We start from the raw sequence: 55,282 nt of genomic DNA on the forward strand, positions 1-55,282 counted from the left end.
CAGCTGGCCGCCGAGCGGCAGGACAACCTCATCGGCGTGGCACCCGCCTTCTGGGGCGACACCGAGCACATGGGCATCCAGGGCTCCTTCGGGGACGTCGGCAGCCTGAAGCTCGCCAGCGGCGGCAAGGTGATCGGCGAGACCGGGTGGCCGTCCGGGACCTTCACCGTCCCCGCCGAGGACGCCGCCTACGAACTCACCCTGGACACCGCGAAGTTCGGCCAGCCCGCCGCCGTGTGGAAGCGGTCCACCCAGACCCGGACGGTGTGGAGGTTCCGCTCGCACCGCGACGAGAACGCCTACTCGCAGGGCATCCCGCTGCTCTTCCCCACCTACGACCTGGATACGGACGGGCTCAAGACCCTGCCGGCGAAGGACGGCCAGAGCATCGCGCTGGGCGCCACCGGGCACGCGGGTTACACACCCGGCAAGCTCGTCGCCGCCAAGGTCGCGTACTCGTACGACGGCGGCGCGACCTGGACCGAGGCCGCCACCTCGCAGCGCCAGGGCCGCTGGACCGCGACCGTGGACCACGCGGGCGCGGCCGGCAAGCCGGTCACCCTGCGGACCGAACTGACGGACGCGGCCGGCAACTCCGTCATCCAGACCGTGACCGACGCGTACGCCGTGCGCTGATCACGAGCTGACCGGTCCGCCGGGCTGACTCTCCCGCAGGGCAGAGTCCGCCCGGCGGGCCACCACCACACCGATGGCACCCACGACCAGCAGCGCCGCGACGGTGCCGAGGGTGAAGGTCTCGAACGAGGCACGGGAGACACCCCAGACGTCGTGGAAGTCGTAGCCGATGCCGAAGAGGTGTTCCAGCACCCCGGGGAAGAGCGCCGACCAGGACCCGACCAGGATCCAGGCGTAGACGAGCGCCGCGCACAGGAGGAAGCCGCGGGTGCCGAAGGGGACGCGGTAGGGCCGCGGGACGTCCGGCCGGTGCAGGCGCAGCAGGACCAGGGCGGGCACGACGACCAGGTAGGACAGCAGCAGGGTGGTGACCGCGACGGTGAGCACCACCGCGAAGACGTCGGCCGCGTCGCCGTCCGCGAGCCGCATGGCGGCGAGCATGAACACTGTGGCGACGACTCCGGAGAGCAGATTGGTGCGCACCGGGGTGCCGAGCCGCGGGTGGAAGGCGCCGAGGGCGCGGGTGAAGAAACCTCCGTCGGCGGCGGCCATGGCCTGCATGCGGTCGCTGACGATCATCCAGGCGCTGCCCTGGGTGAGCAGGGCGAGGACGAACATGACCGCGGTGGTCTTCAACAGGGGGCCGGCCGCGACGCCGTAGACGCCGAAGACGAGGCGGGCGCCTTCCATGAAGCCGCCGATGCCGGTGACCTGGCGGGCGGGTACCACGGCCAGCAGGGCGAGGACGGGCAGCAGGTAGCAGCAGGCCGCGACGGTCGCGGACCGTCCGAGCGCGGCGGGCACGTCGGCCTGCGGGTCGTGCATCTCCTCACCCGCCGCGTTGGGCGCCTCGAAACCGACGTAGGCGAACAGCAGGATCGGCACGAGGGCGAGGAAACCGGCGGTCGTCGGGGTGAAGCGGGTGTCGGCCAGGCCGTGGAAGCCGTGCCGTACCCCGTAGAGCACGGCGGTGAGGGTGAACAGGGCGAGGGCGAGGACCTTCATCGCCGCGCCCGCTGTGGTGATCCACTTGCCGCGGCGCAGGGAGACCACGGCCGTGAGGATGGCCACCCAGACGAACAGCAGCTTGAAGACGTAGTCGGCCACCGTGCCCGAGCCGAGGTGGAAGACGAAGCCGTCCCAGGTCTGCGCGGCGAGGAAGACCAGTGAACCGCCCAGCCAGATGGGGTTGGTGACCCAGTACATGAGGGTCGTCAGCGCGGCCGCCGGACGGCCGAGGGCGAGCTTGACCCACACGTACGGGCCGCCCTCCTGGGGGAACGCGGCGCCGGTCTCGGCGAAGAGCAGGGCGTAGGGGACGAGGAAGAACAGGGCGATGAACGCCGTCCAGGTGGCGGCCTCGCCGCCGCCGGTGGCGATCTGCCCGACGGTGTCGAAGGAGATGACCGCGGCGATGGCCATGGCGGTGATGTCGAAGCGCTTGAGGCTGCGTTGCAGCGCGCCGCCGGTCTCGGGCCGGGACGCTCGGGGTTCGCTCGTCGAGAGGTTGGAGGACACGGGCAGTTCCTAGGAGGGGAGAGGAGTGACTGCGAGGAGGCGCGGGTACGGCGCGCCGCTACGGTGTGGGGTCCGTGTCGGGTGGTGCTGGGCCGGGGACATCAGCGGGGGAGGCCCGGTCGTCGCGGGCCGGACCTCCCCCCACTGAGGCCGAAGGCGTCGAACGCCTGAGGCGTCAGGCGGCGCGGATCTCGCCGCTGGGCTCGGTGCGCTCCAGGACGCTGCGCAGCGCGGAGGCCGCCTCCTTGGCCTCGGCCTCGGTCATGATGAGCGGCGGGGACAGCACGAGGCTGTGCGCGGAGTCGCGTACGATCACGCCGGTCTCGCGGCGGATGACGTCGTGCGGCATCCGGTCGGGGCGCAGGGGCAGGGGTTCGCGGGTGGCGCGGTCCTGGACGAGTTCGACGGCGAGCATCATGCCGACCGAGCGGATCTCCCCGACGATGGGCAGCTCACCGATCTGCGCCTGCAGTTCACCGTGGAGGAAGGCGCCCAGGCTCGTCGCGCGGGCGAGCAGGCCCTCCTTCTCGATGATGTCCAGGTTGGCGGTGGCGACGGCGGTGGCGACGGGGTGGCCGTTGTAGGTGTAGCCCATCGGGAAGCCGTGGTCGCGCAGCAGCGCCTCGGCGACGTGGTCGCCCACCAGGAGCGCGCCGAGCGGGACGTACCCGGAGGTGATGCCCTTGGCCGTGACGATGATGTCGGGGGTGACGCCGAAGTACTGCGCGGCGAACCACTCGCCGACGCGGCCGTAGGCGGTGACGACCTCGTCGAAGATCAGCAGGATGCCGTGCCGGTCGAGGACCTCGCGCACCCGGGGCCAGTAGTCGGCCGGCGGGACGAGCATGCCGCCGACGCCCATGATGGGCTCGCCGATCATCGCGGCGATGTTCTCCGGGCCGATCCGGGCGATGCGCTCCTCCAGCTCGCGGATCAGGAAGTCGGTGACCTGCTCGGGGCTCAGCGGCTGCCCGCCGTACAGCTCGCTGCGGTACGGCCACGGCGGGGTGAGGTGGGAGACGTGCGGCATCATCGGGGCGAAGCCCTCGTGGTAGACCGGGAACCCGGTGGCCGAGCCGCCGCCGTAGCCGATGCCGTGGTACGCCTTGCTGCGGGCCAGGATCCAGGTGCGGCTGCTCTCCCCGCGTCGGTGGTGGTAGTAGCGGGCCATCTTGATGGCGGCCTCGTTGCCCTCGGAGCCGCCCGAGGTGAAGTAGACGTGGTCCATGCCGGCGGGGGCCAGCGAGGCCAGGCGGGCGGCGAGTTCGATGGCGCGCTCGTTGGAGAACTCCCAGAAGCTGGTGAAGTACTCCAGCTTCTTCATCTGCTCGTGGGCGACGTCGGCGAGTTCGGTGCGGCCGTGGCCGACCTGCGCGAGCCAGAGGCCGCCGGTGGCGTCGAGGTAGCCGCGGCCCTCCGTGTCGGTGAGGCGGCAGCCGGATCCCGAGGTCATGACGACGCGCTCGGTGGCGCTGCCCGGCAGGTAGGGGTGGATGATGTGCGCCCGGTCGAGACGGGTGAGGTCTGCGGCGTCGAGGGTCATGAGCGGTACGTCCTTTGTCCGTTTCGGCGGTGTGATGTGATGTGGTGTGGTGTGTGGTGCGGCGCGGTGTGGCCGGTGCGGTCAGGAGTGCGCGATCCAGGTCGTCTTCAGACCGGTGTACTTGTCGAAGGAGTGCAGGGAGAGGTCGCGGCCGTGGCCGGACTGCTTGAAGCCGCCGAACGGGGTGAACGGGCTGAGCGCGTCGACGGTGTTGACGGAGACGGTGCCCGCCCGCAGGGCGTCGGCGACGCGGTGGGCTCGGCCGAGGTCCCGGGTCCACACGGAGGCGGCGAGCCCGTAGGCGGAGTCGTTGGCGAGGCGGACCGCCTCGGCCTCGTCGTGGAAGGGCAGCACGGTCAGCACCGGGCCGAACAGTTCCTCCCGGACGAGCGGGGCGTCGGGTGCGAGGCCGGTGACGACGGTGGGGTCCAGGTAGGCGCCGTCGCGCTCGGGACGCGTGCCGCCGCACACCAGCGTGCCGCCCGATGAGCGTACGGCGTCGAGGATGCGGTCCACCTGGGCCTCGTCGACGAGCGGTCCGAGACGGGTGGCCGGGTCGAGCGGGTCGCCCGGCAGCCAGGTGCGGGCGTGCTCCGCGACCCTCGCCGTGAACTCCTGGGCCACGGACGCCTCGACCAGCAGGCGGGTGTTGGCGGAGCACACCTGTCCGCAGTTGTAGACGAAGCCCCAGGCAGCGCGCTCGGCGGCGGCCTCCAGGTCGGCGTCGGCGAAGACCACGTTCGGGCTCTTGCCGCCGGCCTCCGGCCACACCTGCTTCATGTTCGAATCGGCCGCGTAGGCGAGGAAGTGCTTGGCCACGGCGGTCGACCCGGTGAACACCAGGGTGTCCACGTCCGGGTGGAGGCCGAGGGCCCGCCCGGTGGTCTCTCCCGGACCGGGTACGACGTTCAGCACACCGTCGGGAAGCCCGGCCGCCGAGGCGAGCTCGGCCAGCAGCAGCGCCGACAGCGGGGACTGCTCGGCCGGCTTCAGCACCACGCTGTTGCCCGCCGCCAGGGCCGGCGCCAGTTTCCAACTCGCGATGTCCAGCGGGAAGTTCCACGGCACCACGGCGCCCACGACACCCAGCGGGGAGCGGCGCACCAGGGCGAGGTTGCCGGGCGGGGCCGGGGCGACCTCGTCGTAGAGCTTGTCGACGGCCTCCGCGTACCAGGCGAAGACGCCGGCCGCGCCGGGCACGTCGGTGCCGTGGGACTCCGCGATGGGCTTGCCCATGTCGAGGGTGTCGCACAGGGCGAGTTCCTCGCCGTTCTCCTCGATGAGGCGGGCGAGGGCGAGCAGGACCCGCTTGCGCTCGGCCGGCGCGGTGCGCGACCAGCGGCCGTCCTCGAAGGAGGCGCGGGCCGCGGCCACGGCCCGGTCGACGTCGGCCGCCGAGCCGGCCGCCACGTGGGCGGTGGCCTTGCCGGTCGCGGGGTTTACGGTCGGGAACCACCGGTCGCCCTCCGGGTCGGTCCACGCTCCGTCGACGAACAGGCGCGTGCGGGGCGTGAGGTCGGCGGCGCGCTGCCGCCAGTGGGCGTACGTCTGCATGCTGTGGCCTTCGATCGCTTCGTGGACGTCATGGGACGTGGGCGAACCGGTGCCCGTCCGGATCCGGTGCGGCCGGGGTCGTCCCAGGTGCCGCCTCGAATCGGTGGGCGAGGCAGGGACGAGGGGCTCGGCAGCGAACGCCTGCGCCGGTTTCTTTGAGTCGAGATTCAAACAATAGGTGAACCGACCGTCAATGCTTCTGTCGGAAACTTCTTGCGAAGGCTGATGCCTGTGACAGAGAATTGGCCGTCATGGGGAAAGCCGGCAGACCACGCAACCAGACGGCACGCAGGCAGGCCCTCGTCTCCGCGGCGGGACGGGCCATCGCGGAGCGCGGGCTGGAGGGGCTGCGCATCAAGGACATCGCGGACGCGGCAGGCGTCTCACAGGGCTCGGTCCTGTACTACTACCCGGAGCTGGACGACCTCGTCCTGGAGGTGCACCGGGGCGCGGTCGAGAGCTACCTGGACTCGCGGCAGCGGGCCTACGACGAGGCACCCGCCGCAGGGCCCGCGGCGCGGCTGCGGGCCCTGCTGCACAGCGGCCTGCCGAGCATGACGGAGGACCCGGTCCACGGACTGCTGTACGAACTGCACCGGCGCGCCGGCCGCAGCCCGGGCCACGCCGAGCTGATGACCTCCCTGTTCGCCCGCGAGGTCGCGCTCTACACGACCGCCCTGGAGGTCGGCGCCGCGACCGGTGTGTTCACCCTCGCCGCGCCCGCGCACGACCTGGCGCACGGACTGGTGGCCCTGGAGGACGGGTACGGCCTGCACATCGTCAGCCGCAACGCGGCCCTGCGCCCCGAGCGGGCCCAGGAGCTGGTCCTGGCCCATGCGCGGGCGGTGACGGGCTGCGCCGGACTGTAGGGGCCGGTTCCCCCCGGGCCCTGGACGGGTGCAGAGCCCGGTCCGCCCGGAGGCCGGAGGCTCAGCCGGCGTCGGCCCCGGACACTCAGCCGGCGTCGGTCCCGGACACTCAGCCGGCGTCGGCCCCGGCGGCGATCTCCCGCAGCAGGTCCATCACCGCGCGCGAGCGGGCGGTCTGGCTCATGCCCCCGAGAGTGGCGATCTTGACTTCGAGGGCGGGGCCGCCGTCCCTGAGCTGGAGTTCCGCGACCTCGCCGCCCCCGTAGGTCTGACTGGTCGCGGGCCGCTGGTTGAGCACCGAGTAGCCGAGCCCGCGGGCCACCAGGGAGCGCACGGTCTCGTAGCTCTGGGTGCGGTAGCGGACGTCGGGCGCGGTGCCGGTGGCGGCGACCAGCGAGCGGAAGTAGTCGCGGCTGTGGGGGAGGTCGAGGAGGACGAGCGGTTCGGCGGACAGTTCCGCCAGCTCCACACTGTCCTGACCGGCCAGCGGGTGGCCGGCGGCGACGATGACGTAGGCCGGGGCGCGGGCGATCGTCTCGCTGTGCAGCTCCGGATCGGCGGACAGGCCGAGGCCGTAGGTGAGGGCGAAGTCGATGCGCCCGGACGCCAGGGCCCGGACGAGCTGGTCCGTCTCCGCCTCCACCACGTCGATCTCGATGCCCGGATGGCGCCGGGTGCACTCGCTGAACAGGGGTGGCAGGTAGGAGGGGGCCAGGGTCACGAAACAGCCTACGGCGACCGGCCCGGAGAGGGTCTCGCCGTCTCCCCGGGCCTCCCGTTCGATCTCGCGGGCGCGGGCCAGCAGATCCCGCGCCTGCTGCCGGAGCCGCTCCCCGGCGGGGGTGAGGGTCAGCCCCCGGCCCCGCCGGCGGATGAACAGCTGCACCTGCAGGTCCCGCTCCAGGTTGTAGACGGCCGTGGAGACGGCGGACTGCGCGATGTGCAGCTCCGCCGACGCCTCCGTCATCGACCCGCGTTCGGCCGCCACGAGGAAGTAGCGGAGCTGAACGAGCGTGAAACCCACTGGTGCCGTCATACGTGACCCTTGCGCCTGGTGACCGGTGTCGGTGCCGACCTTATGCGGCACTGTCCACCGGGGTCTCGCGGGCCGGCCCCTCGGCCACGTCCTCGGGGTGCAGCAGCGCGCACCCGGCGGTCTCCCGCAGGGTCAGGGCGGCGATGAGACCGGCGAGGGCGAACACCATCAGGTACGGGCCGGGCACCAGGGTGGAGCCGGTCGCGGAGATGAGCACGGTCATCAGGTACGGCACGGTGCCGGCGAACAGGGCGGCGGTGATGTTGTACGAGATGGACAGGCCGCTCTGCCGGGTGCGGGTGGGGAAGGCCTCCGCCGACCACACCGCGTACGTGCCGAGGATCGCCGCCAGGATCACGCCGAGCAGCAGACCGGCGACCCAGGTCCCGGCGAGCCCGGTCCGCATCAGCAGGAACGCCGGGGTGGAGACGACCAGCAGGGCCGCCGTCGCCCCGACGAACACCGGCTTGCGCCCCACCCGGTCGGACAGCATGCCGAACAGCGGCACGAGCGCAAGACCCAGCAGCGAGATCACCGTGGACAGCAGGGCGGCGCTGTCGGCCGAGTGGCCCAGGTGGTCCGTCTCGTAGGTGACGAGGTAGGTCAGCACGGCGTAGAAGGGCACGTGCATGGCCGCCATGAGGCCCGCCGCCTGGAGGAGCTGCCGCCTGTGCGAGCGCAGCAGCTCGCGCACGGGGCTGCGCGGGACCGAGTCGCCGGCCTCCAGCATCCGGAACTGCGGGGTGTCCTCGATCTTGCTGCGGATCACGAAGCCGATGACGCCCAGCGGCGCGGAGACGAGGAAGGGGATGCGCCAGCCCCAGGAGGTCAGCTGGTTCTCGCTGAGTCCGGCGGACAGCAGCAGGAAGACGAACGAGCCGGCGAGGAAGCCCAGCAGGGAGCCGGCCTCCAGCCAGCTCACCCCGAATCCGCGGCGGCGCCGGGGCGCGCTCTCGGCGAGGAAGCTCGCCGCGCTGCCGAACTCGCCGCCCGCCGCGAAGCCCTGGACCAGGCGCAGGACCAGCATGAGCACCGGCGCGGCGATGCCGATCGAGGCGTAGCCGGGCAGCAGGCCGATCGTCAGGGTCGCGCCGGACATCAGGAAGATGACCAGCGACAGGGTCCGCTTGCGGCCGATCCGGTCGCCGAGCGGCCCGAACACCAGGGCACCGATCGGCCGGATGCCGAACGACACGGCGAACACACCGAAGACGGCGAGCAGCCCGGTCGTACGGTTCTGCGACGGGAAGAACACGGTCGCGACGGTGCCGGCGAGATAGGCGTAGGCCGCCCAGTCGAACCAGTGCACGAACACGCCGACGGCACCCGCGATGACGCTCCTGCGCAGTGCGACCACGTCGGTTCCCGCCTCGACGTCGGTCCTCGTGTCCGCCCTGTCATGCGTGTCGGCGCTGTTGTAGGTGCGCATGCGCGCCTCCTTGGGGGATGGGTGGAGAAGCGGTGGCTGTGCGGGTGCTGGCGACGCCGTGCCCTTCAGTGCACGGGCAGGCCGGTGAGGGACGCGGGGCTGGTCAGCTCGCGCAGTTCCGCCTCGGTCAGCAGCTCGCGCTCGCGCACGAGGTCGAGCGCGGGTCTGCCGGTGTGGTGGGCCTCCAGCGCGAGGGCGCAGGCGGTCTCGTAGCCGAGTGCGGGGCTGAGAGCGGTGACCAGCCCGACGGAGGCCGCCACGGTCCGCGCCAGCCGGTCGCGGTTGGCGGTGATGCCGCGTACGCAGTGCTCGGTGAGGACGGTGATCCCCGCGGTGAGGTGGGCGAGGCCCGCGCTCAGACTCCGGAACACGATCGGCTCGAAGGCGTTGAGCTGGAGCTGCCCGCCCTCGGCGGCCAGGGTGACGGTCACGTCGTTGCCGATGACCTCGAACGCGATCTGGTTGACCGCCTCGGGGATCACCGGGTTGACCTTGCCGGGCATGATCGACGAACCGGCCTGGCGCGCGGGCAGGTTGATCTCACCGAACCCGGCCTGCGGCCCCGAGGACAGCAGCCGCAGGTCGTTGCAGATCTTGGACAGTTTCACCGCGATGCGCTTGAGCACGCCGGACAACTGGACGAAGACACCGACGTCCTGGGTGGCCTCGATGAGGTCGGGCGCGGACACCAGCGTCCCGATCCCCGTCAGCCGGCGCAGGTGCTCCATCGCGCGCTCGCGGTAGCCCGGGCGGGCGTTGAGTCCGGTACCGATCGCCGTGCCGCCGAGGTTCAGCTCGTGCAGCAGCACCCTGGCCTCGGCGAGCCGCTGCTCGTCCTCGGCCAGGGTGGCGGCGAACGCCCCGAACTCCTGGCCCAGCGTCATCGGTACGGCGTCCTGCAACTGCGTGCGGCCCATCTTCAGCACGTCGGCGAACTCGGCGCCCTTGGCGGCGAACGCCTCGCGCAGGCAGGCCAGGGCGGCGAGCAGTTCGGCGATGTGCGCGTCCAGCGCCAGTTTCACCGCGGTCGGATAGACGTCGTTGGTGCTCTGTCCGAGGTTGACGTGGTCGAGGGGGTGCAGGTCCGCGTACTGGCCGCGGGAGTGTCCGAGCAGTTCCAGGGCGCGGTTGGCGATCACCTCGTTGGCGTTCATGTTGGTCGACGTGCCCGCGCCGCCCTGGATGAGGTCGACCACGAACTCCTCCCGCAGCGCGCCCTCCTGCAACTCGGCACACGCGCCCGCGATCGCCGAGGCGATCGTGCCGTCCAGGGCGCCGACCTCGGCGTTGGCGAGGGCCGCGGCGTGCTTCACCGCCGCCAGGGCGCCGATCAGGTGCGGCCGGGCGGCCACGGTCTCCCCGGTGAGGGGGAAGTTGGCCACCGCCCGGACGGTGTGGGCACCGTAGTAGGCGTCCGCCGGCACGGCGACGTCACCGAGCATGTCGTGCTCGGTGCGGTACCTGTCCGTGTCAGCGAGCATGTCGTGCGCCGTGCGGTACCCGTCCGTTCCCGTCATGCCACCGCTCCTTCGCTCCGCGCGCCGCGGTCCACGCCGGTCCACGCCAGCGCGATCGCTCCGTCGAGCAGGGCCCGCTGCGCCGTTCCGCCCACGCAGTACGCGGCGAACTCGTGCTGGTGGTTGGTGGCGGGCAGGGAGCCGATGCCGATGTAGGGGTGGATGGCCGGGACCACCTGCGAGACGTTGCCCATGTCGGTGGAGGCGCGGTTCATGCGGGCGGCCTGGCCGGGCGGCGCGAACTCCCGTCCCAGGGCGAGGGCGTTCGCCCGGTAGTGCCCGAGTGCGGACTCGTCCGTACGGAACTCGGCGTACGGCTTGCTCTCCGGTTCGATCTCCAGCTCGCAGCCGGTGGCGAGGGCGCCGGCCTCGAAGGCCCGCATCACCCGCGGTTCCAGCTCGGCGAGTTCCGCGAGGGTCTCCGCGCGGACGTACCACCGGCCGCTGGTCCGCTCCGGGATGGCGTTCGGCGCGTCACCGGCGTGAGTCACCACCCCGTGCACCCTGGCCGAGGCGGGCAGTTGCTGGCGCAGCAGGCCGATGGCGACCTGGGCCACGGTGAACGCGTCGGCCGCGTTGACCCCGGCCTCCGGATAGGCGGCGGCGTGCGCGGACTTCCCGGTGTACGAGATCCTGGAGTGGCTGACGGCGAACGGGCGGGCCTCGGCGACGTCGACCGGCGCCGGGTGCACCATCATCGCGAGGTCCACCCCGGCGAAAGCGCCCCGCTCCAGCATCTCGATCTTGCCGCCGCCGCCCTCCTCGGCCGGAGTGCCGTAGACCTCGACGGTGAGGCCGGCCTCGTCCGCGACGGCGGCCAGGCCGAGCGCGGCCCCCACCGCGGACGCCGCGATCAGGTTGTGCCCGCACGCGTGGCCGAGGCCCGGCAGCGCGTCGTACTCGGCGCACAGCGCGATCCGCACCGGCCCGCTGCCGAACCGGGCCAGGAACGCCGTCTCCAGGCCCAGGTAGGACGAGGTGACGTCGAACCCGGCGCGGTCGAGCAGTTCCGGTACGGCGGCGGCGGCCCGGTGTTCCTCCCAGGCGGTCTCCGGGTCGGCGTGCAGCCGCTCGGACAGCGCGATCAGCTCCTCGGCGCGCCGGTCGACCGCCTGCCGGGCCGCCTGCTTCAGCGCGCCCGTCGCGGACCGCTCCTCCGGCGCGTCCTTCACGTACTGCTCTCCTCGCACGCCCATCACAGGTCGCCCGGGACGCCGTACGAGGGAGCGGAGGCGGGGTCGAGTCCGCGCCGCACGTAGTCGTCCCGCTGCGGCAGCCAGACGTCGAGGAGTTCCCCGAGCCGGTCCACGGGATCATCGGCCCAGTCCACCCGCAGGTCGGTCACCCGCCAGTCCACGTCGGCGACGACCGCGAGGCCCGCGGAGTGCACCGGCCCCTCCTCGCCGCCCGCCGCGACGGCGGCCTTCAGGGCGGCGAGCAGGCGCTCCTCCAGCTCCCCGGACGCCGCCGCGTAGGCGTCGAGGAGGACGCCGGGGATGTGCTCGCCGCAGAGCATGTTGCCGGCCGCCACCGCGCCTTCCGCGGTGGCCGAGGCGTACGTGCCGAGCGTGCGCGCGCCGCTGTGGGCGAACCCGGGACCGGAGCGGCCCAGCACGGTCAGCTGCCGGTACTCGATGGTCTTCGCGTTCCGCGCGGCGCCGGTGACGCCGGCCAGGGCGCGTTGTGCGTCGCCGTGGTCAGCCAGCCCGTCCAGCAGGCTCGTCCCGAGCGTCGGGTCGGTGATGTTCTGCGAGGTCGCCGCGCCGACGCCGGGCCGCAGATGGGTGACGCGGGCGGCGACCGCCGGGGACGACGAGCTGGCCACGATGCCGAAGCGTTCGCCGTCGCGTACCACCAGGGACATGGTCATGCCCGGTCCTCCTCGGGGATCACGGCGATCGCGTCGATCTCGCACAGCCACTCCGGGCGGGCGAGGGCGGAGACCACCAGGCCGGTGGAGATGGGGTGCACGCCCTTGGTCCAGCGGCCCACGGTGCGGTAGACCGCCTCGCGGTAACGCGGGTCGATGAGGTAGATGGTCAGCTTGACCAGGTGCTCCATGCGGCTGCCCGCCTCTTCGAGCAGCATCTTGATGTTGGCCATGGCCTGCTCGGCCTGGGCCTCGGCGTCGCCGATGCCCACGGACTCGCTGGTGTCGAGGTCCTGGCCGATCTGCCCCCGCACGTACACCGTGTCGCCGGCGACGACGGCCTGGCACAGGTCGTTGTCGAGGCTCTGCTCGGGATACGTGTCGCGCGTGTTGAACGGACGGATCCGGGTGTGCCCGCCGGCGACGATCGGGTCCTTCGCCCGGCGGCCCTCGCTCGTGGACGTCATCAGCTGCTCCTCAGTCGTTCTGGACCGCCGGCGCGACGCCGGGCCGGTCGGTGGTGCCGTACGCGAGGTAGCCCCGCTGGGTGACGATGTGGTCGGCGACGTACCTGGCGTCGTGCCACACGCCCCAGATGAAGCTGGACCCGCGGCGGGAGAGCCAGGGCAGGCCCAGGAAGTAGACCCCGGGCTCCGAGGAGACTCCTCGCCGGTGGTCCGGCCGGCCCTTCTCGTCGAACGCGTCGGCCTGGAGCCAGCTGTAGTCGGTGGCGAAGCCCGTCGCCCAGACGATCGAGGTGACGCCGGCCCCGGCCAGGTCGAGTTCCAGGAGGGGGCTGCTCACGCACTCCGGGTCCGGCCCGAGGACATGGGCCTCCGGCTCCTCGGGGAGGTCGAGCCCGTTGCGCTCGACATACGCGTCGGCCGCCGCCAGGAACGCGAGGTACTTGTCGTCGCCGAGCGAGATGTTCGTGGCGAGGTCCGGCGCGAAGCGCAGGACGCCGTCCTCGTACGACGCGGTCATGCCGACCAGCTCGACACCGGTGCCGGCCAGGGCACGGAAGTCCACGGTGTGGCCACCGCGGGCGCCGCTGACCGCGATGGTGACGTGTTCGGCGCCCTGAGGCGGCGTCTGCGCGTCCCAGATCCCGAGCACCCCGAGCCACCAGCAGAAGTCACGTCCGCGGTACTGGCGCGGAGGACGGTCGTGCGGGCCGACGGAGAGGAAGACCCGGCGACCGGAGCGGCGCAGCTCGTCGGCGATCTGGACCCCCGAGGAGCCGGCCCCCACCACGAGGACCGCACCCTCGGGCAACTGCCGGGGATTGCGGTACCCGCTGGAGTGGATCTGCACGGGGACGGCGCCGTCCGGGACGATGGGCGGGATCACCGGCCGCTGGAACGGGCCGGTCGCGGCCACGACGAAGCGCGCGTCGATGGAGCCCTCGGACGTCTCGACCCGGAAGCCGGGCCGGCCGGCCTGCTTGCGCACCGAGGTGACCTCGACACCGCTGCGGACCGGGGCGCCGATCTTCTCGGCGTACGCGACGAGGTAGTCCGCGACCTGCTCCTTCGAGGCGAAACCGTCGGGGTCGACGTCGGCGAACTCCAGCCCCGGGAACCGGTCGTGCCAGGCGGGCCCGTTCGCGACCAGGGAGTCCCACCGCTCCGAGCGCCACCGCTCGGCGATACGGTGCCGCTCGAGCACGATGTGCGGGATCCCGTGCGCCCCCAGGTGCTCACTCACCGCGACGCCGGCCTGGCCCGCCCCGACGACGACTACTTCAGTTTCTTCACTGGGCACTTCAGCCTCCACTCAGGCGGTAGTCCATCCCGGTGTCGCGTTGACTGTGCTACCGCACGAGACATCCTTGGACGCGGCTGAAAACCTGTCCAACAGATGTTTCCGTTGAAGGCAATCTGATTTATGGATTCAGGCGCCCCGTCATCGGACTCCGTGATCGAACTCCGTTCGCGGACCCCCTGATCGAACCCCCCGGTCGACCCCCCCGATCGAGCAGTGACGTCCGTCGCAGTCGGCGCGTCCGGAAATCCTGATCACGCGGATTCTGTTGCACCCGCACATGAACATCTTCACGCCCGTCTCCCTGGGAGACGTCGAACTCGGCAACCGGGTCGTCATGGCCCCGCTCACCCGGATGCGGTCCGGTTCCTCCGGCGTCCCCGGGGACCTGGTGGTGGAGCACTACCGGCAGCGGGCGAGCATCGGGCTGATCGTCACCGAGGGCACGTACCCGAACCACGAGTCGCAGGCCTTCGTCGGCCAGCCCGGTATCGTCACCGACGAGCAGGTGGCCGGCTGGCGGCGGGTCGCCGAGGCGGTGCACGCCCGCGGCGGGCGCATCGTGATGCAGGTGATGCACGGTGGCCGGGTCACCCACCCGGACGTCAACGGCGGCCGCCGGGTCGTCGCCCCCAGCGCCATCGCGCTCGACGGCGAGGGCCACACGGAGAAGGGCAAGCAGCCCTACCCGGTGCCGCACGCTCTGACCGCCGAGGAGGCACGGGCGGCCCTCGACGACTTCGTCACCGCCTCCCGCCGGGCGGTGGAGGAGGCGGGCCTGGACGGCGTGGAGATCCACGGCGCCAACGGCTACCTGCTGCACGAGTTCCTCTCCCCGGCGTCCAACCGGCGCACCGACGAGTACGGCGGCTCTCCCGAGAACCGGGCACGCTTCGTCGTCGAGGTGGTGACGGCGGTGGCCGGGGCCGTCGGCCCCGGACGGGCCGGGCTGCGGATCTCGCCGGAGCACAACATCCAGGGCGCCCTCGAGACCGACCGGGACGACGTACTGGCCACCTACGGACACCTGATGGACCAGCTGCGCCCGCTGGGCCTGGCGTACCTCTCCGTCCTGCACCGGGACCCCGCCGGCGAACTGGTCCAGGAGCTGCGCCGCCGCTTCGCCGGCAAGCTCGTCGTCAACAGCGGCTTCTCCTCGCCGACCACGCGCGAGGAGGCGGTGGAACTGATCGAGGCCGCGCACGCCGACGCCGTCGCCGTGGGCCGCGCGGCCATCGCCAACCCCGACCTGGTCGAGCGCTGGCAGGGCGAGCACCCGGAGAACGCGCCGCGCCCCGAACTGTTCTACGCGCCCGGCGCCGAGGGCTACACCGACTACCCGTTCCTCCGGGCGAGTTGAGTCCGGTACCCGTCAGCCCGTCCCCGCGCCACACGATGCGGGGACGGGCACGCGACAGGACCTGACGCGACCGGGAGACCGCGTGCCGAACGGCTTCATGGCGGTCGGCGGCCAGCCAGGCCGAGAACATCCCGCGCAGTGACCGCAGTGACCGCAGTGGCCGCAGTGGCTCAGTGGCCGCAGTGGCCGCAGCGCCGCGGGCTGGCCCTCGACCAGGTCGAGGGCCCTATAGTCAGCGGCCATGGCATCACTCGGCACCACGGAACCCGTCGTCCCTCCCCGCTCGCGAACCGTTCTGCCCCGGTCGTACGTTCTCTGGCTCGCGGGGACCTGCGCCTGTCTGGTCGGTGACGCGGCCCTCTACTTCGCTCTCGGCTGGGCCGCCAGTGCGCACGGCGGTCAGGCGGCCGCGCTGGTGCTGACCGCGATCACGCTGCCGCGGACCGTGCTCCTGCTGCTGGGCGGGGCAGTGGGCGACCGCTTCGGCGCCCGCCGCGTGCTGATCACGGGCGCTGCCGCGATGCTCGCGGCTGTCCTCGCCCTGGCTCTGGCGACCCGGATGTGGGGGACGTCGCTGTGGATGCTCCTCGGGTTCGCCGCTGTGGTCGGCACCGTCGACGCGTTCTGTCTCCCCGCGACGGGATCCATGCCGCGCCGCCTGGTGAGCAAGGAACAGCTCCCCCGTGCGATGGCCCTGCGGCAGGCCGGCGGTCAGGTGGCCGCACTGCTCGGAGCCCCGCTGGGGGCGGCGCTGGTGGCCGCTTCCGGCCTGGGCGGGACGGCCCTGGTCGACGCGGGTGGTTTCGTCGTCGTCCTGGCCGTCATGGTGTGGGTGCGCCCGGCGGCCGAGGCGGAGCGGTCTCCTCGTGCGGAGAGCGTGCTCGCGGGGATCACCGACGGGCTGAAGCTCGCGGCGGCGGATCCCGTCCTGCGCACCGCGCTGCTGCTGACGGCAGCGGCCGCGGCGGCGCTGCTGCCGGCGGTCTCGCTGCTCGGCCCGCTGCTGGTCCGTTCCAACGGCTGGGGGCCGGGAACGGCGGGCCTGGTCGCCGCAGGGCAGGGCGCCGGAATACTCTTCGCCGCGCTCCTGACCGCCCGCCTGGGCCCGGTGCGCCGGATCGGCACGGGCGCGAGCCTCGGCCTGGCGCTCGCCTCGGTGGGACTGGCCGGACTGGCGGCGGCTCCAGCACCTGCCGCAGCCGTTGCCGCGGCAGTGGTCGTCGGTGCGGGGTCGGGCGTGTTCGCGTGTCACATGGGCCCACTGGTACTGGCCGGCGCCCCGGACACACACTTGTCCCGGGTCCAGTCGCTGCTGTCGCTCGTGCAGAGCTCGGCGTTGGTGGTAGCGAACAACGTACTGGGCCGGCTCGCGAACGCCCCCGGCCCCGGGAGCGCGCTCCTGTTGTGCGCGGCCGTCGGCTGCGGTGCCGCGGGCATCGGCCTGGCCTCGGCTTCCCTACGGGCTTCACGCGCGGCCGGCCCGACCCCGAGGAGCGCTCCCGGCCGACGCAACAGCGGGACGGAGCAGGAACTCTGACGCCATGTCAGGATCTGTCGCCCGGCCTGCTCGACGCTGATCCAGGCCGCCGCCTCCCCGCCGCCGAGGCGCGCACGGAGTCTCCCGCTGAGTTCACCGCAGGTTCCCGGCCTGCGGCGATCGATGAGGGTCGGTGCGTACGTGTGCACGCATCCCTTGCAGGCCGAACAGGATCAGAAGCTCCACCACGCCGCCGTCGGCGCTGCCCAGCCAGTGGGGCAGGGACGTGTCGAACTCGGCTGCCTCACCGGGCGGCAGCGTCAGGTCGCGCTCGCCGATCACGAGCCGCAGACGCCCGTTGAGCACGTAGAGCCACTCGAAGCCTTCGTGGGTCTGCGGGGTCGGTTCGAGGGGTTCCGGCGGGCCGGGAATGATCATCTTGAACGCGTGCACCCCGCCCGGTCGCCGGGACAGGGGCACGAACGTCATCCCGAATCGCCTGATCGGCTTGAGGTGGATCCGGGGGTCGCCCGTGCGCGGGGCACCCACGAGGTCGTCCAGCGGAACGCCGTAGGTACGCGCCAGCGGCAGCAGCAGTTCCAGGCTCGGCCGGCGCTGCCCGCTCTCCAGTCTGGACAGGGTGCTCTGCGACACCCCGGTCGTCGCCGCCAGGTCGGCGAGGGTGATGCCGCGGTCACGGCGCAGCGTGCGAAGACGCGGCCCCACCGCGTCGAGGACGTCGTCGTCCGTCTTGCGATCCATCCGGCCATCTTGCCGTAACCGCAAGATCCCGTGCCAGGTCCCGGGATGCCTGGCGAGACTGGGCGCACACCGGCCCGAGAGCCACTCGCGAACAGCCGCTGTGCCTCGGACCTGCTCGGCCCGGCGTTCTCCACCGGCCGACAAGCAGGCCGTGCACACATCCGTCGCGAACCCGCCTCGACGGCACGACCGGCCGTCGACCCGTCGCCCCCCTCCTCCAGGACAGGAACCCATGATCACCGCACCACGGCCGTCGCCGCGCCCCTTCCTCCGATCCGCGCACACGGTGACGATCGTCCTGCTCGCCCTCCTCCTCACGGTCGTCACCGCGGCCTGCTCCGCACCGGCGGCGGACGACGACGTTCCCGCCTACGCGGCCGTCACCCACGGCGATCCCCGCTTCGAGCACACCTTCCGGCACGGTTTCGCCGACGTCGAGGGCGTCCGCATGCACTACGTCACCGGCGGCAGCGGCACGCCGGTCGTACTGATCCACGGCTGGCCGCAGACCTGGTACGGCTGGTGGCCCGTCATGCCGGAACTCGCCGAGCACCACACCGTCTACGCCGTCGACCTCCCGGGCCTGGGGGACAGCACCGGCTCACCGACCGGGTACGACAAAGCCACGCTGGCGCGGTACGTGCACACGCTGATCGCCGACCGGCTCGGGGTGCGAGACGCGCGTGTCGTCGGGCACGATTTCGGCGCCGCGGTGGCATTCCAGTACGCGAGCCGGTTCCCCGACGACACCGCACGCCTCGGCTACCTCGACCTGCCGCTGCCCGGGCCCGTGATCGATGCGCGCACCTACCGCTCACTGAGCTGGCACATCGCCTTCCACTCCCAGCGACGGATCCCCGAGACGGTCGTGGGCGACCACGTCCGCGAGTACCTGGCGCTGTTCTATCCCCAAGTGTCGTTCGGGGGCACGGCGTTCGGTGGCACCTCCGACCGGTCCCCGTTCACCACCACCGAGATCGACGAGTACGCACGGACATACAGCCGGCCCAAGGCCCTGTCGGGCGGCTTCGAGCTCTACCGCGCCCTCGACAAGGACGTCCGCGACACCGTGGCGGCAGCACCGGTACGCGTCCCCGCTCTGCTCATGACCGCCCAGGGGCAACTCGACGCGATCCGGGGCACGGTGGCCCCGCGCATGACCGACATCGTGCGGGCGGTGGACGTGCCGAAGGCCGGGCACTGGCTCGTCGAGGAGAACCCCCGGTTCGTCACCGCCGAGCTGTTGCGTTTCCTCGCCGGATGACCCTGCCGCAAAGGCGGCCCGGGATCCGGTTCCGCAGCCTCTCCGCGTGGATCACGTCACGCCGGTGCGGGTCTCTTCCACGGACGCGTACGTCAGACACGGGTGGTGTGCCGGTCCAGGAGGGCCCGCAGACGGACGGTGTCCTCGGCCGTGCTCAGCGCGTGCTTGGGCAGGACCTCCAGGCACATGATGTTGGGGTCCCGGCTCAGCAGGACGAAGTGGCCGCGTGTCTCCCGGTAGCCCCGGAGGACCGACCACTTCTGGATGAGCGTGCTGTAGTCGCTCCTGGCGGTGATCCCGGCCGGGGACACCGTGGTGCGGTACTCGCCCTGCCAGCCGACGAGCCGCTGCACCTGGGCGGCCTGCAGCCGGGGATAACCGCCCACCACCAAGGCGGCGAACAGGAAGAGAGCCGTGGAGACCACGTCGGCGCTGCCCCGGTTCAAGGTGCCCACGAGCCACTGGCCCACCCACAGCGCGAGGAACACGCCCCGCAGCAGGAGCCCCCACCGCTTGATCCGCGCCCGGACCCGCAGACCGACCAGGATGTCGGCGGGCTGCGGGCGGTACACCAGCCGCACCGCCGCCCCGTCCACGACATCGGCGGCGACTTCCGCGCTGTTGTCGGTGACTTCGCTGCCCTCGGCCATGAGCCCTCCCCGGTATGACGACCCGCGGATCCTACCGGCCCCCTCGACGGGACGGGCCCCCGATCGCCGGCGGCACCGTCATGCCGGCTTCCGGCGGGTGCCGGTGTTCTCGGGTGCCCACCGCAGGGGTGGTTTGCTGCGGACCTGCGCGGCCGCCCAGCGCGGCCGGCGCCACCCCCGTGGCGAAGGAGCCGTCCACGCGGGCGCCCCCGCCTCAGCGGACGGCGACCGGGCTGACGGGAGAACCGACCCCGCCGGTGATGCGCAGCGCCGCGGCCGTGAGGAAGAAGTCCCAGTGCCCGTCGGCGCGGCAGGCTTCGGCGAGGTCGTCGAGCTGCCACATCTCACCGAGCATCATGCCCATGTCCCTGATGAGCACGGCGTGCAACGGGATGAGGCCGTCGCTCGCCGGCTGGACCTCCACGCCCCAGTTGTCGCAGGCCACCATCGCCAGTTCCCGGTCGTGGATCCACCGGGCGCATGCGGGGTCGAGTCCGGGTTCCTCCTTCAGCCAGTCCTGCCAGCCTTCGGTGAGGCCCTTGCGCAGCCAGCCGGTGCGGACGAGGAGGGCGTCGCCGGTCCTGAGCCGGACACCCGCGTTCTCCTCGGCGCGTTCCAGGTCGGCCACGGTGACCGAGCGGCCCGCGGGCAGCCACTCCCCACCCTCCAGCGCGGCCACGTCGAGGAGGACGCCCCGGCCGGTGAAGCCCGGGAGGCTCGCGTCGACGGCGTTGCGGGTGGCCCCGCGCGCCGGCGTGACGGCGTCGGCCGGCACGCCGTTGTAGAAGGCCCCGTCGTAGCCGACGTGGGTGAGGCCGTCGAGCTGGGTGCCGGACTGAAGGGGCATGGTGATGAAGTCGTCGCTGACGACGAGTCCTTCGGGCGCGCTGAAGTCGTGCGGGGTCACGGTCATGGTGTGGACCGGGTTGATCCGCCGCATCCAGCCGGTCTGCGGCCCCTCGGCGCCCACCGGGATGCTCAGCTCGTACCGCAGGCCGGTGCGTACGGAGGTGAGCGCCTCCTTCACCGTCTTCGGGGTGACGAAGTTCAGCGTGCCCTTCTCGTCGTCGTCGCCCCAGCGGCCCCAGTTCGACAGTTCCCGCCCGGTCTTCTTGAACGCGTACTCGGTCATGGAAAGCCTCCGCCCTCTTCGCTGCACTGATTGCACTCAGGTGAGCGCACGACAGGTGCACTCATTGCACTCCTGAGGACGATAACCTTGGAGTGCAGTCAGTGCAACGAAAAGGCGGGCGATGTGAACAAGGCGGGCGGACCGATGAGTGAACGACAGCAGCGGGAACCGAGCCGGCGGGAGGACCGCAAGCGGGACACCACCGCCCGCCTGCGCGACTCGGCGACCAGACTCGCCGGGCTGCACGGCGCGGACAACGTCACCATCGACGACATCTGCGCCGACGCGGGTGTGTCGCGGCGCACGTTCTTCAACCACTTCGCCACCAAGGACGAGGCCTTCCTCGCCTGGGACGCCTCGGACGACGCCCACCTCGCCGGCCTCATCGCGGCCAGGCCCCCCGCGGAAAGCCCGGTCAGGGCGGCACTGTGGGCCATGACCACGACCGCCTTCGCCCCCCGGCCCGGCAGCCGGGCCACCGTCGTCCGCGAGGTGATGGCCCGCAACCCCGCCGTGGCCGCCCAGGCCACCCAGCTCACCCGCAAGGTCATACACGCCGTCGAACTGGGCATCGCCGAACGCCTGGGTCTGCCCCCCGACTCCCACCCCGTACGCCTCGGCGCCGTCACCGCGGTGGCCGCACTCACCATCACCATGCGCAACGCGCCCCCGGACGCCCCCGGACGGGAACGGCTCCTGGAGGAGACCTGCCGCGTACTGGACCACGGCTTTCTCGGCCTGCGCCCCGACGGCACGTGTGCCGGACGGGACGGAGGGTGAGACAAGCGCACCCGGGCCGAAAGCCCGCTACGGCGCACCCGCGGCCGAACCATGCGGGGCGCCACTCCGGCGGACGCGAACGGCCGCCGTCACCGGGCGCGCCGGGCCCCGCCCGCCCCGCCCGCCTCGCCTCCGCGCCGGACTCGGCCAGGCGCCCCCGTCACTGGGCCTTGCCGGCCAACAGCCACCGACGCACACGTACTTCCAGCAACACACGCTCACTACCGGGGCGCGTGGGAGCGGACACATCCCACTCGTACTTCTGCTCGAACGCGGTCACGATCTCGCGGGGGAACCCCTCATGGACCAAGAACGCGTCTCCTTCGGCGACGACCGGGAACCGGCCGTCCTCCAGAGCCAGGGACACACGGGGCTCCTCGCGGATGTTCCTCACCTTGACGGCGCCGAGATCCGAGCCGATCCACCACCGGGAGTTCCGGTAGACGAACCAGACGGGCGTGACGTGCGCGGAGCCGTCCGGACGCACGGTGCACAGCCACACGTTCCTCTCCTCGGCCAGACGCAGACGGACTTCGGGCCCTGGCTCATTGACAAGTTCACTCACCCCGCTATCCGACCGGTACGCGTGACGAACCGCATCGGCCCAGCCCGTCGGACCATCGACCTAGGTCCCGCGCCCCCATGACGCGCCGTTCATCGTGAGGACGGAGCCGCCGGGCAGCCGTGTCCCGCCCAGCTGGGTTACGGGCGGATCGGCGGTGGGGAAGCGGCGGCCGGTGCCGTCGAGCACGCGCTCCCTGCCGGGCCGCCGACCGCGTGTCTACCAGGACCGGATCGGCCGGGTGGCGGTGCGGCGCCCGTCGGCGTCCAGCAGGTGGCCCATGCGCTTGACGGTACGGGCACCGATGAGCCGGTCGGTGATCTCCAGGGACGGCAGGCGGGCGGACATGACCGTCTCATGGTGCTGGACGCCTCCGATGCCGGGCAGCCAGTAGGTGGCGAGGACGTTGGCGCTGCCGGTGACGGCGGCGACCAGCCGGCAGCCGGGCAGGGTGGCCAGGGTGCGGTGCAGCCCGTTGACCTCCCGGACCGGCGCCCGGCCGCGGAAGGTCACGCTCACCGGAAGCCCCGTCAGATCCCGGGACGTGTCGCAGCGGAAGGCGACCGTTCCGGAGCGCGTGAGCCTGCCGAGACGGCGCCGGACGGTGGCGGCGCTGGTTCCCAGGCGCTCGGCCAGCGCGGCCAGCCCGAGCCGCCCGTCACGGGCCAGGGCGTCGAGGAGTTCGCGGTCGACTGCACCGAGCGCGGCCGCGGGCGCCTCCCCGTCCGGGTCCGTCCCGTCCGGACGCCCCAGGGCCGAGAGCTGGGCGGAGTCCAGGGAACCGAGCCGCCACCGGCTGCCCTCGGTGTACAGCGAGGTGGCGAACAGGCAGTCCACCGCCGACACGCCGGGCAGCCGGGCCAGCCGCTCGTCGACGAACCGGTGCACCCCGGCCACATCAGGCGCCAGCACGTCCAGCAGCAGGTCGGCACCGCCCGGCGCGGTCAGTTCGACCGTCGCCGCCTCGTCCAGCTCGGCGATCCGCGCGGCCAGGGGCTCCCGCGCCGCGGGCGGGCACCTGACGAGGACGAACGCGCTGCACCGGGTCCGGGAGAACGCCGGGCCCGGTACCGCGGACAGCCATGCCAGCCCCTCCCCGGTCAGTCGCTCCCAGCGGCGGGCCAACGTCACCGCCGTCACTCCCAGCGAAGGCGCGAGATCGGTCCACGCGGCACGCGGCCGGATCTGGAGCGCGTGCACGAGGGCGAGGTCGAGTTCGGTGACGCTGCTCGATTCCTTCATCGCGGACGTCCTTCTCGCATGATCCTTGCGAAGTTGGCGATCGGTTCCAGCGGCGCTCGCACTGTAGTCACCACTTCGCGCTCCAGCCAAGGGAAGAGGGTGAGACAGTGACGTGTGCCATCATCCGTGGTCGCGGACTTCTCGCGGTCATGACGGCGATCGTGGTCTGCAGCGGAGTCGTCCAGGGGTACCTGACACCACTGCTGCCGGCGGTGGGCGACCACGTCGGCATCGGCGGGGTGGGGCAGAGCAATCTGTATCTGCTGTCGCAGCTCGCGTTCGCGGTCCTGACCCCGCTGCTGTCCCGCTGGGGCGACCTCTGGGGACACCGGCCGCTGCTGCGGATCGCGGTCGCCATGGTGGCGGCCGGTTCGCTGCTGATCGCCCTGCGGCCCACGACGGCCACGCTCGCGCTGGGCATGGTCCTCCAGGGCGCCGTCGTCGGCTTCTTCCCGCTGCTCGCCGGAATCCTCCGCTCCCGTGCCCCCGAACACGGCCGTACGGGGATGTCCGTGCTCGTCGGCGCACTGCTGCTGTCCATCGGCACCGGCGGGCTCGTCGCCGGCTCGCTGAGTGAGGAGCACGCCCTCGCGGGCCTGTGGACCGCCGTCCCCTTCGGGGCCCTGGCCCTGGTGGCGGCGTTCGTGCTGCCGGCCGGCTCAGCGCCGCGCGCGGGCCGCTTCAACGCCCCGGCCGCCATCCTGCTGACCCTCGGTCTCGGCGCGCTGGTCCTGGTGCTCACCGAGGGCGGCTCCTGGGGATGGGCCTCGGCGTCGTCCCTGCTCACCGCCGTGGTCGCGGTGCTCCTCCTCGCCCTGTGGGTGAGAGTGGAACACCGGTCGGACCATCCGCTGGTGGACCTCGGACTGCTGCGCAGCCCGCGGCTCACGATCGTCAGCGCGCACACCTTCTGCGCCGCGTTCGGCGCCATCGGCTTCCTCGGAGCCAACGCCGTCTTCCTCGGCGCGAAGCCGGACGGTGACGGCTACGGAATGGGCCTGGGGTCACAGGCGATCTCGCTGGTGTCCCTGGCGATGGTCGTCGCCGGCTTCTGCGGGTCCACGGCATCGCCCCGGCTGGCCCGGCTCGTCGGCGACCGGGCCACGATGGTCCTCACCGGCGGCCTCGGAGCCCTGGGCTTCCTGGCGCTGACGCTGTTCCACGCTTCACTGCCGCAGTACCTCGTCGGGGCGCTGCTGGTGGGCGTGGCGACGGGCATGTTCGAAGCGGTCACGCGGACGCTGTCGGCGGAGGTCGTCGAGGAGACGGAGACGGCCCTGTCCGTGGGCATCAACGAACTGGCCCTGTCCCTGGGAGCGGCGATCGGCGCGGCCGTCATCAGCGCTCTGTTCGCCGCTCACCCCGGGGCCGACGGCGGTGTGGCCGGGGCGGGTTACCTGTGGTCGTGGGGGGTGTGCGCGGCGGTGGCGCTGGGCGGGGCACTGCTCGGCCTGCTGTTCCGCGGTGACGGGCCGGGCCCGGCCGCCCGGACCGCCGGTCTCACCACCAGCAAGGAGGCGGCATGACGCACGAACGTCCCAACGCGAGGCGGAAAGACGCCCTGGCGGCTGTCACGGCCGCCGTCCACTCCCGTCGGGAGGCCCTGATCGGCCTGAGCCACAGCCTGCACGCGGAACCCGAGACCGCGCTCCAGGAGCACCGCTCGGCCGCGAAGATCGCCGCCCTCGTGGCGGACGCGGACTTCCGGGTGACCCGGGGAGCGGCCGGACTGCCCACCGCCCTCGTCGCCACCTACGGCACGGGCGCCCTGGTGATCGCCGTGTGCGCCGAGTACGACGCGCTGCCGGACATCGGGCACGCCTGCGGGCACAACGTCAACGGCGCCGCGGCCGTGGGCGCGGCGCTCGGCCTGGCGGCGGTCGCGGACGCCGTCGGGATCACTGTGAAACTCGTGGGCACCCCCGCGGAGGAGGACATCGGCGGCAAAGTGCCGCTGCTGGAGGCGGGTGTGTTCGACGACGCCGCCGCCGCGCTGATGGTGCACGCGGCGCCGGAGGACTCGGTCGGGGCCTCGTCGCTCGCCGTCGGCGCCTGGGACGTCACCTACCGCGGCACCCCGGCCCACGCCGCGCTCGCCCCGTGGGAAGGAGTGAACGCGCTCGACGCCGCCGTCCTTGCGCACACGGCCGTCGGCATGCTGCGCCAGCAGTTGCCGCCGGGAACCCTGGTCCACGACGTGGTCCACGAGGCGGGTCACGCGGTCAACGTCATCCCGGAACGCGCGCGGGCACGCTACGAGGTGCGCGCCCGCACCATGGACGACCTCGTCGCCGCTCGCCGGCGCGTCCGGGCCTGCCTGGAGGCGGGCGCCCTGGCCACCGGGGCGGAACTGGAACTCGCCCCGCACGGCCACGACTTCGCCGAGCTGCGCCAGGACCCTTTCCTGACCTCCGCCTACCTACGGGCCGCCCGCGCCCTGGGCCGCGAACCGGCCGCCCGGCACGGTGAGTTGACGGCTTCCACCGACATGGGCAACGTCTCCCACGCCGTACCGTCGCTCCACCCGTGCATCGGCTACGACACCGGCGGCGCACTCCAGCACACCGAGGGCTTCACCCGGTACGGGACCAGTGCGGGCGCCGACCGGGCCGTCCTGGACGGGGCGACCGCGCTGGCCCATGCCGCGGTGGAACTCGCCACCGACCCGGGGCGGCGGACGAGTTACCTCCAGCGGGTGGCCCGGCGCCGGGCCACCCGCGCGACCGGGCCGGAACCGCACACCCCCACGGATCAGGACACACCGTAGGCGCCTCGCTGACGGCTGACGGCTGACGGCTGACGGCTGGCGGCTGACGGCTGGCGGCTGGCGGCGTGGTGGGCTGGGGGCGATCTCCCGTGAGGCGCGCCGCACGGAGCCGTCGCCCCGCGTCAGCCCCTACGGCACCACGAGTCCGGCCTCAGCAGCCGAACGCCGCCCGGTGGTCGGCTGCCCAGGCCGCGTAGGTACGGGGCCCGCGGCCGAGAACAGCCGCCACGTCGTCGGTCAGCCGGGCGTTTCCCCCGTCGGCGACGAACCGCTGCCCGCGCAGCGCGCCCTCGGTGAACTCCGGGTCCCGGCCGGCCGCGATCATCTGCTCCTTCGCCGTCTCCAGCGGTACGTCGACGACCTCGACCGGGCGGCCGAGCACCTTGCGCAGGACCTCCACCTGGTCGGGTGTGCTCAGCAACTCGGGACCGGTCAACGTGTAGGTCCTGCCCGCATGACCGGGTGCCGTCAGCGCCGCGACCGCCACCTCGGCGACATCCCGGGGGTCGATCACGCCCTGGGCGCCCTTGCCCGTCAGGTTGGCGACAGGCTGCCCGGCTCGGATGGCGGGAGCCCAGGACAAGGTGTTGGTGGCGAAGCTGCTCGGCCGAAGGACCGTCCAGGCCGCGCCCCCCGCTCGCAGGGCGCGTTCGCCTGGAAGGTGCCAGGCACTGGTCCTGAGTTCGCTGTGCTCGCCGGTGCCGATGGCCGACACCTTGACCGCCTTCCCGACCCCGTGGGCCCGCACGACGTCGAGCATCGCCAGGTCGTGCCGCTCGATCCAGGGCCCCGGGGCGTCCAGCAGGAGGACCGCGTCGGCCCCGGCCACCGCGTCGACGAGAGAGTCACGGTCGTCGAAGTCGCCCCGCACCACTTCGGCCGGCAGATGCGCGCCCTCCGGGTTCCGTGTCATGGCCCGGACCCGCTCGCCCCGCCCGGCCAGGAGCCGGACCACTTCCCTACCTATGGTGCCCGTCGCACCCGTGACAAGAATCATGGCAGCCAGCCTGCCGCGCCGCCGCCCGGCCGATCTAGGAAGAAACGGCAGACCGTAGAGTGGCCGACGTGGAGACGAAGATCCCGATGCCCACGCTCCGGCCCTGGATCGCAGACGTGACACTGATGCGTCCCGACAGGCACCTGCCCCTGGTGCACCTGCCCGACGTCACCACCGCACTGGTGTACCGCAGGACTGGTCCGCGGGGCGGTGACCTGCACGTGGTGGGCCCACGCAGCCGCGCGTCCTACCATCCGGGCAAGGAACTGCCGATGTGTATCAGGGCGCGCCTGCGGCCCGGTGCGGCCCGGTCGGTGTTCGGCGCCCCCGCCGGCGAACTACGGGACCGGGCCGTACCGCTCGCCGAACTGTGGGGGGAGCGCGCCGCCCGCCTGGAACAGCGGCTCAACGAACTGACCGGTCTCGACTCGGTTCTTCGGGGAATCGAGGACACCCTGCTCACCTGCGTGCACCGCGATGCGGACCCGCGCGACCTGCTCCTCCGCGAGGCCGTCGCGTCGCTGTCCGCCCCCGGTGAACGGGTCGCCGCACTGGCCCGGCGGCTGTCGGTCAGCGAACGCCACCTGCGCGACCTGTTCACCGGCCAGGTCGGTCTGACACCCAAGCGCTTCGCCCGCATCCAGCGGCTCCGCACCGTGCTGGCCGGGGCGGGCTCCGCACAGTGGGCGGCGCTGGCCGTCGACACCGGTTACTACGACCAGTCCCACCTGACGGCTGATTTCCGCACGCTCATGGGACTCTCGCCCACTGCCTTCCACGCAGGCCGCCTTCCCACCCCGACGCCCTGCCCCACGTGATGTGACCGCGTACCGAACGAGCGCCGGCCGCGTCGCTTCCCGTCGGGGCCCCGGCGCCCCGGACGCTTCCGCCGGCGGGTCTCCGGCGCATCTCCGCGGCGCCTGACCGCGCGTCTCCGGCGCGCAGGACCCTAGCCGAAGAGCTGACGTCCGAGGGGGTCGTCTGCGAGGAAGCGGGCCAGTTCGGTGCGGTCCGGTGCGGTGGCCGGGCCGCTTCGGGTCACCGCGTAGGCGGCGGCCGCGTTGGCCCCGCGCGCGGCGGTCAGCGGGTCGTGCCCCTGCCCGAGCAGGGCGAGGAACGAGCCGACATGCGCGTCTCCGGCGCCGTTGCTGTCCACCGCCACGACGGGGAACCCCGGCACGTGCGTCGGTGCTTGGCCGGGCGCCGCCAGCCAGCAGCCGTCCTTGTCGGCCCGGACGAGCACCCCCGCGCCCGGCGCCAGCCGGTCCCGCAACGCGGTGGCGGCGGCCCGCGGGTCCTCGTGCCCGGACAGCAGCCGGGCCTCGCGGGCGTTGGCGCTGAGCCAGTCCGTGCGGGCCAGGACGGGGGACAGGACGGCCTCGGGGATGTCGGCCACCAGCGGCGCCGGGTCCAGGCAGACGGTGACGTCCGCCGGCAGCCCGGCCGTGAACGCGGACAGCAGCGGGCCGTTTCCCGGCAGGACCAGCCCGTAGCCGGAGAGCTGGAGCAGGTCGCCGGGGCGCAGTCGCGCGGCTACGGCGTCGACGTCCGACTGCGTCAGGGTGGCCTCGACGCCGAAACTGGTGACGAAGGTCCGTTCGCCGCCGCCGTCGATCAGGGCCACGGTGAAGCCGGTGTCGCCGTCCGTACGGGCGGGCAGCAGCGGCACGATGTGTTCGGCCGCGAGCGCCTCCCGGACCAGGTCGCCGTGCGCTCCCGTGCCGTGCAGTCCGGCGAAGACGGCCTCCGTGCCGAGGCGCCGGGCCGCGACGAGGGTGTTGAAGCCGCCGCCCGCGGTCGTCTCGGTGCGGGTGCCGATGACGTCGCCGCCGCGTTCGGGCAGCGCGGGCACCTCGATGACCAGGTCGGCGATGACATTGCCGGCGAGGACGAGTCGGCGGGTCATCGCCGGGCCTCCTGAAGGGCGGGGGAGTCGGTCACGCCGTCGCGGTCCGCGGCGCCGGGACGGCGGCCGAGCAGGGCGTACACCGCGGCGCCGACGGCCATCGAGATGGCCCAGCCGAGCCCGTTCACCCCGAACCAGGTGTCGGCGAGCGGGCCGGCGAACCACACGTCGGTGTCGCTGGTCGACGCCTTGGTGAAGAGCAGGCCGGCGACGATTGCGGCGGCCCAGCCCGCGACGGCGGGGAGCCGGAAGCCGCCCGAGTACCAGTACCGGCTGGTGCGGGTGGTGTCCATCAGTGCCTCGGGATCGTAGGCGCGGCCCCACAGCGAGTCCACCGCGATGACTCCGATCCAGGCCGAGATGGGCACGGCCAGCAGGGTGAGGAAGGTGGAGAACGGCCCGTAGAAGTCGTCGGCGATCAGCATGAAGTAGATGCCGCCGGCGAACATCAGCACCACGTCGAGGGTGACGGCGGCGGCCCGCGGCACCCGCAGCCCGAGGGTGATCATCGTCAGGCCGGCCGAGTAGGTGGAGAGGTGGTTCGACATCAGCAGTCCGCCGAAGGCCGCGACGAGGTAGGGGATCGCCATCCAGGAGGGCAGCATCGCGTTGATCGCCGCGACCGGGTCGGAGGCGGTGGCCAGGGACTTGTCGCCCGCCGAGAGCAGCGAGCCGAGCGAGATCAGCAGGACCAGCGGGATGCCCGCGCCGAACGCCGAGGCGGTGATCAGCCTGCGGCCCGGGATCGCGCGGGGCAGGTAGCGGGCGTAGTCCGCACCGGCGTTGGCCCAGCCGATGCCGGTGCCCGAGGCGATGAACCCGATGCCCGCGACCACTGAGCTGACCGGGCCCGCGGGCGTGTCGAGGACCTTGGTCCAGTCGACGGTGGCGACCAGGAAGCCCATCACGACCAGGTTCAGCAGGCCGAAGACGACCGTGGCCCACTTGTTGATCCACATGATGGTGGCATGCCCGAGGCCGCTGATCAGCAGCGTGCAGCCGATGAAGACCAGCAGGCAGACGACGGTGAGCGCGGTGTTCCGGCCGACGCCGAACGCGGTGTCCAGCAGCGCCAGCAGCGCGTACGCCGCCGTGGTGGTGGAGATCGTCTCCCAGCCGACCCGGCTGAGCCAGCTGATCAGGGTCGGCCCCGCGTTGCCGCGCTGGCCGAAGACCGAACGGGAGAGGGTCAGGGCGGGCGCGCCGCCCTTCTTGCCCGCCAGACTCAGGGCACCCACCAGCGCGAAGGAACCGAAGGCCCCGACGACGGCGACGAGCACCGACTGCCAGATGTCCAGGCCGCGGAAGGCGACGAGCGTGGCGCCCAGGGGCAGGCCCAGGATGCTGATGTTGGCGGCGAACCAGGTCCAGAACATCTGGCCGGCCCGGCCGTGCCGTTCGCTTTCGGGAACCGGCTCGATTCCTCGGGTCTCAACGGCGCCGACGCGATCGTTCGTCTTCGAAGCGGTCATGACGGTACCTCCTTGCGGTGTGCGGGGGAGCGGGCGGGAAGGGAGAGAAGGAGAGAAGAGGGGGGAGGGAGGGGAGGAGGGGTGGTGCGGGCGCGGGCCGGTCAGCGCAGCGCGAGCAGCTCGCCCGTCAGGGCTTCCAGGTCGAGGGAGTTGACCGTACGGAGGGTCCGCACGGCCTCGGCGGGCAGTGCCGCGAGACCGGTGACCGACCCGGAGACGGCACCGGCGATCGCGCCGATGGTGTCGCTGTCGCCGCCGAGGTTGGCGGCGAGCAGGGCGGCCCGCCACGGGTCGCCGTCGGCCACGGAGAGGACCGCGAAGGCGGCGGGCACGGACTCCTGGCTGGCGACGCTGGTGCCGACCAGGGTGACGATCCGGTCGAGGGCATCGGCCTCCGGCAGGCCCCGGACCAGGTCCCAGGCCCAGGCCACACGGGTGGCGATGTCGGCCCCCGCGACCCAGTGCCCGCGCCGGGCACCGGCGCGCGCCGCGCTCACCGCGGCGGCCACGGCCTGCTCCAGCGTGCCACCGCCGACGCCCGTGCTGACGGCGGCGGCGACCGCGGCGGCGCCCGCGATGCCGATGTTCGTGTCGTGCGTGACCTGGCAGGACTCCACGACGTGGTCGAGGAAGGCGTCCAGTGGCTCGGCGGCGCGGGCGATGCCCACCGGGGTGACGCGCATGGCGGCGCCGTTCGTCGTGCCGGTGCGCCCCGCCTCGTGCGCCGGGACACCGCGGGCCACCGCGTCCAGGGCGGCCTTGGTGGAGGGGCCGAGGAGGTCGAAGGAGCCCTTGGCCTTCATCTCCTTCTCCCAGGCGAGCAGCTCGTGGGCGAGTCGCAGCGGGTCGATCCTGCCCCGGCCCTCGGCGATGAGCCGGCCCACGATCACGGCCTGGTCGGTGTCGTCGGTGACGGATCCGGCCGGCATCCCGCCGCTGATCGGGTTGTCGGGGTGGGCGGGGACGAAACCGGTGAGGGTGCCGTAGCACCGCACGACGTCCTGGCGGGACATCGACTGGGTGGGCATGCCGAGGGCGTCGCCCAGGGCGAGCCCGTAGTAGGCGCCGAGGGCGCGGTCGAGCCGGTCGGTCACAGTCGGCCTCCTCGGCCCGATCGGATGTGCAGTTCGAACCTGGCCGGGTCGAGCAGGCTGGTGACGTGCTCGACCACCGAGCCGTCGGCGGCCCGGTACACCTGGCTCAGGCGCAGGAAGGACTCACCCTGCGCGCGGTGCAGCAGGGCGGCCTCGGCCGGGCCCAGCCCGCGCACCGTCACCAGGCCCTCGCCGGACTCGGTGACCCGGCCCGCGGCGACCAGGGTCCGGCTGAGCGAGCCCCCGTCAAGGCCGCGCTCGGGCAGTCCGGCCAGTTCTCCGGTGGCCGGCACCCTGCTGTGCTCCAGGGAGACGCCCTGCCCGTCGGGCAGCCGTCTGACCCGGTCCAGGGCGACGAACGCGCTCGACGCCAGCCCCAGCTCGGCGGCCAGCGCGTCGTCCGTCACCTGCTCGAACCGGACGGTCTGCGTCGACAGCTCGGTGCCCTGCTCCGCCAGCGCCCGGGTCCAGCCCAGGCGGTGGTCCAGCGGTGCCCCGCCGTCGAAGGTGACGAACGAGCCGATCCCGGCGTGCGTGGCGATGAGTCCCTCCTCGCCGAGCACCTGGAGCGCCTGCCGCAGGGTGGTGCGACTGACGCCGAAGCGCTGGGTGAGGGCGTGCTCGCCCGGGAGTCTGCTGCCGTCGGTATGTATTCCGGCGCGGATCTCGTCGGCGAGGACGCGGGCGATGCGATGATGCTTGTGTACCTGTCCAGGCATGTCTAGACAGTAGATGGACAAGCGCGGCGAGGTCCATACCCCGCTGCATCTTTTTTTGCGGGAGCGACGAAGCGAACGCGAGCCGGGGTCGGCCCGCGCCCCCGGGCCGCCCAGGGTACGTCCGTCCGGGCACTGCTGCCTGGAATACTGCGACCGATGACACGGTGATCGCCCACGACCTGCTCCACACCCGCGCGGACCCGAGGGGCATGCGGATCCCGCACGCCGTCCAGTCCTGACGGGTGGTCAGGTGCCTGGGATCTCACCGCCCCCGCCCCGGAAAGGCGACCGGCATGGACTCCACCGGCACAGCACCGACTTCAGCGGCCAGGTCCGAGGCCTGTGAGGTCCTCGTCGCAGCAGGTGTCACCATCTCCTACGACGACCTCGGTTCCCCCGCCGGCGTGCCGGTCCTGTTGGTCCACGGGCACCCGTTCAACCGCGGCATGTGGCGTCCGCAGGTGGATGCGCTCGTGGCCGCCGGGTACCGGGTGATCGTCCCCGACCTGCGCGGGTACGGGGACAGCACGGTCGTATCCGGCACGACACTGCTGTCGGACTTCGCGCAGGACCTCGCCGACGTGCTCGGCCACCTCGCAACGGAGCGGGCCGTGGTGGTCGGCCTGTCCATGGGCGGCCAGATCGCCATGGAGTTCCACCGGAGCCACCCGGAGCGGGTGGCCGCGTTGGTGCTGGCCGACACGTCGCCGGTGGCCGAGACGGAGCAGGGCAGGGAATTGCGCACCGCCCTCGCCGATCGGCTGCTGGCCGAGGGCATGGACGGATACGCGGCCGAGGTGATCGACAAGATGATCGCCCCGCACCACGTGACCGGCCTGCCCGAGGTCGCCGGGCACGTCCTGGGCATGATGCGCGGTACCGACCCGGCCGGGGCCGCGGCGGCCCTGCGCGGACGGGCCGAACGGCCGGACTACCGCCGCACGTTGCGGGACGTGCGGGTACCGACACTCGTGATGGTCGGCGCGGACGACACCTGCACTCCGGTGGAACAGGCCGAGTTCATGCACGGTCTGGTCGACGGCTCGGCTCTCGCCGTCGTCGACGACGCGGCGCACTTGCCGAACCTGGAGCAGCCGGAGCGGTTCAATGCCGCGCTGCTGGCGTTCCTCGACGCCCACCGCACTGCCCTCGCGCTCCCGCACCCCCTGCTGGCCCACCTTCTCGACGCCGCCGAAGGGCGCTTCCCACCCGCCGACGGGGCCGTCACGGTGCTGCCCGCGCTGCCCGGCGGCCTGGAATGTTCGCTCGCCTTCACCGGCCACGCCGTCGTCGCCACCGCGCTGCCGGCCGCACAGGTCCACGCCCACGAGCCCGACGGCTTCGGCGGCTCCCTGTCGCCGGACTTCCTGCGCGCCCTCGCCGGTCCCACGGGTCTCATCACAAGCGTCGACGCCACCCTCGTACACCGCGGCTCGGGCGGGACTCCCCTGCTGCCGCCGCTCACCGGTGCCGAAGACCACCCCAGAGTGCGGTACGCCCGACAACTGCGCACCGACGTGCGGGTGTTCGGCGACGACCGGGGCCTGGTCACGCTCGCGCACGGGCTCGCCGGGCGTACGGAACTCAGCATCGAGCTGCGTGCACCCCTCGAGGGCGGGCGCGGACGCGGCCGGGCGCTGCTCGCCGACGCCCTCACGTTGGTACCGGAGGGTGAGCCCGTCTACGCCGCCGTCGCCCCTGGCAACGCCCGCTCACTGCGCGCCTTCCTCGCCACCGGGTTCACCCCGATCGGCGCCGAGGCCCTCGTCCGGCCCGACCGGAGCCGGTCATGACAGCACCGCGCCCGCGGTCCCCTCGTAGTACCCCGGCCCGGCCGCTCCACCGCCGTCACGTCGCAGGGTCCGCGCAACGGTGAGCGGGCCCGCGGCCCTACCGCGGGCCGCGGCGCACAGCCCGGTCCCGTACGGGTGGGAACCGCTCGGCGCGGTCTCAGGAACGTCTGCGGCGCAGGCTTCGTACGAAGGCAGGCGCCGCCAGCAGGAGCAGGGCTCCTTCGACGGCCAGGCTGACCAGTCCGAGCGTTTCCGTCCAGTTGCCGATGTCGTCGCTGTAGTCGGGCAGTCCCGAACTCCGCGAGAAGACGTAGCCGAGCAGAGGGCCCACGGCGACCCCGGTCGCCAGCAGCCAGCCCGGCCGGACGAGGCGGAGGAGGAGCAGCACGGCTGTGACCACGGCCACGATCTCCAGGACGTGGTAGGCGACGCCCACGTAGTAGGGGTCCCTCGTCGTCGTGACGCCTCCCTGGTCCACGACATGGATGGCGGCCACCGCGAGACACAGCAGGGCCCCCGCCACCCTGGCAGCCCAGGTGGTCTCCGGCGCCGTCGCGGCGTGCTCCGGCATACGAAAGCCCCTTCTCCATTCGGCAGCGCGTGGCCACAGCACCGCGAAATCGTCCGCCCGACAGGTCTCCCGGACAGGCGGCGCGGCACACCATGCCGTTCCCAGCCTCGGCGGACGACTGCTCGGCGTCACCTCCGACGGTGCGGACGAGTGAGAGGGGAAGCGGACGAGTGAGAGGGGAAGACGATGGAGAGGGGAATCAGGGGGCGCGGCACCGCCCCCGCCCCGGCCCCGTCACCGGCCGGCAGGGCCGAGGACCGCTGTCGCGAGCCGGCGTGCGTACGCGGCGTTCAGTCCGTCCGGGCGGAAGAGGATGCGGTACATCAGGGGGGCGACGACGTGGTCGACGACCGTCTCGACCTCGGGTGTCTTCTCCCCGCGTTCGGACGCGCGCGCGAGGATGACGTCGATCTGCTCGGCGGCGTAGGCGGAGCACTGGCCGGCGTTGCCGCCGTCCGGGTCGCCGAGCAGGGCGTCGCGGATGTAGGCGCGGCCGGCGGGGGAGGACATCTCGTCGAGGAACTGCTCGGCCCACGCCGTCAGGTCGGGCGCCAGTGCGCCGTGGTCCCCGGGCGCGGTCTCGGGCCGCAGGCGCTCGACCGCCACGTCCGACAACAGCTCCTGCAGATCCCCCCAGCGGCGGTAGACCGTCGAGGGTGTCACGCCCGCACGCTGGGCGATCAGCGGTACCGTCAGGGCGTCGCGGCCCACCTCCGAGGCGAGTTCGCGCACGGCGGCGTGCACCGATGCCTGGACCCGGGCGCTGCGCCCACCGGGGCGTACCATCTGCCTGCTCATGGAACCCACCTTAAAGCGAAGTCGTTGCGTCTAGTGGCCCATACACCTCCGGGATGCGCGGTGTGCTGTGTCCGCCCGGCCCGCTCCACCGCCCTCGGCCCGCTCCACCGCCCTCGGCCCGCTCCACCGCCCCTGCCGGGGCGGTGCCGCCGGGTCCCGTCACTCGCTCACGCCCGTGCGTTGACGCCACGTGCGTTCACGCCACGTGCGCGAGGTCGCGGGCGGGCCGGCTCTGCTCGTAGGCGTGGCCGACCCGCAGGAGCACGCTCTCTTCGAGTGGTCGCCCGAGCAGCTGCATGCCGATCGGCAGCCCCGCCGTGTCGTGGCCGACCGGTACCGACAGGGACGGTACGCCGGTGATGTTGGCGGGGGACGACAGCCGTACGTAGGCGTCGGAGACACCCTCGACGGTGCCGTCGGCCCAGGTGATCGTCTCCTGACCGGCCTTGACGGCGGTCGCCGGGACCGTGGGCGCGGCGATCAGGTCGACCTCCTCGAACATGCGGGCCCACTCCTGCCGCATGAGGGTGCGGGAACGCTGGGCGCGCAGGTAGTCCCCGGCGCTCATCAGTTCGCCGGCCTCCAGGAGGATGCGGACATCGGCCTGGTAGCGCTCGGGGACCGTGCGCAGGGTGCCCTCGTGGTAGGCGGTGGCCTCGGGCACCATCAGACCCCACTGGGTGGCCTGGATGTAGCGCGTCATGGGGATCTCCACCTCGACGAGGCGCGCGCCGAGGGCCCGAAGCCGATCGATGGCGTGCCGGACGGCACCTTCGGTCTCGGGGTCGACGTGGTCGAAGTAGTAGGTGCGCGGCACGCCGATCCGCAGCCCCGTCAGGTCCGTTCCCGCATCCGGCCGGTAGTCCGTGGCCGGTGCGGTCAGGGAGGCGGGGTCGCGGGGGTCGTACCCGGCCAGCGCGGTCAGGACCAGGGCCGCGTCCTGGGCGGTGCGGGTGATCGGGCCGACGTGGTCCAGTGACCAGGACAGGGACGTGACGCCGTGGCGGGGGAGGAGACCGTAGGTCGGCTTGAGGCCGACCACCCCGTTGAGCGCGGAGGGGACCCTGATGGATCCGCCGGTGTCGGTGCCCAGGGCGAAGGTGGCCATGCCGGCGGCGACGGCGACGGCGGATCCGCCGCTGGAGCCGCCGGCGACCCGGCCCGTGTCCCAGGCGTTGCGGGTCTGCGGGGTGGTCAGGCCGTAGGCGAACTCGTGCGTGTGCGTCTTGCCCAGCAGGACCGCACCGGCCTCTGCCAGGCGTGCGACGACCGCGCTGTCGGCTTGCGCGCGGTGGTCGGCGCGGACCCGGGAGCTCGCCGTCGTGGCCACGCCCGCCACGTCGATCAGATCTTTGACGCCCATGGGGATGCCGTGCAGCGGACCGCGGTACCGGCCGGCCGCGATGTCGGCCTCGGCTTTCCGCGCGGCCCCGCGGGTGCGTTCGGCGGTGACGGTGACGTAGGCCTGGAGGCGCGGCTCCATCCGCGCGATGCGCTCCAGGACGGAGTCCGCCAGCTCGACGGGGGACAGCTGCCGGGCCCGGATCGCGTCGGCGGCCGCGGTCAGGGTCAGTTCATACGGCTGCATCGTGCGTCTCCTCACCCGCCCGGTAGGCGGGGGCGGGCGGGGTGTCGCCGAAGTCCAGCTCGCGCAGGACCGCGACGACGGAGTGGATGTGGTCGGCGGTGGCTGCGATCGCGGCGTGGCGGTCGGCCGGCAGCGGGAGCCCGCCACGGGCGGCCCAGCGGGCCGCTTCGGACGGGGTGAGTTCCAGGGCGGACATGGGCTTCTCTCTTCTCGGGCCTGAGCGGCAGAACGAACGCCCTCAACCTCAAAAGCTAAGGGTTTGCGTTAGTTCACTGTAGGGGCCTACGGTGACTTAACGCAAACTTGTAGCGTTTAGTGGGTGAGGAGTCAGAGGAGCCGGTCCCATGTCCGCCGTCACACCACGAGCACCCGCGCAACGCCTCCACCAGGCCGTCCACCCCCGCACGACCGCGTCGAGGAGCGGCGCCTCCGACCTCACACACCACGGCCTTCCGTAACGAGACCGACCAAGGACACAGCGATCATGAGCACCGCACCGGCCACCGACCCGACCGCCGCCTCCTCCTGGACCGTGGGCGACGTCACCGTCCACCGCATCGACGAGGTCCTCCTGCCGCCCGCCACCGGACCGTGGCTGCTGCCCGACGCCACCGCGGACCTCGTCGCCGCGCAGGACTGGCTGCACCCCCACTACGCCGACGACGAGGGCGTCCTCCGCATCGACAGCCACAGTTTCGCCTTCGCCCTGGGAGGCCTGCGCGTCCTGGTCGACACCGGCATCGGCAACGGCAAGGAACGGGCCAACCCCGCCTGGCACGACCTGGACACCGACTACCTCCGGGACCTCACCGCCGCCGGATTCCCGCCGGACTCGGTCGACCTGGTGATCCTCACCCACCTGCACGCCGACCACGTCGGCTGGAACACGCGGAAGGTGGACGGCGAGTGGGTTCCGACCTTCCCCCACGCCCGTTACCTGACCGCCCGCACCGAGCGCGAGTTCTGGAGCGGGTACGACATGGAGGAGGCACGCGAGAAGATGTTCCGGGACTCCGTGATCCCGGTGGAGGAGGCGGGGCTGCTCGACCTCGTCGACGTCTCCGCCGAGGGCTTCGACGTCGCGCCTGGCCTGCGTCTGCTCCCCACCCCGGGCCACACCCCCGGCCACGTCGCCGTCGAGCTGACCAGCCGGGGCCGGACGGCACTGATCACCGGCGACTGCATCCACCACCCCGTCCAGCTCGCCCACCCCGCCATCGGCGCCTGCGTCGACATCGACCCGCAGCAGTCCGAGGCCTCACGCCGGCAACTGCTCGCCTCGCTCGTCGGCACGGACACGCTGGTCCTGGGCACCCATTTCGCACCGCCCACGGCCGGTCACGTCGTCCTCCACGAGGGCGGCTACCGGCTCTCGCCCGTCCGCACCGACGTGCGCTGAGCGGCGACCGCGGGCCGTGCCGGTGAGCCCCGGGACCGGCCGGCCGCACCCCGGTCGTGACGGTCAGCGGGGGAACCAGCAGCGATGCGACCGGCCAGCACGGCATGGGCGGCTGCGGAGGTGGTCCCGGAGCCGGCGTCCTTCGCTTGCCCGGGGGCGCGGACGACGTCCTCAGTGGCATCGGCCTGCGTGTGGCGCCCGGCGGGCGCATCGCGGTCGTGGGCCCCGGCGCCATCGGCAACCGCTACGGCGAGTGCGCCCGCGCCGCGCCCGTCGTCCGTCAACACACGAATGCGGGAACCGACACGCCCGTGGTCACGCCCGTCGCCGGCCTGCTCGCCTCAGGCATGGTCCGCCTCGGTCGGCTCCTCGGTGGCCGCGGCCCGGGCGCGGCGGCGACCCAGCAAGGTGCTTCCCACGATCACCAGACCGATCGCGACGACCTTGGCGGCCCCGTAGTAGCCGGTCGCCAACTCCTCGGGGGTGCCGGGCAGTCGAAGGGAGACCCACACCGCCGCGAGAGCGCCGAAGACGATCAGGGCGACGGCCCCCCAGGCCCCGAGACCCACCCACCAGGGCCCCGGGCCGTGACCCCGCTCGTCGCTCCGCTCAAGGCCTTTGTCTGCCACTGCGTGTTCTCCGGTTCGTGTGGTGACGGTCGAGCAGGAAGACGCAGCGCCGGTGCGGGTGGTTCACGCGGGACGGTTCCCCGGTCAGTCCTCGATGGAGGCGAGCCAGGCGGTCAGGAGACGGTTGACCTCCTGCGGGCGTTCCTGCTGGATCCAGTGGCCGCAGTCGTCCAGGAGGTGTGACGAGACCAGGCCGGGGAGCGTGGCCGGGTAGGCGTCGATCGCGTCGGCCATCCAGGTCGTGGAGGCGTCCAGCCCACCGCCGATGAACAGGGACGGTTGCTTGATCGGGGCGCCGCTGTGCGGGGCGAGGTCCTCCCAGTCGCGATCCATGTTGCGGTAGCGGTTCAGCGCCCCCGTCATGCCGGTGCGCTCGAACTCCCCGGCGTACACGTCGAGATCGCCCTCGGTGAGCCAGGCGGGGAGAGGTCCGCTCGGGAAGCGGTCGCGCAGCCTGCCTGTGCCCCGGCTCACGAAGTGCGGGTCGGGCTCGGCCGGGGAGGGCATGGTGTCGGCGGACAGGGCGGCGAAGAAGCCCGCGAGCCAGCCCCGGACGTCGGGTTCGATCTCCGCCTCGGCGCGGCCGGGCTCCTGGAAGTAGGACACGTAGAACTCCTCCTCGGGGCCGCCGATCCGGGAGAAGACGTCGGTGGGGCGGGGGCCGCCGGGCGGGGCGTAGGGGACGCTCAGCAGTCCGACCGCGCGGAAGACGTCGGGGTGGAGCAGGGCCGAGGTGGCCGCGATGTTGGATCCCCAGTCGTGGCCGATGACCACCGCCCGGTCCTCGCCCAGGGCGCGCACCAGGGCGACGTTGTCCTCCACCAGGTCGAGCATGCGGTACGCGTGCGTCGCGGCGGGCTTGGCGGAGCGGCCGTAGCCGCGTACGTCGAGGGCGACCGCCCGGTACCCGGCCGCCGCGAGGGCCGGGAGCTGGTGGCGCCAGGAGTACCAGGACTCCGGGAAGCCGTGTACGAGCAGGACCAGCGGCCCGGTGCCCTGCTCGACCAGGTGCAGCCGTCCGGCGGGGGCCTTGAGGGTGCGGTGGCGCAGGCCGGCGGGTGGTGTGGGCTGGGGCATGGGTTTCTCCTCGGGTTCCGGGGTGGCCGCGGGTACGCACCGATGATGCGCTGCGCGGGCCGGCCGATGCGACAAGCCTTGCCGCTGTGGCAAAGTGGCAGGACACGGCCGTAGCGGCGCGGCCCTGAGGACGGCGGTGGGAGGGCCCATGACGGACGACGGCGTAGCCGGCACGCTGGCCGCGATCGCGTCGCGACTGAGGGCTGCGCGTGAGGACCGCGGTGACACGCTTTCCGACGTGAGCCGCGCGACCGGCATCTCCCTGAGCACCTTGTCGCGGGTCGAGACCGGTCGGCGCAGCCCGACCCTGGAGGTGCTGCTGCGGCTGTCGAGGGCGTACGGCCTCTCCCTCGACGCCCTGGCGGGCGACGAACCGGCGGGCACGGCGTCCGCCGAGACGGCCCGAACACGCAAGCGCGCGCCGCACAGTCGCGGTGACGACAAGGCCGTCCTGCCCCTGACCCGCTACGTCGGGGGCCTGCATGCCCACAAGCACGTCCTGCCGCCCGTGGACGGACCGCCACCGCGGCCACGGCAGGTCGTCCACGACGGGTACGAATGGCTGTGCGTGCTGTACGGGCGCCTGTGGCTGGCGCTCGGCGAGCAGGACCTCGTCCTCTCCGCAGGTGAGGTGGCCGAGTTCGACACCCGCACCGCCCACGGCGTGGCGAACGCCGGCCCGGGTGGACCGGTCGAGTACCTGGTCATGTTCGGGCCGCAGGGCGAGCGCCTGCGACCACGCGGTCAGGCGTAGGCCCGGGGCCCGGACAGCGGGACCCCTGCTGCGGCAGGACACTCACGTCTCCTGTCCGACCAGTCCTCTCACCCGTCGCGCACGCATGAGCCCATGTGTGCGCCACCGAGGTCAGTGGTCGAAGGCCAGGAGCTTGGCGATGCCGTTGCGCTGGATCTCGGACGTGCCCGTGAGGATGCGGAACATGCGGATCTTGCGGAAGAGGTACTCGATCTCGTTGCCCTGGGTGAGCCCTTCCTTGCCGTGGATCTGCACGGCCTCGTCGAGGATGCGGAAGGCGGACTCGGCGACGAACAGCTTGCACATGAAGGCTTCCGCGTGCACCTCGCGGCCCGCGTCCAGGGCCGCCAGCGCGGCATACGTCATGGACCGGGCGGCGTAGAACTCCGTGGCCATGTCGGCGACCTTGTGCTGGATGGCCTGGAGCATGAGGAGGGGCCGGCCGCCCGCCACCTTGCGGGTCCGGGTCCGGTCGAGGGTCAGGGTGAGAGCGCGGCGGGTGGCGCCGAGGACCGTGGGGCAGTGCAGGAGGCGGTTGGTGGTGACCCGGCCGAGCGCGATGCGCATGCCCTTTCCCTCCTCGCCGAGGAGGTTGGCGGCGGGGACGTGGCAGTCGTCCAGGACGATGTCGCTCTCGATGTGTTCGCCCGACATGGGGGTCGCCCCCTCCTCGACGCGGCAGCCGGGGCTGTCCAGGTCCACCAGGAACGCGGAGAACCGCGGTTTGTCGTCCTCCCGTTCTCCGGTGCCGGCCATGCGGGCGACGACGATCGCGAAGTCGGCGAAGGGACCGGCCGAGGAGAAGACCTTGTGCCCGGTCAGCCGGTAGCCGTCACCGTCGGCATCGGGTACGGCGACCGTGCGCATGGAGCGGACGTCGGAGCCGGCGTCGGTCTCGGTGAGGGAGAAGCAGCACGCCCGCTCGCCGCGGATCAACGGCAACAGGTACTTGTCCAGCTGGTGCTCGGTGGCGTGCTTGAGGATGTCGCCCGCGCGCAGCGGGCCACCCATGTCACCGAGCACGCTGTGGCCGAGGACCCGGCCGCTGGCGCCGATCTCCTCCTTCAGGGCGGCGAGTTGGGTGTAGGTGAGGTTCTGGCCGCCGTACTCCACGGGCAGGTGGATGCCGTAGAAGCCGAGTTCGCGGCTGCGGCGCCAGACCGGTTCGAGGTCGGCGCGGGTGAGGCGGCTGGAGTGGGTCAGGCCGCGTGCGCTCTCGAAGTCGGCGAGTTCGCCGTCGAGGTAGTCGCGCAGGCGGTCGACGAGTTCGGCGGTGCGCGGGTCGTCGTGGGCGGGGCGGAGGGAGAAGGTCACGGCGGGGGCTCCGAAGGGGATGTGGTCAGTTGACGCGGCGGGCGGCGTGGGCCCAGAAGGGCTCGCGTACGGTCTTGCGGTCGAGCTTGCCGTTGCGGTTGTGGGGCAGTTCGGTCACGAAGTCGACCGAGCGCGGTTTCTTGAAACGGTCCAGCCGGTCGGCGCAGAAGGTGATCAGCTCGTCGGCCGTGACGGTCGTACCGGCGTGGGGGACGACGACGGCCTTGACGGCCTCGCCCCACCGCTCGTCGGGCACGCCGACGACACATGCCTCCTGGACGGCGGGGTGTTCGTACAGGGCGGCCTCGACCTCGGTGCAGTAGATGTTGAAGCCACCCGAGATGATCATGTCCTTCTTGCGGTCGACGAGGAAGAGGTAGCCGTCCTCCCGCATCCATGCCAGGTCGCCGGTGTGCACCCAGCCCTCGCGGAAGGTCTGAGCGGACAGTTCCGGCTCCTGCCAGTACTCCCTCACGCAGTCCGGCCCGCGCACGATCACCTCGCCGACCTCGCGCGGGCCGAGTTCCCGGCCCGACTCGTCGACGACACGTATCTCGGTGTCGTAGGACGCACGGCCGCACGACTGGAGCAGCTCCGGGTCCTCCTGCACGGCGTGGGCGATCTCCTCGCTGCTCAGTCCCGCGACCACGCTGGTGGTCTCGCCCAGCCCGTACCCCTGGGCGATGACCGGGCCGAAGAACTCCACGGCGTCCCGCAGGCGCTGCGGCGAGACGGGCGCGCCGCCGATGCGCACACTCGTCAGCGAGCGCAGGTCGTGGCCGGCGGCACCGGGATGGGCGAGCACCGTGTTCAGCATGGCCGGCACGAGGAAGGTCGCAGTGATGCGTTCCTTCTCGACCGTCTCCAGGAAGCTCTGCGGGCTCCAGCTCGGCAGGACGTAGGTGGTCGAGCCGCCGAACACCCCGGCGAGCAGGCCCATGCCGGTGGCATGGGTGATCGGGCCGCAGGCGAGGTAGCGGGTGCCGGGGCGGGGGCGGGATTCGTCGGCCATCAGCTGCTTGCGCATGTTGGCGAGGCGGTTGCCGGCCGTCTGCACCGCGGCCTTGAGCGCGCCGGTGGACCCGGAGGTGAAGTTCAGGACGCAGGGGTCGTCCTCGTGGACCTCGACGCGGACCGGTGTCCCGTCGCCTTCGGCCAGCAGGTCGCTGTAGGAGACCTCGCCGGGCTGTGCGCCGTCGAGGGGGACGGGCAGGCAGCCGGTACCCGCCGCGGCGATGGCCGCGAGGGCGTCCTCGCGGTGGGCGGCGTCGAAGACCAGGGCGCGTACGGGGGCGTAACGCAGGATGTGCTCGATCTCGCCGGCGCCGAGCCGGGCGTTGATCGGCGCGCGCGTCAACCCGGCCTTGTACAGCGCGAATTCCGCCTCCACCAGCTCGCCGCGGTTCCACGCGAGGGAAGCCACGGCGTCGCCGGGGCGCAGGCCCCGGCCGGCCAGGGCGGAGGCCAGGCGGTCGGCCGCCCGGTCCAGGTCGGTGAAGGTCCAGACGCGGTCCCCGCAGACGAGGGCGGGGGCCTGGGGCCAGTAGCGAGCGCTGCGCGACAGATAGGTGCCGAGGTTCATGAAGGCCTACTCAGTAGAGGGCGTCCGTAGATTTACATGACGATCAGTTCCAGACAGCTTGTTCATTAACGTCTGCCGTGTCAAGAGTCTTCTAGACTGGCTCCGCATGCGTCACGGCGGCCATGCGTGACGATCGAGGAGGAGGGGTGCATGGCGGAGGACAGGCGGACCAGACGCTCACGCCGGGCTCTGGGGGAGGCCCTGGTGGAGCTGGTGCTGGAGCGGGGTTTCACGGCGCTGACCGTGGAGGACGTCACCGAGCGCGCGGATGTGGCACGCGCGACCTTCTACGCGCACTTCCGTGACAAGGAGGACCTGTTCGCGCGCGTGACGGCGGACCTGCTCGCCGAACTGTCCGAACGCCTGGCACCCGCGGTCGCCGACAGTGCGATCGGGTTCACCGGCAAGCCGGTCCTGGAGATGCTGCGGCACGCGCGCGAGCAGCGCGATCTGTACCGGATCGTGCTGCGCGGCGAAGGCGACGGCAGGCCTTTGCAGATGTTCGTGGACGCCTGCGCGCGTGCCACGACCGAGGAGTTCCGCGCCCGCGCCGAACGCAACGCCGTACAACCGCGCATCGACCCCGAGCTGCTGGCCCGGGTATGGGTCGGGGAGCAGATCGCGGTGCTGCGGTGGTGGGTCGAGCAGGACACTCCCTCGCTGCCGGCCGCCGAGGTCGTCCGCATGCTCCTCGACCTGGCCCTGCACGGCCGCTACTGGGCCAGCGGATTCGAGCCGCCGGCCTGAGCGCCGCACTCTGGCAGTCCGTCTGGGCGGCGCCCTCTGGTCACCGGCCTGAGCGGCGCACTCCGGCCGTCGGCCGGAGCGGCGAACTCCGGCCGCCGGTCGGGAGTGGCGAACTCTAGCCGTCGATGGGAGCGGCGCACTGCTGCCCGCGCCCGGCTCGGCCGGCCGGCCTCAGCCGCTGTACGTCCCGCTCGGGGCGGATCGCGGCGAGGGCGGTCAGCCCGCAGACCAGCATCACCGCGGCCGACACCAGGAAGGCGTGGGTGTATCCGGCGGTCTGCGAGGGCGCCGAGTCCAGCAGGTGCCCGGTCAGAGACGGCGCGATCAGTCCGGGCAGAGTGCCCGTCGCGGCGACGAAGCCGAACACCGCTCCCCGCTGTGCGGGCGGCACCACGGCGGCCGTCGTCATGTAGTGCAGCGGGAAGGTGATGGCATGGGCGCCGAACGCCAGCGTGATCAGGGCCAGGAGCACCCCCCTGACGTCGGCGAAGGGCAGGGCCGCCATGGCCAGCGCCGCGACGGTGACGGCGATCCCCTGGGGCGCGCCCCTCGACCAACGGTTCGTCACCCCGCGCCGGTTCAGCGCGTCGACCAGCGGGGACACCGCCAGCAGCAGCACGAAACTGAACGCCGAGACGCCGCTGATGAGTGTGGCCGCCCCGCCCGACGACATGCCGAGCTGCGTGCGCAGGTAGGCGGGCAGCCACGCCTGGCTCAGGGACAGGGCCCAGGAGGCGCCGAAGGCTCCCGCGATGCTCCCCAGCACCGTGCCGTTCAGCAGCAGCCGGCGAAACGGCAGCCGTACCACCGGTCCGGACCCACGCCCGGGCCCGGGCCCGGACCCGGACCCGGACCGATGCACTGACCCGGAGTCGGCCCCGGAGCCGGATGTGGACCCGGACCCGGCACCGTGCACGGACTCGTGGCCGTACGGCCCGTCGTGCCCCGTCCGCCACCACAGCAGACTCCACACCACACTGACCGCGGCGAGCGCGGCGAAGGCGGAACGCCAGCCGAACGCGGTGATCAGCCAGGTCACACCCGGTGCGGCGATCAGTGTGCCCAGCGCGGCGCCACTGATCTGCAAGGCCGACGGCAGACCCCGCCGGTCCTCCGGGAACCACTTGTAGAGCGCGTGCATGGACATGGGCGCGGCCGGCCCCTCGGCGACACCCAGCAGCACCCTCCCCGCCACGAGGGCGGGCACGGACGCCACGAAGAGCACGGGCAGCTGGGCGACCGCCCATACGGCGGCCAGCACGGCCAGGAGCACGCGGCTCGGAACCCGCGCGGAGACGATTCCGCCCATCAGCCCGGAAACACTGAACAGCAGGGCGAAGGAGCTGGAGATCAGGCCGTACGTGCTGTTGCTGATGTGCAGTTCGTCCATGATCGGCACGGCCGCGAGGCCCAGGACGGACTTGTCCGCGTAGTTGACCAGCATGAACCCCACGATCAGCGCGGTGATCAGCCAGGCGCGGCGCCGGTCGGCCGGCGGGTCGGGCGGCGGTGCGGCGGCCTCCGGGCGGGAGGCGGGGCGGGGCTGCGGCTGGACCATCGGGCACTCCTGTGGCTCAGGATATTGAAATCGGAGTATGTTCCCGTACAGGATGTCTGTTATTGATCGCTTGATTTGGCAACCTAAGCGGCTGGACGTCGCGCGGTCAACGCCTCAGGCAGCAGCACCTCGGAAAACCCCGACCGACAGGAGTGACCCGTGACCGAGACAGCCCCCTTGAGTCATCTGCTGTGGAGCCGCGGCTACACGGACCCGGCCTGGATCCGCCGCTTCACCTCACAGGGCCGTGAACTCTCACCCAGCCGACGCGTGTGGCGGGGCCGTGCTCCCGCCCGTCCGCTGCCGCACACCGGTACGGACCCCGACGCCCTCGACCTCGACGCCCTCGATGTCGGCACCACTGACACGGGCCCGCTCAAGCTCGCGGACCTCTTCGCCGCGGCCCGGACGGACGCGTTCCTGGTGCTGCACCGCGGCCAGGTGGTGTACGAGCGCTATCTGCACGACTTCGACGCGTGCACCCCTCATTTCAACGCCTCGGCGGCCAAGTCCTACCTCGGCCTCGTCGCGGCGACACTCGCTCACCAGGGGGTGCTGGACCGTACGGCGGCGGCTTCCGCCTATGTTCCGGAACTGGCCGGGACGGCCTTCGGCGATGCCCGGGTGCAGGACCTGCTGCACATGGGCACCCGGGTCGGTTACGCGGGGCGGCCCTTCGACAAGGCGATCGAGGCCCAGCGGTACCAGGCGGTGATCGCCGCTCAGCTGCGGCCGTTCGGCTACAGCGGCCCCACGACCATCCGTGAGCACCTCATGACGGCCCGCGCCACCGGGGCGCCGGGCGAGGAGTTCCGCTACGAGAACGGCAACGTCGAGGCGCTGGCCGAAGTCCTCCGCCGCGTCACGGAATCGACCACGTCCGCCCTGCTCAGCGACCTCCTCTGGACCAAGATCGGCGCGGAGGAGGACGCGTACTACATCCTGGACCAGGAGGGGGCTGAAGCCGCCTGCGGAGGCTTCAGCGCGACGGCACGCGATGTGGCCCGGCTCGGTGAGATGCTGCGGTGCGGCGGGGCGGTGGGGGACCGGCAGGTGGTTCCGGAGGAAGTGGCGGGCACGATCACCAGCGGCGTGCCCGACGGCTACCCCCGCCGAGTCCGCTTCCCGGCCGCACCCCCCGACTCACCGGCCACGCTCTCCTACCACGACCTGTGGTGGGTCCTGAACGACCCCTACGGTTCCTACATGGCCAGCGGCATCCACGGCCAGCGGCTCTTCGTGTCGCCGGGCCTGGACCTCGTGGTCGTCCACTTCGGCTCGCAGGTCATGTCGCCCGCGGTACCGCCGGCCCCCCTGGTGGGGGCGTTCGTGCGGATCGGTGTCCATCTCAACTCCCTGAGCGTGCGCTGAGAACAGCGGAGTCCGTGACTGCGTGACGGTTCCACCGGGGGTACGGCGCGGCGGCGTGCTCGTGGCTTCGAGGACGGCATCCCCGAAGCATTCGCCGACGATGGGCCACAAAAAGGATTTGGACGTTGTCTCACGTGGCGATTTTCGCGAGCTTCTTGTAGCAGGTCAGGGCGGCGGCCAGGCCGAGGAGGGCAAGGAAGTGCGAGCCCTTTCGTTCGTGTCGGACGGTGAGGCGGCGGTAGCCGAAGAGCCAGGTGATCGACCGCTCGATCTTCCAGCGGTGCCGACCGAGGCGTTCGCCGGACTCGATGCCGGGCCGCGCGATGCGTGCGACGAGCCCGCGCTCGCGCCGCCAGGCCAGGTGTGCGGCGGAGAAGTACGCCTTGTCCGAGCGGAGTTTGACGGGGCGGCGCCGCCGTGGTCCCCGGCGGGACCGGACGGCTGGTATGCCGCGGATGCGCGGCTTGAGGGCGAGGCTGTCGTGGATGTTCGTGCCGGACACGGCGGCGGCGAGCGGGATGCCCTGGGCATCGGACAGCACGTGCAGCTTGCTGCCCTTCTTGCCGCGATCGACCGGGTTCGGCCCGGTCAGCGATCCCCCCTTTCGGCGCGAACGGAGGCCGCGTGACGATCGCCGAGGTCCAGTCCACCTCGCCCCAGGCCCCGAGTTCGTCCAGCACCGCCCGGTGCAGCCGACGCCACAGGCCGGCCTCGGTCCATACCGTGAAGCGGCGATGCGCGGTGGCGGGCGACGTACCGGATGCCGGCGGCAGATGCCGCCAGGCACAGCCGCTGGTGAGCACGTACACCACTGCCGTGAACACGGCCCGCTCGTCACACGGAGCGGTCCCACCACCTTGCGGACGATCAGCGAACGAAGGCAGCAACGGGGCGGTCAGTTCCCAGAGTTCATCAGGAACCGGACGCTTCGACAGATCAGCACCCACGACCGGCATCATGCCGCACGAACATCAAGTCACGTGAGACAACCTCTACGCCTTGATGGGTGCGGCCGACCTGGCGGCCTGCTCGATCTTCGCGCAGTGGGCCGCACGGGCTTCCTCGTCGATCTGCTTCTCGTGTTCGGCGCGCAGCCCGGTCCGGCCGTCGAGGCCCTCGCGCAGGATATCGGCGTGCCCGGCATGCCGGATGGTCTCGCCGAGGACATGGACCATGACGGCGAACAGGTTCGTGTCGGCATGAGGCTCCGGCCACCACGGCACGTGGCCGGGGGCGTCGAGGGGAAGTTCGTTGATCGTCGCGTCCGAGTGTTCCCACGTGCGCCGGTAGAACCCGATGATCTGATCGCGGGTCTCGTCCTCGGTCGCCCACAGATCGCTGCCGTCGGAGTCCTGCCACCGGGGCAGGGGTTCCGGGGAAGGGCGGTCGAAGACCTCGCCGAAGTACCTGGCCTCGACGCCGGCCACGTGTTTGACCAGGCCGAGGAGGTTGGTCCCGGTCGCTGTCAACGGTCGGCGGGTGTCGTATTCGGACAAGCCGTCGAGTTTCCAGAGCAGCGCGTTGCGGTCCCGCCGCAGTCTCCCGTGCAGGTTGTCTTTCGCGAATTCATCGATCATGCGGCGTGAGCCTGCCATGGGCTGCTTGTGGTCTCAAGATCCCGTGATGGTCCGCAACGATCGGCAGAGCTGAGGCCTGACCATGGCCGCCGCCCTGACCTGCTACAAGAAGCTGTAGCTGAGCGCTCCAGTTGGACGCCACGGTCTGCGTCACGGTCACCCATGTCGACGGACTCGTCCTCGCCCGCTCGGTGTTCGAGCACGGCGTCGACTACCGCAGCGCCATGGTCCACGGCACCCCCCGCCTGGTCACGGACCCGGACGAGAAGCTCGCCGGCCTGCGCTGCCTGACCGAGCACGCCACGCCCGGCCAGTGGGACTACGCCCGCCGCCCGAGCCGCAAGGAACTCGCAGCGACCGCTCTGCTCGCCCTCTCCCTGGGCGAGGCGTCCGTCAAGATCCGCACCGGCGCCCCGGACGACGGAGACGGCGAGGACGCCCGGCTCGGCCTGTGGGCGGGCGTTCTGCCGCTGCGCGCCACGTGGGGCGCCCTGGAACCGGACCCGGCGCTGTCCGAGGGCATCGAGGCCCCGGCCCATCTGGCGAAGCGGGTCGGCGCCTCGGCGAACTGAACGCGTCCCGGGCCGGCTTCCGGCGACCACCGCAACGCCGGGTCCTGACCCGGCCGTTGGGTGTGGAGCGCTGCCCGGCCCCGCACGCGATCGCCCCGCCCTAATGCTTGGCTAGCCACATAATCGGTGTTACGTTTACGTGGTCGGCCACATAATGCGGTCGCCGGTCGGGTCCATCGAAGGGGACAGCAGTCATGAGGATGAAGGCCATTGTTTTCGACACGTTCGGCGGCACCGAGGTCCTGCACGAGGCGGCGGCCGAGATCCCCGAGCCCGGCCCCGGCCAGGTCCGCGTCCGCGTCCGCGCGGTCGGCGTCAACCCGGTGGACGGGAAGATCCGCTCCGGGACCATGGAGGCCGTCTTCCCCACCACGCTGCCCGCCGTCCCCGGCGGGGAGATAGCCGGGATCGTCGACGCCGTCGGTGAAGGTGTCGACCGGCTGAAGGCGGGGGACGAGGTGCTGGGCTGGTCCGACACCGGCGCCTACGCCCAGTACGCACTGGCCGGTGCGGCCGTCCTCGCCCCCAAGCCGGCCGGCCTGGACTGGACGCACGCCGCCGCGCTGCCGGTGGCGAGCGACGGCGCCGACCGGGTCCTGGACCTGCTCGACGTCCAGGCAGGTGAAACCCTGCTGATCCACGGCGCGGCCGGCGCACTCGGCACCGTCGCCGTGCAGCTCGCCGTCGCACGCGGTGCCCGCGTCATCGGCACCGCCGGCCCGGCCAACCAGAGTTACGTGACCTCGCTCGGTGCCACCGCACTGGTCTACGGACGGGACCTGGTGGAGCGGGTCCGCGCTGTCGCCCCGGAGGGTGTGGACGCCGTGCTCGACGCCGCGGGCAAGGGTGCGCTGGAGGACTCCATCACCCTGCGCGGCGGCACCGACCGGATCGTCACCACCGCCGACTTCCGGGCCCGTGAACTGGGCGTCGTCTTCGCCGAGGGCCCGCAGCGGCGCTCGGCCGCCCGGCTGGCCGAACTCGCCCGGCAGGCCGCCGACGGCGAGCTGGTGACCACCGTCGGTGCCACCTACCCGCTCGCGGAGGCGGCCAGGGCGCAGCAGGCCGGCGACGCCGGCCACGGCCGCGGAAAGCGCGTCCTGACCGTCGACTGATCCTCCGGCGGGTCGGCTCCGGTCCTGTGCTGTGGCTCCGGTCCTGTGCTGTGGCTTCGGTCCCGTGCTGCGGGGCCGGCCCCGCCCGACCGCATCCGCCCGGCCGGCGCCCCTCACCGTCCCAGCCCGCGCCGTCCGGCCGGCCCCTCGGCCGGCCCGTAGTCGTCCGGTCGGCCCGTAGTCGTCCGGTCGGCCCGTGCCCGTCCGGTCGGCCCATACCCGTCCCGCTTCCCACCCCCGCCTCCCGCCCGTGACCGTCCCGTACCGAAGGAAGCTCCCATGCCCACCACCAGCCTGAACGCCCTGTGGCAGCCGACCCGCGCCGGGGACCTCCGGTTGCCGCACCGGCTCGTCATGGCCCCGATGACGCGCAGCCGCAGCACCCCACAGGGCGTGCCGACCGAACTGAACGCCGAGTACTACGCCCAGCGCGCTTCGAACGCGCTCATCATCAGCGAGGGTGCCCAGCCGTCCGCCGACGGGCAGGGCTACCTGCTGACGCCCGGCGTCCACAGCGCGGAGCAGGTGGCCGGGTGGCGCAAGGTCACCGACGCCGTGCACGCCGCCGGCGGACGCATCGTCGTGCAACTGATGCACGCCGGGCGGATCGCACATCCCGACAACACCCCGCACGGACGGCAGCCGGTGGCGCCGTCCCCGGTGCGCCCGGCGGGCACGATGTTCACCGCGTCCGGACCCCGGGAGATGCCCCGGCCCCGGGCGCTGTCCACCCAGGAGGTCGGCGCGACGATCGAGGACTACCGCCGCGCCGCCGCGGGCGCCGTCGCGGCCGGCGCGGACGGCGTGGAGATCCACGGCGCCAACGGGTACCTCGTCCACCAGTTCCTGTCCACCCACACCAATGAGCGCACCGACCGCTACGGCGGCCCGGTCGCGGGCCGCATCCGCTTCGCCGTCGAGGTCGCCGCGGCCGTCGCGGACGAGATCGGCGCCGGCCGCACCGCCATCCGCCTGTCACCCGGCAACCCGTACAACGACATCCGCGAGGACGACACGCACGTGCTGTACCCGGCACTGGTGCGCGCCCTCGCCCCGCTGGGCCTCGCCTACCTGCACCTACTCCACAGCGGTGACGAGCAACTCCTGCACACCCTCCGGTCGCTGTGGCCGGGAGCGCTCGTGCTGAACCGCGCGGGCGCCGACCTCGCCGCGCGCGCCAGGGACGTCGCCGACGGCCGCGCCGACATCGTCTCCGTGGGGGCGCTGGCCCTGGCCAACCCCGACCTCGTCGAGCGGGTACGCTCCGGAGCGCCCCTGAACACCCCCGACCCGGCCACCTTCTACGGCGGAGGTGAGACCGGATACACGGACTACCCCACCCGCGGCGACGCCTGAGGAGAAACCCGATGACCGACCCCGTTCCCGCGCCCCCCGGCACGGCGCGCGACGGACGCCTCAGCTACGCCGTCTTCCACCTCGCCCGCGCCCACCGCGGCCACGCCGCCGCCATGCTCCGCACGATGAACCTGCACCCGGGACAGGAGCTGCTTCTGATGCAGCTCTTCGACCGCGACGGCCAGACCCAGTCCGAACTGCTGGACAGCGTCGGACTCGACCACTCCACCGTCTCCAAGTCGCTGCGCCGCATGCAGGACGCCGGACTGCTCACCCGGGAACCGGCCGAACACGACCGGCGTGTCATGGTGGTCCACCTCACGGACGCCGGCCGCGCACTGCGCGAGCCCATCGCCGGCATGTGGCGCGCGCTGGAGGAGCTCTCCGTACGTGATCTGACGGCGGATCAGATCGAGTCGTTCACCAGGACCGCGTACGCCATCGAGCAGTCGATCAGGAACTGCGGTCGACAGGCCCCGTCGGACGAGTGACGGCGGCGGGCGGACGGGCGGCCCCCACGGGCAGCCCGCTCGTGAGGTGTGCGCGGGCGTGAGGGGCCGGCCGGGAGGGCCGTTCGACCTCCCCAGGTGCCACGGTCCTTCCCCGGCCGGCCAAGGTCACCTACCCGCGCGTTCCGTTCGTATGTACACGGGATCGCCGTGCTGTCGAACCCTCTCGTGGGCGAGTGCCGCCACGACGGGGGCCGGAAGCGGGAGCCCCGGGGGCGGTGGTCCGCCGCTCGACCGGCAGGTGATCGAGCGGCGCGGCCAAGAACGACCGGCAAGCGCCGGACTGTCCGCCACGGCCGCACGGCAGGCGCGTCGTGAGCGACCCGGGGGCCTGGCCCTGATCTGCCTGTAGGCGGTCCGGGCTCGTACTACGCTTCCGTACTACGCTTCCCGTGTGACGAAACTGACCGAGCCCCACGGCCGCCCGGCCAACCAGGGGCGCCGGGTCGCGGCCCGCAACCGGGCCGCTCTCATCGCGGCCGCTCGCGAGGTCTTCGCGGAGCAGGGCCTGAACGCACCGCTGTCCGCCGTCGCCCGCCGCGCCGGGGTGGGGCAGGGCAGCCTCTACCGGCATTTCGCCGACCGCGTCGCGCTGGCCTCGGCCGTGCTGGACGAGAACGTCCGGCAGATCGAGGCGGCCGCCGCGGCGCCCGGCGCGAGCCTGAACAGTGTGCTGGGCGTGGTCACCTGGCACCTGACCCGGTCGACGGCGTTCGTCGACCTCCTGCGGGTACGCGGCGACACCGCGGAGGCCCGAGCGCTGTCCGCACGCGTCCGCGGTGTCCTGGGCCGGTGCCTTCCCGACGGCCACCGCCTGTCGGCCGACGAGGTCATGGTGGCCGTCGCGATGGTCTCAGGAGCCGTTGCGGGCCCCACCCTGCCCGATCGGGAGCGGCTGGCCCTGGTGGCCTGGCGGCTGCTCGGCATCGAGGTGGGGCCGTTGCGGTCCTACGAGGTGGACGCCGCCGGCTGACGGGTCAGCCGCCGTTGGACTGCCGGATGCCCTGCGCGAGGGCTTCGAACCGGTAGACGTAGCCGCCGCCTGGCCCGCTGACCGTCATGTACGCCGTCCTGCCGCCCGGTGTGATCGCGACATTGGTCGCCGACCGCAACCCCGAGGCGTCCTTGGCGCGGATCTCGACGGTGGCGAGGCGCTCCCCGTACTTGCTGTAGACCACCATGGCCGGCCGGCCGTGCAGCGCCTGGTAGAGGTTGCCGGCGGCGTCCACGGCGATGGAGTCGCTCTGCGCCAGGCCGCCGTCGACGTGGATGGCCTCGTGCCGGGAGGTCACGGCGGTCCTGTCGGCGTCGAGGAGGAGGTACGAGACGGTGTTCCTGGTGAGTTCGCTGATCCACAGGCCGCGCCGCTCGGGGTCGAACATGACCCCGTTGGGGTGGGCGAGGCCGTCGGCCAGGACGGTTGCCTTCGTACCGCCGCGGTCGACGCGCACGATCCGGCCCCCGGTGTCACCGGGTTCGGTGCCGTGGGAGTCGCTCACGTACAGGTTGCCCTCGTCGTCGAAGGCGACGTCGTCCGGAGTCATGCGGGAACCGCTGACCTCGCCGGAGAAGAAGACGCGCGCGTCCGAACCGTCCGGCCTGAGGCTGACGACGGACCCGGTGGCGAAGTCGGTCAGGTACAGGCGCCCGTCGTAAGGGCTGATCTGCGCGGACGTGTAGGCGCCGCGCTCGTCGGTGTAGATGCCGTGGTGCTCGCCGGTGGAGACGTCGAGGGAGATGACCTTGGGCTCGCCGGGAGGCGCGGTGACGTCCACGACGTACAGGTCGCCGTCCCCGACGAGCAGCGGGCCCTCCAGCAGGGTCGATCCCGTGGCGCGGTGCACGTCGGTGACGTGCGCGACCCGGGTGGCGGGGATGGTGCGGCCTACACCGGACGTCGTGGTCTTCGAGGCCGGGGCGGCGCTCTCGGTGCCGCAGCCGGTGAGGGCCACGAGCGCGAGCACTGCCAGGCCCGCCAGGGCGCGTGGCGCGCGGTACGTGAGCATGCGGGAATGTGCTCCTTCCTGTCGTCCGGCGCAACCGGACGTCGTGCGTGCGGGAGTCCGGGCGGATGTCAGGCGGCCGACCAGCCGCCGTCGGAGGGCAGGATCGCGCCGTTGATGTTCACGGCGTCCCGGCTGAGCAGGAACGTGATCGAGGCTGCCAGTTCCTCGGCCCTGGCCAGACCGGGTATCGCCACGCGCATTTTCGCGGTACGGACCGATCCGTAGGGCGCCGCGCCGGGCAGCTGGATCCCGGTGGCCACCGCTCCCGGGGCGACGGCGTTGACCTGCACGCCCGTGCCCGCGTACTGGTAGGCCGACGACTTCGTGAGCCCCACCAGCGCATGCTTGGACGCCGTGTACGCGGCGCCGGCCGCGCTGCCGCGCAGAGCGGCCTCGGAGACGACGTTGACGATCCGGCCGCCACCCGCGGCGAGCATCCCGGGAACGACAGCGCGCATCAGACGCATGGGGCCCTCGACGTTGACACGCATGACGCGGGCCCACAGCGTGTCGTCGACCTCGTGCACGGCTGCGTCGTCGTCCATCACCCCCGCGACGTTCGCCAGGCCGTCCACGCCACCGCCGGCCGCGGCCAGAACGGCGTGGGCCGACTGGGGCGCCGTGATGTCGGCGGCGACGGGCACGACCCCCTCGCCCAACTCGGCGGCGAGCGTGGCGAGTCCGTCCGCCGAGACGTCGACCGCGACGACGCGGCCGCCCTCGCGCACGATGCGCGAGGCGACGGCCCGGCCGATGCCGGAAGCAGCGCCGGTGACGACGACGGTCTGCTCGGCGAACCGGCCCCGCGTGATCAGCTCGGACCACGGCTCGGGGGCACCTGCCCCGAGGCCCGGGGCAGCCTCGCGGACGGTGCCGGCCGCCGCCGGGGGAGCGGTGGGCGGGCCCGCGGGAACCCGGCCGGTCTCGGCGGCGGTGACCAGTGTTCCGGGCGGCTCCGGCGGGAACGCGCCACCGGACATCTGCACGAGCTGCTCCAACGGCAGTCCGAGCGTGGGCGCGAGAGCCTCCTCGCTCTGCCCCCGGGA

At 72.5% G+C, this 55,282-nt stretch carries 52 protein-coding genes and 1 pseudogene (2 of these 53 only partly in view); 19 read left to right on the plus strand and 34 right to left on the minus strand.

Features of this window, described 5'->3' with window-relative positions; genetic code table 11:
• Window positions 1-636, plus strand: partial view of a S8 family serine peptidase gene (locus tag ACFC02_RS03725; RefSeq protein WP_376351638.1) — the 3' portion only. The gene continues 3,126 nt to the left of window position 1, outside the view; the window shows 636 of its 3,762 coding nt (coding positions 3,127-3,762); its start codon lies beyond the left edge, outside the window; it ends in the stop codon at window positions 634-636.
• Here the strand turns inward: ACFC02_RS03725 and ACFC02_RS03730 are convergent, their stop codons facing one another.
• The 3 genes from ACFC02_RS03730 to ACFC02_RS03740 form a co-directional block, all read right to left on the minus strand.
• On the minus strand, window positions 637-2,154 hold the full coding sequence (locus ACFC02_RS03730) for an APC family permease (RefSeq protein ID WP_376351641.1): 1,518 nt from the start codon (window positions 2,152-2,154) through the stop codon (window positions 637-639). It lies immediately after the preceding gene.
• A 175-nt stretch (window positions 2,155-2,329) separates the two neighbouring features.
• On the minus strand, window positions 2,330-3,697 hold the full coding sequence (locus tag ACFC02_RS03735; protein ID WP_376351644.1) for an aspartate aminotransferase family protein: 1,368 nt from the start codon (window positions 3,695-3,697) through the stop codon (window positions 2,330-2,332).
• Between the two features lie 81 nt (window positions 3,698-3,778).
• Window positions 3,779-5,251, minus strand: coding sequence for an aldehyde dehydrogenase family protein (locus ACFC02_RS03740; protein ID WP_376351647.1), 1,473 nt, complete (start codon window positions 5,249-5,251; stop codon window positions 3,779-3,781).
• 251 nt (window positions 5,252-5,502) lie between these two features.
• Here ACFC02_RS03740 and ACFC02_RS03745 point away from each other — a divergent pair, with 251 nt between their 5' ends.
• Window positions 5,503-6,120, plus strand: a complete 618-nt coding sequence (locus tag ACFC02_RS03745; RefSeq protein WP_376351650.1) for a TetR/AcrR family transcriptional regulator — start codon at window positions 5,503-5,505, stop codon at window positions 6,118-6,120.
• A 109-nt stretch (window positions 6,121-6,229) separates the two neighbouring features.
• On the opposite strand, the gene ACFC02_RS03750 is transcribed toward ACFC02_RS03745, so the two are convergent.
• The 7 genes from ACFC02_RS03750 to ACFC02_RS03780 all read right to left on the minus strand — a co-directional run bounded on the left by ACFC02_RS03750 (window position 6,230) and on the right by ACFC02_RS03780 (window position 13,736).
• Window positions 6,230-7,156, minus strand: a complete 927-nt coding sequence (locus ACFC02_RS03750; RefSeq protein ID WP_376351653.1) for a LysR substrate-binding domain-containing protein — start codon at window positions 7,154-7,156, stop codon at window positions 6,230-6,232.
• 40 nt (window positions 7,157-7,196) lie between these two features.
• Complete coding sequence (locus ACFC02_RS03755) at window positions 7,197-8,585, minus strand: MFS transporter (RefSeq protein WP_376351656.1); 1,389 nt, start codon at window positions 8,583-8,585, stop codon at window positions 7,197-7,199.
• A 65-nt stretch (window positions 8,586-8,650) separates the two neighbouring features.
• Window positions 8,651-10,102: an aspartate ammonia-lyase gene (locus ACFC02_RS03760; protein ID WP_376351659.1), complete on the minus strand. Its 1,452-nt coding sequence runs from the start codon at window positions 10,100-10,102 to the stop codon at window positions 8,651-8,653.
• On the minus strand, window positions 10,099-11,274 hold the full coding sequence (locus tag ACFC02_RS03765) for a M20 family metallopeptidase (RefSeq protein ID WP_376351662.1): 1,176 nt from the start codon (window positions 11,272-11,274) through the stop codon (window positions 10,099-10,101). The genes ACFC02_RS03760 and ACFC02_RS03765 overlap by 4 nt, the downstream gene beginning before the upstream one ends.
• Window positions 11,275-11,297: 23 nt before the next feature.
• Window positions 11,298-11,972, minus strand: coding sequence for a DUF1028 domain-containing protein (locus tag ACFC02_RS03770; RefSeq protein ID WP_376351665.1), 675 nt, complete (start codon window positions 11,970-11,972; stop codon window positions 11,298-11,300).
• Window positions 11,969-12,439: a RidA family protein gene (locus ACFC02_RS03775; RefSeq protein ID WP_360969896.1), complete on the minus strand. Its 471-nt coding sequence runs from the start codon at window positions 12,437-12,439 to the stop codon at window positions 11,969-11,971. Before ACFC02_RS03775 ends, ACFC02_RS03770 begins: the two co-directional genes overlap by 4 nt.
• Window positions 12,440-12,449: 10 nt before the next feature.
• A complete protein-coding gene (locus ACFC02_RS03780) occupies window positions 12,450-13,736 on the minus strand; it encodes a flavin-containing monooxygenase (RefSeq protein WP_376351669.1) in 1,287 nt (428 codons plus the stop codon).
• A gap of 280 nt (window positions 13,737-14,016) precedes the next feature.
• On the opposite strand from ACFC02_RS03780, the gene ACFC02_RS03785 reads away from it, so the two are divergent.
• Both ACFC02_RS03785 and ACFC02_RS03790 read left to right on the plus strand, forming a co-directional pair.
• The gene (locus ACFC02_RS03785; protein ID WP_376351672.1) at window positions 14,017-15,096 is read left to right on the plus strand and encodes an alkene reductase; all 1,080 of its coding nucleotides are present in this window, start codon (window positions 14,017-14,019) and stop codon (window positions 15,094-15,096) included.
• Window positions 15,097-15,337: 241 nt separating this feature from the next.
• Entirely contained in the window at window positions 15,338-16,633 is a 1,296-nt protein-coding gene (locus ACFC02_RS03790) for an MFS transporter (RefSeq protein WP_376351675.1), read from the plus strand.
• A 93-nt stretch (window positions 16,634-16,726) separates the two neighbouring features.
• Here the strand turns inward: ACFC02_RS03790 and ACFC02_RS03795 are convergent, their stop codons facing one another.
• Window positions 16,727-17,335, minus strand: a complete 609-nt coding sequence (locus ACFC02_RS03795) for a helix-turn-helix domain-containing protein (protein WP_376351679.1) — start codon at window positions 17,333-17,335, stop codon at window positions 16,727-16,729.
• Between the two features lie 232 nt (window positions 17,336-17,567).
• Between ACFC02_RS03795 and ACFC02_RS03800 the strand changes: the two genes are divergently transcribed.
• Window positions 17,568-18,599, plus strand: coding sequence for an alpha/beta fold hydrolase (locus ACFC02_RS03800; RefSeq protein ID WP_376351682.1), 1,032 nt, complete (start codon window positions 17,568-17,570; stop codon window positions 18,597-18,599).
• A gap of 92 nt (window positions 18,600-18,691) precedes the next feature.
• Here ACFC02_RS03800 and ACFC02_RS03805 read toward each other — a convergent pair whose 3' ends face one another.
• Window positions 18,692-19,249, minus strand: coding sequence for a YcxB family protein (locus ACFC02_RS03805; RefSeq protein ID WP_376351685.1), 558 nt, complete (start codon window positions 19,247-19,249; stop codon window positions 18,692-18,694).
• 214 nt (window positions 19,250-19,463) lie between these two features.
• Window positions 19,464-20,381, minus strand: a complete 918-nt coding sequence (locus tag ACFC02_RS03810) for a cyclase family protein (protein WP_376351688.1) — start codon at window positions 20,379-20,381, stop codon at window positions 19,464-19,466.
• Window positions 20,382-20,525: 144 nt separating this feature from the next.
• Here ACFC02_RS03810 and ACFC02_RS03815 point away from each other — a divergent pair, with 144 nt between their 5' ends.
• Window positions 20,526-21,161 carry a TetR/AcrR family transcriptional regulator gene (locus ACFC02_RS03815; RefSeq protein ID WP_376351691.1) on the plus strand — a complete coding sequence of 212 codons (636 nt, stop codon included), beginning with the start codon at window positions 20,526-20,528 and terminating at the stop codon, window positions 21,159-21,161.
• Between the two features lie 160 nt (window positions 21,162-21,321).
• Here ACFC02_RS03815 and ACFC02_RS03820 read toward each other — a convergent pair whose 3' ends face one another.
• From ACFC02_RS03820 to ACFC02_RS03830, 3 genes are read right to left on the minus strand one after another with little or no spacing between them, the layout of a single operon-like run.
• Complete coding sequence (locus ACFC02_RS03820; RefSeq protein WP_376351694.1) at window positions 21,322-21,726, minus strand: pyridoxamine 5'-phosphate oxidase family protein; 405 nt, start codon at window positions 21,724-21,726, stop codon at window positions 21,322-21,324.
• Between the two features lie 60 nt (window positions 21,727-21,786).
• Window positions 21,787-21,912 carry a hypothetical protein gene (locus ACFC02_RS03825; RefSeq protein ID WP_376351697.1) on the minus strand — a complete coding sequence of 42 codons (126 nt, stop codon included), beginning with the start codon at window positions 21,910-21,912 and terminating at the stop codon, window positions 21,787-21,789.
• Window positions 21,913-21,942: 30 nt separating this feature from the next.
• A complete protein-coding gene (locus ACFC02_RS03830; protein ID WP_376351700.1) occupies window positions 21,943-22,965 on the minus strand; it encodes an Lrp/AsnC family transcriptional regulator in 1,023 nt (340 codons plus the stop codon).
• 149 nt (window positions 22,966-23,114) lie between these two features.
• On the opposite strand from ACFC02_RS03830, the gene ACFC02_RS03835 reads away from it, so the two are divergent.
• Window positions 23,115-24,491, plus strand: a complete 1,377-nt coding sequence (locus ACFC02_RS03835) for an MFS transporter (RefSeq protein WP_376351702.1) — start codon at window positions 23,115-23,117, stop codon at window positions 24,489-24,491.
• The gene (locus tag ACFC02_RS03840; protein WP_376351705.1) at window positions 24,488-25,732 is read left to right on the plus strand and encodes an amidohydrolase; all 1,245 of its coding nucleotides are present in this window, start codon (window positions 24,488-24,490) and stop codon (window positions 25,730-25,732) included. The genes ACFC02_RS03835 and ACFC02_RS03840 overlap by 4 nt, the downstream gene beginning before the upstream one ends.
• 151 nt (window positions 25,733-25,883) lie before the next feature.
• Here the strand turns inward: ACFC02_RS03840 and ACFC02_RS03845 are convergent, their stop codons facing one another.
• Entirely contained in the window at window positions 25,884-26,729 is an 846-nt protein-coding gene (locus tag ACFC02_RS03845; RefSeq protein ID WP_376351707.1) for an NAD(P)H-binding protein, read from the minus strand.
• A gap of 68 nt (window positions 26,730-26,797) precedes the next feature.
• Between ACFC02_RS03845 and ACFC02_RS03850 the strand changes: the two genes are divergently transcribed.
• Window positions 26,798-27,547 carry a helix-turn-helix domain-containing protein gene (locus tag ACFC02_RS03850; RefSeq protein WP_376351710.1) on the plus strand — a complete coding sequence of 250 codons (750 nt, stop codon included), beginning with the start codon at window positions 26,798-26,800 and terminating at the stop codon, window positions 27,545-27,547.
• 131 nt (window positions 27,548-27,678) lie between these two features.
• Here the strand turns inward: ACFC02_RS03850 and ACFC02_RS03855 are convergent, their stop codons facing one another.
• The 4 genes from ACFC02_RS03855 to ACFC02_RS03870 form a co-directional block, all read right to left on the minus strand.
• On the minus strand, window positions 27,679-28,635 hold the full coding sequence (locus ACFC02_RS03855; RefSeq protein WP_376351713.1) for a PfkB family carbohydrate kinase: 957 nt from the start codon (window positions 28,633-28,635) through the stop codon (window positions 27,679-27,681).
• Complete coding sequence (locus ACFC02_RS03860) at window positions 28,632-30,107, minus strand: purine-cytosine permease family protein (RefSeq protein WP_376351716.1); 1,476 nt, start codon at window positions 30,105-30,107, stop codon at window positions 28,632-28,634. The genes ACFC02_RS03855 and ACFC02_RS03860 overlap by 4 nt, the downstream gene beginning before the upstream one ends.
• A 101-nt stretch (window positions 30,108-30,208) precedes the next feature.
• A complete protein-coding gene (locus ACFC02_RS03865) occupies window positions 30,209-31,201 on the minus strand; it encodes an ADP-ribosylglycohydrolase family protein (RefSeq protein WP_376351718.1) in 993 nt (330 codons plus the stop codon).
• Window positions 31,198-31,920: a GntR family transcriptional regulator gene (locus ACFC02_RS03870; RefSeq protein WP_376351721.1), complete on the minus strand. Its 723-nt coding sequence runs from the start codon at window positions 31,918-31,920 to the stop codon at window positions 31,198-31,200. The genes ACFC02_RS03865 and ACFC02_RS03870 overlap by 4 nt, the downstream gene beginning before the upstream one ends.
• Before the next feature lie 293 nt (window positions 31,921-32,213).
• On the opposite strand from ACFC02_RS03870, the gene ACFC02_RS03875 reads away from it, so the two are divergent.
• On the plus strand, window positions 32,214-33,713 hold the full coding sequence (locus tag ACFC02_RS03875) for an alpha/beta fold hydrolase (RefSeq protein WP_376351724.1): 1,500 nt from the start codon (window positions 32,214-32,216) through the stop codon (window positions 33,711-33,713).
• Between the two features lie 157 nt (window positions 33,714-33,870).
• Here the strand turns inward: ACFC02_RS03875 and ACFC02_RS03880 are convergent, their stop codons facing one another.
• The 4 genes from ACFC02_RS03880 to ACFC02_RS03895 form a co-directional block, all read right to left on the minus strand.
• Window positions 33,871-34,284, minus strand: coding sequence for a hypothetical protein (locus tag ACFC02_RS03880; protein WP_376351727.1), 414 nt, complete (start codon window positions 34,282-34,284; stop codon window positions 33,871-33,873).
• Between the two features lie 234 nt (window positions 34,285-34,518).
• Window positions 34,519-35,082 (minus strand): TetR/AcrR family transcriptional regulator, encoded by a 564-nt coding sequence (locus ACFC02_RS03885; protein ID WP_376351730.1) that lies wholly within the window; start codon window positions 35,080-35,082, stop codon window positions 34,519-34,521.
• Between the two features lie 196 nt (window positions 35,083-35,278).
• Window positions 35,279-36,670, minus strand: a complete 1,392-nt coding sequence (locus ACFC02_RS03890; protein WP_376351733.1) for an amidase — start codon at window positions 36,668-36,670, stop codon at window positions 35,279-35,281.
• Window positions 36,657-36,866: a hypothetical protein gene (locus ACFC02_RS03895; RefSeq protein ID WP_376351735.1), complete on the minus strand. Its 210-nt coding sequence runs from the start codon at window positions 36,864-36,866 to the stop codon at window positions 36,657-36,659. Before ACFC02_RS03895 ends, ACFC02_RS03890 begins: the two co-directional genes overlap by 14 nt.
• A gap of 288 nt (window positions 36,867-37,154) precedes the next feature.
• On the opposite strand from ACFC02_RS03895, the gene ACFC02_RS03900 reads away from it, so the two are divergent.
• Window positions 37,155-38,069 carry an MBL fold metallo-hydrolase gene (locus ACFC02_RS03900; RefSeq protein ID WP_376351738.1) on the plus strand — a complete coding sequence of 305 codons (915 nt, stop codon included), beginning with the start codon at window positions 37,155-37,157 and terminating at the stop codon, window positions 38,067-38,069.
• 341 nt (window positions 38,070-38,410) lie between these two features.
• Here ACFC02_RS03900 and ACFC02_RS03905 read toward each other — a convergent pair whose 3' ends face one another.
• Complete coding sequence (locus tag ACFC02_RS03905) at window positions 38,411-38,698, minus strand: hypothetical protein (protein WP_376351741.1); 288 nt, start codon at window positions 38,696-38,698, stop codon at window positions 38,411-38,413.
• Window positions 38,699-38,782: 84 nt separating this feature from the next.
• Window positions 38,783-39,775, minus strand: coding sequence for an alpha/beta fold hydrolase (locus ACFC02_RS03910; protein WP_376351743.1), 993 nt, complete (start codon window positions 39,773-39,775; stop codon window positions 38,783-38,785).
• Window positions 39,776-39,923: 148 nt separating this feature from the next.
• Here ACFC02_RS03910 and ACFC02_RS03915 point away from each other — a divergent pair, with 148 nt between their 5' ends.
• Window positions 39,924-40,529 carry a helix-turn-helix domain-containing protein gene (locus ACFC02_RS03915; protein WP_376351746.1) on the plus strand — a complete coding sequence of 202 codons (606 nt, stop codon included), beginning with the start codon at window positions 39,924-39,926 and terminating at the stop codon, window positions 40,527-40,529.
• 111 nt (window positions 40,530-40,640) lie between these two features.
• On the opposite strand, the gene ACFC02_RS03920 is transcribed toward ACFC02_RS03915, so the two are convergent.
• Together ACFC02_RS03920 and ACFC02_RS03925 are read right to left on the minus strand one after the other, a co-directional pair.
• Window positions 40,641-41,843, minus strand: a complete 1,203-nt coding sequence (locus ACFC02_RS03920) for an acyl-CoA dehydrogenase family protein (RefSeq protein ID WP_376351749.1) — start codon at window positions 41,841-41,843, stop codon at window positions 40,641-40,643.
• Between the two features lie 25 nt (window positions 41,844-41,868).
• A complete protein-coding gene (locus ACFC02_RS03925) occupies window positions 41,869-43,425 on the minus strand; it encodes a class I adenylate-forming enzyme family protein (protein WP_376351751.1) in 1,557 nt (518 codons plus the stop codon).
• 150 nt (window positions 43,426-43,575) lie between these two features.
• Here ACFC02_RS03925 and ACFC02_RS03930 point away from each other — a divergent pair, with 150 nt between their 5' ends.
• Window positions 43,576-44,172 (plus strand): TetR/AcrR family transcriptional regulator, encoded by a 597-nt coding sequence (locus tag ACFC02_RS03930; protein WP_376351754.1) that lies wholly within the window; start codon window positions 43,576-43,578, stop codon window positions 44,170-44,172.
• A 115-nt stretch (window positions 44,173-44,287) separates the two neighbouring features.
• Here the strand turns inward: ACFC02_RS03930 and ACFC02_RS03935 are convergent, their stop codons facing one another.
• Window positions 44,288-45,730: an MFS transporter gene (locus ACFC02_RS03935; RefSeq protein WP_376351757.1), complete on the minus strand. Its 1,443-nt coding sequence runs from the start codon at window positions 45,728-45,730 to the stop codon at window positions 44,288-44,290.
• 159 nt (window positions 45,731-45,889) lie between these two features.
• Here ACFC02_RS03935 and ACFC02_RS03940 point away from each other — a divergent pair, with 159 nt between their 5' ends.
• A complete protein-coding gene (locus ACFC02_RS03940) occupies window positions 45,890-47,101 on the plus strand; it encodes a serine hydrolase domain-containing protein (protein WP_376351760.1) in 1,212 nt (403 codons plus the stop codon).
• Between the two features lie 130 nt (window positions 47,102-47,231).
• On the opposite strand, the gene ACFC02_RS03945 is transcribed toward ACFC02_RS03940, so the two are convergent.
• Together ACFC02_RS03945 and ACFC02_RS03950 are read right to left on the minus strand one after the other, a co-directional pair.
• Window positions 47,232-48,048, minus strand: a protein-coding gene (locus tag ACFC02_RS03945) for an IS5 family transposase (protein WP_376351803.1) whose coding sequence is annotated in 2 segments (ribosomal slippage) — window positions 47,232-47,715 and window positions 47,714-48,048 — 819 coding nt in all. Because the reading frame shifts where the segments join, the coding sequence is not laid out codon by codon here.
• Between the two features lie 45 nt (window positions 48,049-48,093).
• Complete coding sequence (locus ACFC02_RS03950; RefSeq protein ID WP_376351763.1) at window positions 48,094-48,678, minus strand: DinB family protein; 585 nt, start codon at window positions 48,676-48,678, stop codon at window positions 48,094-48,096.
• 137 nt (window positions 48,679-48,815) lie between these two features.
• Here ACFC02_RS03950 and ACFC02_RS03955 point away from each other — a divergent pair.
• The 5 genes and pseudogenes from ACFC02_RS03955 to ACFC02_RS03975 all read left to right on the plus strand — a co-directional run.
• Window positions 48,816-49,250, plus strand: a pseudogene (locus ACFC02_RS03955) (pyridoxamine 5'-phosphate oxidase family protein); the annotation flags it as partial.
• A gap of 200 nt (window positions 49,251-49,450) precedes the next feature.
• On the plus strand, window positions 49,451-50,365 hold the full coding sequence (locus ACFC02_RS03960; protein ID WP_376351806.1) for an NADP-dependent oxidoreductase: 915 nt from the start codon (window positions 49,451-49,453) through the stop codon (window positions 50,363-50,365).
• A 279-nt stretch (window positions 50,366-50,644) separates the two neighbouring features.
• On the plus strand, window positions 50,645-51,721 hold the full coding sequence (locus tag ACFC02_RS03965) for an alkene reductase (RefSeq protein WP_376351766.1): 1,077 nt from the start codon (window positions 50,645-50,647) through the stop codon (window positions 51,719-51,721).
• Between the two features lie 11 nt (window positions 51,722-51,732).
• Complete coding sequence (locus ACFC02_RS03970; RefSeq protein ID WP_376351769.1) at window positions 51,733-52,212, plus strand: MarR family winged helix-turn-helix transcriptional regulator; 480 nt, start codon at window positions 51,733-51,735, stop codon at window positions 52,210-52,212.
• A 412-nt stretch (window positions 52,213-52,624) separates the two neighbouring features.
• Window positions 52,625-53,203, plus strand: coding sequence for a helix-turn-helix domain-containing protein (locus ACFC02_RS03975; RefSeq protein ID WP_376351773.1), 579 nt, complete (start codon window positions 52,625-52,627; stop codon window positions 53,201-53,203).
• A 4-nt stretch (window positions 53,204-53,207) separates the two neighbouring features.
• Here ACFC02_RS03975 and ACFC02_RS03980 read toward each other — a convergent pair whose 3' ends face one another.
• The gene (locus tag ACFC02_RS03980) at window positions 53,208-54,236 is read right to left on the minus strand and encodes an SMP-30/gluconolactonase/LRE family protein (RefSeq protein WP_376351776.1); all 1,029 of its coding nucleotides are present in this window, start codon (window positions 54,234-54,236) and stop codon (window positions 53,208-53,210) included.
• Window positions 54,237-54,304: 68 nt separating this feature from the next.
• Window positions 54,305-55,282, minus strand: the 3' portion of a protein-coding gene (locus ACFC02_RS03985) for an SDR family NAD(P)-dependent oxidoreductase (RefSeq protein ID WP_376351779.1). Its footprint extends 84 nt past the window's final position; 978 of the gene's 1,062 nt are visible here — the last part of the coding sequence; the start codon falls outside the window, past its right edge — the gene reads right to left on this strand; its stop codon occupies window positions 54,305-54,307.

Source organism: Streptomyces sp. NPDC056160, from assembly GCF_042268205.1.
GTDB lineage: Bacteria > Actinomycetota > Actinomycetes > Streptomycetales > Streptomycetaceae > Streptomyces.

What these genes read in the sequence shown, in the direction of transcription:
- ACFC02_RS03735 (WP_376351644.1), bottom strand. Translation starts at nt 3,697, where the DNA reads ATGACCCTCGACGCCGCAGACCTCACCCGTCTCGACCGGGCGCACATC.
- ACFC02_RS03740 (WP_376351647.1), bottom strand. Translation starts at nt 5,251, where the DNA reads ATGCAGACGTACGCCCACTGGCGGCAGCGCGCCGCCGACCTCACGCCC.
- ACFC02_RS03745 (WP_376351650.1), top strand. Translation starts at nt 5,503, where the DNA reads ATGGGGAAAGCCGGCAGACCACGCAACCAGACGGCACGCAGGCAGGCC.
- ACFC02_RS03750 (WP_376351653.1), bottom strand. Translation starts at nt 7,156, where the DNA reads ATGACGGCACCAGTGGGTTTCACGCTCGTTCAGCTCCGCTACTTCCTC.
- ACFC02_RS03755 (WP_376351656.1), bottom strand. Translation starts at nt 8,585, where the DNA reads ATGCGCACCTACAACAGCGCCGACACGCATGACAGGGCGGACACGAGG.
- ACFC02_RS03760 (WP_376351659.1), bottom strand. Translation starts at nt 10,102, where the DNA reads ATGACGGGAACGGACGGGTACCGCACGGCGCACGACATGCTCGCTGAC.
- ACFC02_RS03770 (WP_376351665.1), bottom strand. Translation starts at nt 11,972, where the DNA reads ATGACCATGTCCCTGGTGGTACGCGACGGCGAACGCTTCGGCATCGTG.
- ACFC02_RS03775 (WP_360969896.1), bottom strand. Translation starts at nt 12,439, where the DNA reads ATGACGTCCACGAGCGAGGGCCGCCGGGCGAAGGACCCGATCGTCGCC.
- ACFC02_RS03785 (WP_376351672.1), top strand. Translation starts at nt 14,017, where the DNA reads ATGAACATCTTCACGCCCGTCTCCCTGGGAGACGTCGAACTCGGCAAC.
- ACFC02_RS03790 (WP_376351675.1), top strand. Translation starts at nt 15,338, where the DNA reads ATGGCATCACTCGGCACCACGGAACCCGTCGTCCCTCCCCGCTCGCGA.
- ACFC02_RS03795 (WP_376351679.1), bottom strand. Translation starts at nt 17,335, where the DNA reads ATGGATCGCAAGACGGACGACGACGTCCTCGACGCGGTGGGGCCGCGT.
- ACFC02_RS03800 (WP_376351682.1), top strand. Translation starts at nt 17,568, where the DNA reads ATGATCACCGCACCACGGCCGTCGCCGCGCCCCTTCCTCCGATCCGCG.
- ACFC02_RS03805 (WP_376351685.1), bottom strand. Translation starts at nt 19,249, where the DNA reads ATGGCCGAGGGCAGCGAAGTCACCGACAACAGCGCGGAAGTCGCCGCC.
- ACFC02_RS03810 (WP_376351688.1), bottom strand. Translation starts at nt 20,381, where the DNA reads ATGACCGAGTACGCGTTCAAGAAGACCGGGCGGGAACTGTCGAACTGG.
- ACFC02_RS03815 (WP_376351691.1), top strand. Translation starts at nt 20,526, where the DNA reads ATGAGTGAACGACAGCAGCGGGAACCGAGCCGGCGGGAGGACCGCAAG.
- ACFC02_RS03830 (WP_376351700.1), bottom strand. Translation starts at nt 22,965, where the DNA reads ATGAAGGAATCGAGCAGCGTCACCGAACTCGACCTCGCCCTCGTGCAC.
- ACFC02_RS03835 (WP_376351702.1), top strand. Translation starts at nt 23,115, where the DNA reads ATGACGGCGATCGTGGTCTGCAGCGGAGTCGTCCAGGGGTACCTGACA.
- ACFC02_RS03840 (WP_376351705.1), top strand. Translation starts at nt 24,488, where the DNA reads ATGACGCACGAACGTCCCAACGCGAGGCGGAAAGACGCCCTGGCGGCT.
- ACFC02_RS03845 (WP_376351707.1), bottom strand. Translation starts at nt 26,729, where the DNA reads ATGATTCTTGTCACGGGTGCGACGGGCACCATAGGTAGGGAAGTGGTC.
- ACFC02_RS03855 (WP_376351713.1), bottom strand. Translation starts at nt 28,635, where the DNA reads ATGACCCGCCGACTCGTCCTCGCCGGCAATGTCATCGCCGACCTGGTC.
- ACFC02_RS03860 (WP_376351716.1), bottom strand. Translation starts at nt 30,107, where the DNA reads ATGACCGCTTCGAAGACGAACGATCGCGTCGGCGCCGTTGAGACCCGA.
- ACFC02_RS03870 (WP_376351721.1), bottom strand. Translation starts at nt 31,920, where the DNA reads ATGCCTGGACAGGTACACAAGCATCATCGCATCGCCCGCGTCCTCGCC.
- ACFC02_RS03875 (WP_376351724.1), top strand. Translation starts at nt 32,214, where the DNA reads ATGGACTCCACCGGCACAGCACCGACTTCAGCGGCCAGGTCCGAGGCC.
- ACFC02_RS03880 (WP_376351727.1), bottom strand. Translation starts at nt 34,284, where the DNA reads ATGCCGGAGCACGCCGCGACGGCGCCGGAGACCACCTGGGCTGCCAGG.
- ACFC02_RS03885 (WP_376351730.1), bottom strand. Translation starts at nt 35,082, where the DNA reads ATGAGCAGGCAGATGGTACGCCCCGGTGGGCGCAGCGCCCGGGTCCAG.
- ACFC02_RS03890 (WP_376351733.1), bottom strand. Translation starts at nt 36,670, where the DNA reads ATGCAGCCGTATGAACTGACCCTGACCGCGGCCGCCGACGCGATCCGG.
- ACFC02_RS03895 (WP_376351735.1), bottom strand. Translation starts at nt 36,866, where the DNA reads ATGTCCGCCCTGGAACTCACCCCGTCCGAAGCGGCCCGCTGGGCCGCC.
- ACFC02_RS03900 (WP_376351738.1), top strand. Translation starts at nt 37,155, where the DNA reads ATGAGCACCGCACCGGCCACCGACCCGACCGCCGCCTCCTCCTGGACC.
- ACFC02_RS03910 (WP_376351743.1), bottom strand. Translation starts at nt 39,775, where the DNA reads ATGCCCCAGCCCACACCACCCGCCGGCCTGCGCCACCGCACCCTCAAG.
- ACFC02_RS03915 (WP_376351746.1), top strand. Translation starts at nt 39,924, where the DNA reads ATGACGGACGACGGCGTAGCCGGCACGCTGGCCGCGATCGCGTCGCGA.
- ACFC02_RS03925 (WP_376351751.1), bottom strand. Translation starts at nt 43,425, where the DNA reads ATGAACCTCGGCACCTATCTGTCGCGCAGCGCTCGCTACTGGCCCCAG.
- ACFC02_RS03930 (WP_376351754.1), top strand. Translation starts at nt 43,576, where the DNA reads ATGGCGGAGGACAGGCGGACCAGACGCTCACGCCGGGCTCTGGGGGAG.
- ACFC02_RS03935 (WP_376351757.1), bottom strand. Translation starts at nt 45,730, where the DNA reads ATGGTCCAGCCGCAGCCCCGCCCCGCCTCCCGCCCGGAGGCCGCCGCA.
- ACFC02_RS03950 (WP_376351763.1), bottom strand. Translation starts at nt 48,678, where the DNA reads ATGATCGATGAATTCGCGAAAGACAACCTGCACGGGAGACTGCGGCGG.
- ACFC02_RS03960 (WP_376351806.1), top strand. Translation starts at nt 49,451, where the DNA reads ATGAAGGCCATTGTTTTCGACACGTTCGGCGGCACCGAGGTCCTGCAC.
- ACFC02_RS03965 (WP_376351766.1), top strand. Translation starts at nt 50,645, where the DNA reads ATGCCCACCACCAGCCTGAACGCCCTGTGGCAGCCGACCCGCGCCGGG.
- ACFC02_RS03970 (WP_376351769.1), top strand. Translation starts at nt 51,733, where the DNA reads ATGACCGACCCCGTTCCCGCGCCCCCCGGCACGGCGCGCGACGGACGC.
- ACFC02_RS03980 (WP_376351776.1), bottom strand. Translation starts at nt 54,236, where the DNA reads ATGCTCACGTACCGCGCGCCACGCGCCCTGGCGGGCCTGGCAGTGCTC.